Genomic DNA, 57671 nt, shown 5'->3' on the forward strand with positions numbered 1-57671 from the left:
TCGTCAGGCCCGCGGTCGGGACGATGGTGATCTCGCCGGGCTCGTGGGACATCACCGTGTCGATGATCAGGTCCACCGCGTGCCGGCGGTCCAGCTCGATGTCCGGCTCGGGCAGCTCCGGGCCGTCGAGGCCGGTCTCGCCGTGGATGTCCGGCGCCGTCTCGATGGCCCGGACCAGCGGACGCGGGCAGCCGGCGGCGAAGGGCACCCCCGTGATCCCGGCGATCCGTGCCACGGACAGGGCGTTGCGGGTCACCTTCTCCAGCGTCTGGTTCCCGACCACGGTCGTCACCGCGACCAGCTCGACATCGGGATTGCCATGTGCCAGGAGCATGGCGATCGCGTCGTCATGCCCCGGGTCGCAGTCGAGGATGATCTTTCTGGCCAACGGAAGAGCCCCTTTGCTCTGCTGCTCGGAAATGTGGTGCGGAGGTGGTGGTGTGCGGGCCGGTACCAGCTCCGGCGCACAGCGCGCCCGGCGGTCACCCATGGCGAGCCCGGGCGGGATGTCAGCAACGAGCGAGCAGCATGGGAAAACGTTCTCCGGAAACTTGACGCATGGACCTGCCGGTTGTCAACGGTTCAATCTCTGCCCTACCGGGCGCTTTCGGGACGAAGCGAGGCCGTCGTGAGGGGGAGATCCACCTCTCATGGGACAACGTTTGCCGCGCGGGTACGGGGGCGTATGCTCCCTCCGGTTCGGGCGGGCCGAGCGAAGGGAGCCGCGGGACGGTGGCCGAAGTCACGTTGAAGGACGTCGCGCTGGCGTCCGGCTGCTCCATTGCCACGGTCTCCCGCGTGCTGGCCGGCACCCGCCCGGTCGGCGTCGAGACCGCCCGTACCGTACGCGAGGCGGCCGAGCGCCTGGGCTACCGGCCCAACCAGGTGGCCCGCGCCCTGCGCAGCCGCTCCACCGGGACCGTCGGACTGGTCCTCCCGCAGATCACCAACCCGTTCTTCCCCGCCCTCGTCCGGGAGCTGGAGCACGCCCTGCACGCCGAGGGGCGGGCCGTACTGCTCGCCGACTGCGACGACGACCCGGTGACCGAGGCGGCCAGGATCGGCGCGCTGCTCGGGCGGCAGGTCGATGCCCTGCTGCTGATACCCGTCGATGAGCGGCACAGCCGCGAGGCGGTGGCGGGCGCGGCGGCCCGGGTGCCGCTGGTGCTGCTCGACCGCGGCTGCGGCCCCGGCGTCGCCGACTCCGTCGCCGTCGACAACGCGGCGGGTATGGCCCTCGTGCTCGATCATCTGGCCGCCACCGGCCGCCGCCGCCCTTGTTTCGTGGGGGCCGCCGGGACCGCGTCGGCGGCGGTCGAGCGGCGCGCGGCGTACGAGGCGGGAGCCGCGGCGCTGGACCCCACGGCACCGGGGCGCGTCGCGCTCGGCGACTTCTCGGTGGAGTGGGGACGCGCCGCCGTCGACCGTGTCCTGCCGTCCCGGCCGGACGCCCTGATCTGCGCCAACGACCTCATCGCCGCCGGCGCGCTGCAGCGGCTGCGGCAGCTCGGCGCGGACGTGCCGGGCGAGATCGCCGTCACCGGCTTTGACGACATCCCGCTCGCCGGCCTCGCCGACCCGGCGCTGACCACCGTCCGCCAGCCGGTCGCCGAACTGGCCGCCGAGGCCGCCCGCCTGCTGAGCCACCGGCCGTCCACCGGGGCGTCCGGGGCGCGGCGCACGGTCCGGCTCGCACCGCACCTGGTCGTACGGGCCTCCAGCGCGCATCTCTGACGTGGCGTCAATCGTCTTGCAGAAAAGGCGAGTTGGCTGAAGCCGGCCGGTCAGGCGGTGACGCCTGCCGCGAGGGGCCGCGTCTTCCGCTGCGCGCTGCCGGAGCCCTTGACCGTACGCGGTCACGGAGTAAAGTCTAGACCAATTGGTGTACACCTTCGCGTCATCCCCCCTCAACGAGGCCTCCTCCGGGCGGACATGCGGCGCCGCGGCGGGCGTCGGTCCCCTGAACTCGTGCGGCGGCCTCCCTCGCGAAAGGTTCGACATGCACACGAAAAGAAGGCTGGCCCTCGCCATCGGTGCGGGCATCGCCCCGCTGCTCGTCGTCACCCTGCCGGCCAGTCCGGCGAGCGCACACGGCTATGTGTCCTCACCGCCCAGCAGGCAGGCACAGTGCGCCGCGGGCACCGTCGAGTGCGGTGCGATCAAGTGGGAGCCACAGAGCGTCGAGGGCCCCAAGGGCCTGACCAGCTGTAGCGGCGGCAACAGCCAGTTCGCGGAGCTCGACGACGACAGCAAGGGCTGGAAGGCCACCCCGATCGGCAGTTCCCAGACCTTCAACTGGAAGCTGACCGCACGTCATTCGACCAGCACCTGGCAGTACTTCGTGGGCGGAAAGAAGGTCGCCGAGTTCAACGACGGCGGTGCCCGGCCACCGGAGACGGTCTCGCACACCGTCAACTTCGGCGGCCTCACCGGCAAACAGAAGATTCTCGCGGTCTGGAACGTCGCCGACACCGCGAACGCCTTCTACGCCTGCATCGACGTCACCATCGGCGGATAGCCCCTTCGCCGGACTCATCGACACCTCTCGCTCCTCCGGTCCCTCCCGCATCCCTCCCTCACCCCCTCCGTCCCTTCGTCCGGCTCCCGTCCCCGTCGCCTCGTCCCCTGCCGCCGTTCACCTCCGTGAGCGGCGGCACGGACGGCGCCGGGGCGGGCGACGCACCCGTTACGATCGGCCCATTCATGGCCGTCGTTCGTGGCCGCTGCCGGGAGGAAGAGATGGGCCTGTTCCGCCGAGGACCGAAGCGGGATTCGCGCGACCTGGTACGTGACGGGGAGTTCAGCTTCTTCTCCGAGCGTGAGGGCGGTGTCTTCAGATCACAGGTGCGGCAGGCCTTCGCGGAGAAGGGACTCGAAGTCACCGCGTACGCGGGCGTGGTCACCGACTCCGCGGGCCGGCAGTTCGGCCTCGGCAACCTCGCCGCGGTGTGCCACCGGGACCGGCGCGGGGAGCGCAGCTGGCCCGCGCTGATCCGGGATCACGTCGGCAAGGTGCTCCGGACGATGGACGGCCCGCAGCCGCTGGAGACCCTCAGCGCGGACGAGATCCGGGCCTGCCTCTACCCCCGGGTGGTCGCCCAGGAGACGCTGCCCGCCTCGGACTCCTTCCGCTACGGCCGGGCACCGGCGCCGGGACTGCGGGAAGTGCTCGCCCTCGATCTGCCGGAGGCCGTGCAGATGCTCAGCGAGGACTCCCTGACCGATCTCGGTGACGTGGCCGAGCTGCGTATCCGGGCGATGAACAATCTGCGTGCGCTGCCGGTCGAGGGGCACGAGACGGTGCGGCGCGGCGACGGCTCGGCGTTCGAGGTGCTGCTCGGCGACTCGTTCTTCACCGCGAGCCGGGTGCTGGTACTGGACGAGCTGGTGCAGCGGCTCATGGGCACCGGGCTGACACCGGACGGTGCGCTGGTCGCCCTGCCCTTCCGGCACCAGCTGGCGTTCCACCGTATCCACGACGCCCAGGTCATCCCGGCGCTCCAGGCGATGGCGCAGTTCGCGGCGGCCGGTCACGAGGACGCGGCGGGCGCCATCAGCCCCCGGGTGTTCTGGTGGCGCCGGGGCGTGATGACCCCGCTGAGCGAGCGGGACGGCGACGGGTTGCGGGTGGTGGCCGACGCCGACTTCCAGGAGATGCTGGAACGGCTGGTGCAGGGCGAGGCCTGAGGGACGCCGCGGACCGGGCCCCGCCGCGGAGGCCGTACCACGGTCATTTCCCGGCCCGCACAAGATTTTCTCGGAGAATCCCGGCCCGGAGGGAACCCGAACCGCCGTACACCCGTTTCTACAAGTGAGGCCCCACGCTCTCCCCCGTGCGTGGGGCCTCACCTGTGCGCCGTGCCGCCGACCCCGCCGCGCCCCGGCCGCGTCAGCCGTCGAGCGCCGCGCGCTCCTCCTCGGTGAACAGCCGCGAGCGGATCAGGAAGCGCACACCCTCCGGCGCCTCCAGCGAGAACCCGCTGCCCCGCCCCGGTACGACGTCCACCGTCAGATGGGTGTGCCGCCAGCGCGCGAACTGGTCCGCCGACATCCAGAAGTCCACCGACTCCGGCACGCCCTCCACATCCAGCCGGGCCAGCAGCGCATCCGACGATCCCGTACGGAATTCCCCCGCCGGGTAGCACATGGGGGCGCTGCCGTCGCAGCAGCCGCCGGACTGGTGGAACATCAGCGGGCCGTGCTGCTGCCGCAGCAGCCGCAGCAGTTCGGTCGCCGCCGCGGTGAGCGCGATGCGCGCGACGCTCTCCGGGGCCGCGGTGTACGGCGCGGCCGTCTCCCACCCGTCGCCGCCGCCCATCAGCGCCGGCCCGGCTTCCACGCGCGGCGGCCGACCGGCAGGTTCCTGGTCCCCGGTGGGTACATATGTGGCTTCCTCTCCCTCACCATTCCGCCCCTGAACAGCGGAAACGGATGCCGTGTACGTGCGCGGTCCGGTGGGCGGGCCGTCCGGGCCCGGCCCGGAACGCGCCCACCGGGCTGTCGCCACGGCGGCGTTCCAGTGAACCCTCCGCGAGGTTGCGCCATGGTTGCACGCGGCACCCGGGAAGCGGGGGCGAGCGCCGGGCGTACGCCTGTCGCGGGCGGCGGCCGCGCGGGCGCACCGCGGGCGGACATCCGGGCGCCCGCCCAGGCAACCGCGGTGCGCGCCGGAACATCTCGCAAGCCACACGAGAACGACGAGAGTTGAGCAACTGGTGACGTTCGCACATTCCCGGGATGCGTGCGGTGACGACTGGCCCTTGGTGGGGCGCGAACGCGAACTCGCCGCCATGGACGCCGTGGCCGCCGACGTCCTGTCCGGCCGTCCGCACGTCGTCCAGCTCGAAGGGTCCGCCGGCATCGGCAAATCGGCCCTGCTGAACACCTGGTGGGAGCGGAACGGGCAGTTTCGTGTGCTGCGGGCCCGCTGCCACCCCCTGGAGCGCCAGTTCGCCTTCGGCGCCGTGCGGCAGCTGTTCAAGCCGCTGCTGGCGGCCGCCTCCGCAGGCGACCGGGCAGGCCTGCTGGAAGGGATCGCGGCGGTCACGCTGCGGGCCCTGGACGACACCGCCGGCGCCGGTCCGCTGCCGGAGGCCGCCGATGTGACGGCGTCGACGCTGCGCGAGCTGGACGCACTGGTCGCCCGGCTGTCCCGCCGGCAGCCCCTGCTGCTGGCCGTGGACGCCCTGCAGTGGATCGATCAGCCCTCGCTGCGCTGGCTGGTCCACTTCGTCGGACGGGCGGACAGCCACCCCGTGCTGATCGCCGTGACCACCCGCAGCGCCGAGAGCCGACGGCTCGATCCGCTGTTCGCCGAGCTGGTCCGGCCGGCGAACTGCCACACCCTCGTCGTGGAGCCGCTCGGCGTGGCCGACGTGGGACAGCTGGTGCGGACGCTCTGGGGCGCGGACGAGCCCGACGAGGCCTTCTGCGCCGCCTGCCACGCCGCCACCGGCGGGCACCCGCTGTTCGTCCGGGCCCTGCTCCACCAGGCACAGCGCACCGGGGTGAAGCCGACGACGGAGTTCCGGGACCGGATTCCCACGGTCACCCTCTCCACGCTCGGCGGGGAGATCTCGCACCGGCTCTGCCAGGCGTCCGGCGAGGTCGTGGAACTGCGACCGGCTCAACCGCCGGCTGACCCGGCAGGTCTCGGGCCGCGGCATGGAGCTCCTGGTCTCCTCCCTGACGGTCTACCGGGCCGTACTGGCGCTGCGCCGCGGGAACATCGCCGAGGCGCTCGCCGCGGCACAGGACGCGGACGACGCCTCCCCCGCCGGCCGGCCGCCGTACGGCCTGACCGTGGACGCGGTCAGGATCGACGCCCTGCTCGCCCAGGGCCGGGTCGAGGCCGCCGAGCGCATCGCGGCCACCCACGCCCTGGCGGGGCAGACGGACATCGCATGGGAACGGCCCCGGTTCCTCATGAGCCTGGCCGCACTGCGGATCGCCCAGGGCGAGCTGCGGACGGGGCTCTCCCTGCTCCGCGAGTGCGGTCACCACTACGAGGCCCTGGGAACGGTCAGCCCGGCGATGTCCCCGTGGCGCTCGCGCGCGGTCGCCGTCCATCTCGCCCTGGGGGAGGCCGGGCCGGCCCGTGCGCTGGCCGAGCAGGAGCTGGAACTGGCCCGGCGCTGTCAGCTTCCCCGGGCCCTCGGGATGGCGCTGCGGGCGGCGGGGAACACGGCGGACGGCGCCCGCGGGCTCGACCTGCTGGCCGAGGCCGTGACGGTACTCCGGCCCACTCCCGCACGCCTCGAACTCGCCCGCGCCTGCCACGACTTCGGGATCGCGCTGCTGCGCCGGGACGACAGGCGCGGCGCCCGCAGGTCCCTGCGTGAGGGCCTGGACCTCGCCGTCGGCTGCGGCGCCACGGCGTTCGCCACACGGCTGGAGGAGGGGCTGCACCTCGCCGGCGGGCGGGTGGCCAGGACCGGGACCCAGACGCTCCGCGGGCTGACGGCAGGGGAGGAACGCGTCAGCACACTGGCGGCGCAGGGGTACAGCAACAAGCAGATCGCCGAGCTGCTCGTCGTGTCGCTGCGGACCGTGGAAACCCATCTCACCGGCGCCTACCGCAAGTTGGGGATCTCCGGGCGGCCGCACCTGGCGGCCGCGATGGCCGAGGCGGGCGGATTCCGGCGGGGGAGCGACGCGAACGGCTCCTGAGTGCGGCCCGGGGGCCGGTATCGCGGGCCGCCCTCGTTCCCGTGGTGCGCTGGGCGCGGGGACCACGGTTCCTCGTGGTCCGACGCCGTGGTCCGGCAATTCCCCCGGCAGTTCTCGTGGTTACCCCGAGAGGTGCGCTCCGGGTACCGAAGGCTTAGCCGGAATCAATTGATCCGCCAGCTCCCTCATGACTTACTCAGATCTCACAACGCCGCATTCTTCCGGTGCCACCGCACCGTGCAAGAGGGAGCAACAACCGTGAAGGTCGACCATCGGGCGGTATGCGGTCTTCTCGCGGTGGGGGCCGCGTGTTTCTCCACCGTACTCTCCGCACCCGCCGCTAATGCGGCACCCGACAACTACATCCAGATCACTCATCACGCCGGCATTCTCGCCAACACCTGCTACAAGTGGCGAGACGCCGAGGGCAAGAACTACTGCCACAACGTCCGTCCGGTGAACGACACCTGGAAGGCGTATTTCCCCGCGGAAGCGACCGGCGCGAAGATCGACCTCAGCACCAGCATCGTCGATTACGCCACGGTGGACACCGCCGCGGTGACCGACACCGACAGCTCTCGGTGCCGTCACCGTCGCGCTCGCTTCGGTACCCGCGGCATCCGCCGCACAGGGCTCCGCCCTTCCCGACGTCAACGGCCACACCGACAAGTGGGTGGAGGAAGGCAGCCCCTCCGTCACCTACGACAACGGATACCAGGTGAATTCCGCGGCGGAGGTCAAGCGCGCACTGGACCAGTGCATTGAGGGCACGCTGGTGTCCGGAATCCACGTCCTCCGTGTGAACTGCTGATCACGCGCCCCGGGCCCGTCGGTGATATTCCGCCGACGGGCCCCTCCGGTAAGGTCCCCACCATGGTCCAGAGAATCGAACCTGCCGCAGAGCCTCCGGTGACTCTCACCAGCCCTTACGACCTGCTGACCGGCTATCTCGATTTCTACCGGAACGCCGTGCTCCGCAAGTTGGCGGGAATGTCCGACGAGGAGCTGAGGAACAGCCGGCTGCCCAGCGGCTGGTCACCACTCGGACTGCTCAAGCACCTGGCCGGTGTGGAACTGCGGTGGCTGCAATGGGGATTCAACGGGGAGGCCGTCGAAGAACCGTGGGCCGAGTTCACGGCCGGCTCCCGGGTGTGGCATGTCGATCCCGGAGAGTCCTTCGAGGACGTCAAGACGTTCTTCCAGGAGCAGTGCGCACGGTCCCGCGCCATTGTCGCGGCGGCCCCCTTGGAGGACCGGGCGGCCACCCTGGGCGGAAAGGTCCCGGCCGACGAGGACCGTCCCACCCTGATCTGGATTCTCTTCCACCTGCTCCAGGAGTACGCCCGCCACGCGGGCCACCTCGATGTCGCCCGTGAGCTGGCCGACGGGGCAGTGGGGGAGTAGGACCCGGCCCCGCGACGGACCAACACGCCCTGCCCCACCGCGCCCCGCCCGGGTGAGCCGCGTCTCACCCCGCCGGGGCCTCTTGTCTATGCAACAAGTTGCATAGAAGGATCGGGGGCATGGCGCTCGAGCACGCGATCCTTGTCTCCCTGCTGGAGAAGCCGGGCTCCGGCTATGAGCTGGCCCGGCGCTTCGAGCGGTCCATCGGACACTTCTGGACCGCCACCCACCAGCAGATCTACCGCGTCCTCAAGCGCATGGAGAGCGACGGCTGGGTCGATGTCCGCGAGGTGCCGCAGCAGGCCCGGCCGGACAAGAAGGAGTACTCCGTCGCCGCTCTCGGCCGCGCCGCGCTCTCCGCGTGGCTGCACGAGCCGATCGAACCCGAGAGCGTCCGGCACGACCTCGCCGTGAAGATCCGCGGTGCCGCCTTCGACGACCCCGCCGCGCTGATCTGTGAGGTCGAGCGGCACCACCAGATCCACACCGACCGCCTCGCGCACTATCTGGCGGGGGAGCGGCGCGACTTCACCGGCCCCGAGGCCCCCGCGACGCCCGACCCGGGCCGCGAACTCCAGCACGTCGTCCTGCGCGGCGGCATCTCCTTCGAGCGCATGACCCTGGCCTGGCTCGACGACGTCCTCGCCACCCTCCACCGGCTCCGCCCCGAGCACGGAACCGGCGCCGGATGAGCGAAGGCCCCGCCCGGCCCCCGGGCTCTCCCCGCTGCAATCCGTAATCCGCAACCACACCCGCAACCCGAACCGGAAAGGCGACCCTCCATGGCCGACCCGCTGCTGTTCAACCCCCGCACCTACGACCCCGCGCACTTCGACCCCGAGACCCGCCGGCTGCTGCGCGCCACCGTCGACTGGTTCGAGGAGCGCGGCAAGCGCAAGCTGATCGAGGACTACCGCTCCCGCGCCTGGCTGTCGGAGTTCCTGGAGTTCTCCACCAAGGAGGGGCTGTTCGCGACCTTCCTCACCCCGGCCTCCGCCGCCGACGGGAACCAGGACAAGCGCTGGGACACCGCCCGGATCGCGGCCCTCAACGAGATCTTCGGCTTCTACGGGCTCGACTACTGGTACGCCTGGCAGGTCACCATCCTCGGCCTCGGCCCGGTCTGGCAGAGCGACAACGCCACCGTCCGCGACCGCGCCGCCGAACTCCTCTCCCAGGGCGAGGTGTTCGCCTTCGGCCTCTCCGAGAAGGCCCACGGCGCCGACATCTACTCCACCGACATGCTCCTGGAGCCCGACGGTGACGGCGGCTTCCGCGCCACCGGCTCCAAGTACTACATCGGCAACGGCAACGCCGCCGGACTCGTCTCCGTCTTCGGCCGCCGTACCGACGTCGAGGGCCCGGACGGCTATGTCTTCTTCGCCGCCGAGAGCCGCCACCCGGCCTACCACCTGGTGAAGAACGTCGTCGACTCCTCGAAGTACGTCAGCGAGTTCCGCCTCGAGGACTACCCGGTCACCGCCGACGACATCCTGCACACCGGCCGCGCCGCCTTCGACGCCGCCCTCAACACCGTCAACGTCGGCAAGTTCAACCTCTGCACCGGCGCCATCGGCATCTGCGAGCACGCGATGTACGAGGCCGTCACCCATGCGCAGAACCGCATCCTCTACGGCCGTCCGGTCACCGCCTTCCCGCACGTCCGCCGCGAGCTGACCGACGCCTACGTCCGCCTCGTCGGCATGAAGCTGTTCAGCGACCGCGCCGTCGACTACTTCCGCTCCGCCGGTCCCAACGACCGCCGTTACCTGCTCTTCAACCCGATGACGAAGATGAAGGTGACCACCGAGGGCGAGAAGGTCATCGACCTGATGTGGGACGTGATCGCCGCCAAGGGCTTCGAGAAGGACACCTACTTCGCCCAGGCCGCCACCGAGATCCGCGGCCTGCCGAAGCTGGAGGGCACGGTCCACGTCAACCTCGCCCTGATCCTCAAGTTCATGGGTAACCACCTGCTCAACCCGGCCGAGTACGCGCCCGTGCCGACCCGCCTCGACGCGGCCGACGACGCGTTCCTCTTCCGGCAGGGCCCGGCACGCGGTCTGGGCGCCGTACGCTTCCACGACTGGCGGACCGCCTACGACGCCTTCGCCGAGGTGCCGAACGTCGCCCGCCTCCGCGAACAGGCCGACGCCCTCTGCGAGTTCGTCACCACCGCGGCCCCCGACGAGGAGCAGAGCCGGGACCTCGACCTGCTGCTCGCCATCGGCCAGCTGTTCGCGCTGGTCGTCCACGGCCAGCTGATCCTGGAGCAGGCGCAGCTGACCGGCCTCGACGCGGACGTGCTCGACGAGCTGTTCGCCGTCCTGGTCCGGGACTTCTCCGCGCACGCCGTCGAACTGCACGGCAAGGACTCCGCCACCGAGAAGCAGCAGAGCTGGGCGCTGGGCGCGGTCCGCCGCCCGGTCATCGACGACGCCCGCTCGAAGCGCGTCTGGCAGCGGGTGGAGGCCCTGTCCGGGGCGTACGAGATGGCCCCGTAGCCACACCGGCCACGGGCCGCCCGCACCGGGGCGGCAGGCTCAACCACCGGCACACGCCGGCTGAGCCCGCCGCCCCGGCGCCGTTCGCCCTCGCGGCACACCGGTCGGCGCCGCCCCCGGAGTCGAGGTTCGGGAGACCGGCAGGTCCACCGACAACGAGCGGCTACCGGCCGCCTCCAACAGGGCGAACGGTGCCTGGCGCGGCACTAGTATCGGCACTCCTGAGGTTCGCCCAGCGGTTCATGTCCGGGAGAGGGGTAGACGAGGGTGCGGGTCGACATCGTCGTCGACGGGGGTTCCGGCGGGGAGCGGGATGGCCGGTCCTCCGGGGCCTGGTTACGGCGCCCGGCGGACGGAGCCCGCGGGGACCGGACGGAGCAGAGGTCACCGTGACGATCCTCCCCGACCCCGCCGCCTCCCAGGCCGTGCTCATCGGTGTCCATGACTACGAGAACCTGGCCGCACTCCCCGCCGTCGAGCGCAATCTCGCCGGGCTCACCCGGGCGTTCACCGACCCGGACCTGTGGGGACTGCCGCCGACGCACTGTGTCGCACTGTCCCAGCCGCCGAGCGCCCAGGACGTGCTCGACACCCTCAGCGGCGTCGCCCAGCGCGCCACCGACACCCTGGTCGTCTACTACGCCGGGCACGGACTCCTCGACCCGCTCAGCGACGAGCTGTACCTGGCGCTGCCCGGCTCGGACCAGGAACGGCTGTACAGCGCGCTGCCCTTCGAGTGGGTGCGCCGGGCGATCCTGGACCCGCGGATCGGTGCCCGGCACAAGGTGGTGATTCTGGACTGCTGCTACAGCGGGCGGGCCCTGGAGGGCGGCATGAGCGGCAGCACCCAGGTGGCCGACCATGCGCTGATCGACGGCACCTCCCTGATGACGGCCGCCGCGAAGACCCGCAAGGCGCTGTCCCCGCCCGGTGAGGAGTACACCGCGTTCACCGGTGAACTGATCACCGTGCTCACCGAGGGGATCGTCGCCGGCCCGCCCCTGCTGGACATGCAGACCGTGTACCGGCACCTCTACACCGCGCTGGCGGCCCAGGCCAGACCGCTGCCGCAGCAGCGCAACCGCAACACGGGCGGCCTGATCGCCCTGGCCCGCAACCGCGCCCACCCGGCCCACCGCCCACAGCCGCCGTCCGCACCGGCCCCTGGTCCGCCCGCACCCTCCCCGTCCCCTGTTCCGTCCGTTCCCGAGCCGGAATCCGCAGCCGTTCCCGGGCCGGACACGACGCCCGGGACCGAGGCCGTTCCCGATCCCGTTTCCGAACCCGTCTCCCAGCCCGTCCCCGAGCCGCAGCGGCCGAGCGTCGAACCGGCCCCCACCCCCGACCGCACCTCGGCCCCCGCCCCGGAAGCGCGCGGTGAGGAGCTTCAGCGGACCGCTGCCGCACCCCGGCAGCACACGGCGCCGGAGGTTCCCCGCACCGAGGGCAACGGGCAGGGCAGCCGCGGAAACCCGGTCTCCGCCCGGACCAGGACCCTCGCGCTGGTGTCGGCGGCGGTCCTGATCGCGGGAGTCTCCACGACCCTCGCGCTGTGGAACGGTTCCCAGGGAGAGGACGCCCACGGCACCTCCAAGGGGGGCGCCACCACCGAGGCCGCCTACAACGCCGCCGTCGGCCACGTCCTCAGGCCGGGGAAGGGCGAGGGCAACACGCTGAAGTTCATCAGCGCCACCGATGCCGACTCCTGGGACCCGCAGCGCAGCTCCTACCGCCATGTGGCGAACTTCGCCCGCTACTACGCACGTCAACTGGTCACCTACAAGCCCTGGGCGAAGGGCGCCGACCTCACCCCGGACCTGGCCACCGACAGGGCCAAGGTCAGCGGTGACCGCAAGACCTACACCTACACGCTGCGCGAAGGAGCCACCTGGGAGGACGGTTCGCCCGTCACCTCCCAGGACGTCAAGTACGGCATCGAACGGCTCTGGGCACCGGAGGTCCTCTCCAACGGGCCGCCCTACCTCCAGCAGGTGCTCGACCCGGACAAGACCTACCGGGGCCCGTACAAGGACACCTCGGCGACGGGCTCCCCGGCGATCAAGACGCCCAACCCCCGCACCATCGTCTTCAAACTGCCCCGGCCCAACGGCGACTTCGAGCAGATGCTGGCCATGCCGGCCGCCTCACCCGTGAAGAAGAGCCAGGACACCAGGGCCACATACGGCGCCAAGCCGTTCTCCAGCGGCCCGTACCGGTTCCACTCGTACCGGCCGGGCAAGTCACTGGAGCTGGTGCGCAACTCCCACTGGAAGGACGACTCGGACCCGATCCGTACGGCCCTCCCGGACAAGATCACGGTCACCATCAAGGACAATCCGGACACGGTGGACGCCGCCCTCGCCAAGGGCGACTACGACCTGGCGCTGGCTCCCACGAAGCTGGGCCCGCTCTCCCGGGCCGGGCTGCTGTCGGGCAGTGACCGCCGCAAGAACCTGGACTCCGCGCAGTCCGGCTTCGTCCGCTACGCGGGCTTTCCGCGGACCGTCGAACCGATGGACAACGTCGCCTGCCGCAGGGCGGTGGTCTACGCGGCCGACCGCCGCAACCTGCAGACCGCGCTCGGTGGCACCGACGCGGGCGGCGACCTCGCGCCGAGTCTGCTGCCGCCCGCCATCAGGGGCGCCGACCCCGCCTTCGACCCGTACGGAATCGTCAAGAGCGGGGGCGCGCCGGACCTGACCAGGGCCAGGGCGGAGCTGAAGAAGTGCGGGCGGCCGAAGGGCTTCCGGACCACCATCGCGGTGCGCGACGACCGGCCGGCGGACGCCGACACCGCCGAAGCGCTCGGGAGCGCGCTGGCCAGGATCGGGATCAGGGCCGAGGTCGAGCGGTTCGACGCGAAAGAGGCGCACACCATCGTCGGGGCGCCGTCCGAGGTGAAGAAGCAGGGCTACGGCATCGTCCTCGCGAGCTGGGGTGCCGACTTCCCCACCGGGCAGGGCTTCTGGCCACCGCTCGTCGACAGCCGGATGCGCCTGCCGAGCGGCAACTACAACGTCGCGGAGGTCGACTCCCCGGCCCTCGACAAGCTCCTCGACCAGGCCATCGCCGAACGGGACCCCGACAAGGCCGGCGAGGCCTACGCGGAGATCAACCACAAGGTCGCCGAGGGTGCCTACTACCTGCCGTTGGTTTTCGAGAAGTACGTCAGCTGGCGCAGCCCGCGGCTGACCAATGTCCAAGTCGCCCCCGCATACGGTGGCTACGACTTCGCCCGGCTGGGCGTCAACGGCACCTGACACCGCACCCCGCCGAACAGGCAGACCGACGACCGCCGTTCGGTCATTCCAGTCATTCCGGGCACTCGCACTATCAAGGATATATCGCACTGCCCTGCAGGTCGCGCGAGGATTATGATCCGGGCAGGCTCAGTACGCACCACGACTGGACGAGATGTGCTTCTTCTCCGTTGCCTGTATTCGCCGGGGCCGGTACGGATGACGTCGCTCGCGCTCGCGGCGACGGGCGTCATGGCGCTGCTGGGCGGCTGCACCGGGACCGGGGAGCCGCTGAGCGCCGGGCACACCTCCGCAGCCTCCGCCCCGGTGCGCCTGTGGCCGGAACGCAAACCCGCGCCGCAGCCCGAGCCGGGAACGGGCGAGAACCTCCCCGCCGCCGTGCCCGGGGTGCCCCGGGTGCCCTCCGGGGACATCCGCAGGGCGCCGCTGTTCACCGTCGTCAGACAGCAGGTCGCCGCGGGTTCCGCCCTCGGCGGCGGGCCGCAGTTCGACTCGGCCACCACGAGGAGGATCGACGCCTGCACCGGCGAACCGGCGCACTGCCCGGTCCGGAAACCGCAGTACCGGGACCTGACCGGCGACGGGAAGCCCGAACTGATCGTGGGCATCGAGTCCTCGGACGACTCCCTGGCGGTGTGGGTCTTCAGGCTCCGCCACGGGGTGGTGACCCGGATCATGGACGCCGGCGCGACGCCGTTGTCGGTGGAGATCGCGAACGGTGACCTGATCCTGCGGGAGCCCACCGGCACACCCGGCTACGCCACCCGCACCGTCTACGCGTGGGACCCCCGGACGCGGACCATGGCACTGCGGGCCATGGAGTTCGACCAGGCGGACCCCGCCACCCCCGCACCGAAGCGGACGTCATGAGCGCCGGCCGGCCCCGTGCGCGGCTGCGCCTGCCCGCCTGGACGGCGAAGCTCTACTGGAAGTTCGCCGTCTTCGTCATCGTCATGTGCTGCGTCCTCGCCACCGTGGTCGGCGTCCTGGTCCATGTCCTCGTCGGCCGGCAGACCGAGGACGGGGCCCGCAGCGCCGCCCTGGCCGAGCTGGACACCGTCGCGGCGGCGTACGTCGCCGGGGAGCCCCTCGGCCGCAACGCCGCGGTGGACCCCGCCGACCTCCCCACGGCGCTCCGCACCCTCGCCCGGCGGGGCGAGCGCGGCACCCAGCTCGCCGACCACCACGGCCGCCCGGCGATGTGGGCCGTCACCCCCGCCGACGGCAAGGCACTGGCCGTCCACGTCGACTACACCCAGCGGGCCGCCGCGCTCCGTGGCCTGGACCGGTCCATCATCGGCTCCTCGGCCTTCGCGATCGCCCTCACCCTCGTCGCCGGGCTGTTCGCGGTCTCCCGTATCACCCGACGACTGCACCACACCGCCCAGGTGGCCCGCCGGATCAGCACCGGCGATCTCGACGCCCGCGTGGACGACCCCCGGGTCCTGCGCCCCGGCCACGCCCAGGACGAGGCCGCCGCGGTGGCGGCCGCACTCGACGCGATGGCCGCCGCACTCCAGGCCAAACTGCACAGCGAGCAGCGGTTCACCGCCGATGTGGCACATGAGCTGCGCACCCCGCTGACCGGGCTGCGGGTGGCGGCCGACCTGCTGCCGCCCGGCCGTCCGGCTGAGATGGTGCAGGACCGCATCCGGACCATGAGCCGGCTCACCGAGGACCTGCTGGAGATCTCCCGTCTCGACGCGGAGGTCGAGCAGGCCGACATCGACGTCCATCAGCTGGGGCCGCTGGCCGAGCGGGCGGTGCAGGCCACCGGTCTGGCGGCCGAGGTCCGCATCGAGCGGGACGCCCGGGTGGAGACCGACCAGCGCAGGCTCCAGCGCGTGCTGGGCAACCTCGTGTCCAACGCCCACAGGCACGGCCGCACGCCGGTCCTCCTGACCGTCGACGGCCTGACCATCACCGTGCGGGACCACGGCGACGGCTACCCCGACCGACTCCTCGACCACGGCCCCGAGCGCTTCCGCAGCCACTCCACCAGCACCAGGAAAACCGGCCACGGCCTCGGCCTGACCATCGCCCTCGGCCAGGCCCGAGTCCTGGGCGCCACCCTCCACTTCACCAACGCCCCCGACGGCGGCGCCGTAGCCCAACTCGCCCTTCCCTCCTCGACCCCGCAGTGGGAACTCCAGCGGGGGGAAGGGGGCGACGGCGCCTAGGCGGTGTCCGACGGTCGGCGGAGTTGGTGGAACCCGGCGTACTGGTCGTGCATCAGGTCGTAGAAGGAGTCGAAGCGCTCTGGTCCCCTCCCTGACCACGAGGCGAGCCAGTAACCGGCCCACTCACCGCGCTCGTCGACGTCTTCGGGGTCGAGGAGCATGACCGCGGCGTCGCCCTCGAGCGAGAGCCGCAGGGAACGGGCGAGGATCTCGCTCTCGGGCTCCTCGCCCTCGTCGGTGAACTCGGTGTCGCGGTAGGCGTCTATCCAGCTGGAGTCCTCGGTCTCGGCCAGCCAGGCCAGCTCGGAGGCTCCCGCGAGCCGGTAGATGAAGTTGCCCGTGTCCCGCCACCCGTTGGTGGTCAGCAGGAATTCCCGGAGCGAGGGCGGCAGCGTCCGCCCCAGGCGGGCCTCGGCCGCCGCGACCTCGTCCCCGCCCGCCGGGCCGAACCCGAGCCAGCCGTCCCGTACGGTCTCCTCAGCCAAGGCTCCTTCCCGCTCGGGCTCGTGTCCGGCGATCCACTCCTCGCTCCAGCGTTTCAGGAACGGCCGCCACTGTTCACGGTTCATGCACTGCCCTCTCGCGTCGAACGCCGTCACACCTCACGTGCGTCAACGACACCACATGGGTCTGACATCCGGCGCTCTCGCCGGCCGGTGGCCCCTGCACCCGCCGCCCGTTCCACCACGCCAGGCCTCACCACACGAGCGGTACCGTTGCCGCCATGCCGTTATCGCAGCGTTTCGCGCCTCCGGTCGCCCTGTTCGTGCTGGCTCCGTTCGTGGGTGAGTTCCTCCTGGGCAATCTCACTCTCGCGGAACTGCCGCTCGGTGTGCTCCTCGCGCCGCTGTACGGCTGCGGGGCCCTGCTCGTACGGGAGTTGGGGCGGCGCAGCGGCGGCGGCTGGCCGACCATGGTGCTGTTGGCCGCGGCCTACGCGCTGATCGAGGAAGGGCCCGTCGACCAGCTGCTGTGGAACGACTCGTACGCGGGCGCCGACCAGTTGCACGGTGCCTCCTATCTGCCGTCCTTGGGCATGAGCGTCGAGCTGACCCAGTCCGTGCTGGCGCTGCACACGGTGTGGAGCATCTGTGTGCCGATCGCTCTGGTGGAGACGCTGACCCGGTCCCGGCGCAGCGAACCGTGGCTCGGCCGGGTCGGCCTCGGTGTGGTGGCCTGCCTCTACGTGGCGGGTGCGGTCCTGGTCTTCCGGGGCAACTACGCGGCGGAGCACTTTCTCGCCTCGCCGGCCCAGCTGGCCGGCATCACGGTGGTCATCGTCGGGCTGATCGTCGCGGCATTCGGTATCCGCACGGCCCGGCTCCGGCCGCTGCCCGGCCGCGCCCCGGCAGCGTGGCGGGTGGGCCTGGCGGCCCTCGCGGTGACGAGCGCGTACTGGGGTCCGCTCAACCTCCTCTCCGCCGACCGGTACGAGTGGGCCGGAGCCGTGGTGTGGTGCCTGTGCGGGGCCGCGGGGGTGTGGTGGGTCAGCCGCTGGTCCCGTCGGACGGGCTGGGGTGTCCGTCATCGGTTCGCGCCGGCCGCCGGCGCCGTCCTCACCTATGCGTGGGTGGCGTTCCCGGCCCGTCCCGAGTCCGGCGGCTCCCTGCGGGCAGACCTGCTGAGCAATGCGGTGTTCGCCCTGCTCGCCTGTCTGCTGCTGGTGTGGGCGGCCCGGCGTGCCGCGTCCGACGGTGAGGAACGGCGGCCCGCGGAGAGCCCGGCCGGCAGCTGACCGCCGACCGGGCCCCGCCCCCCAACTACCGGGATGCCCAGGTGCCGCCGGTCACCGGCCCCCCTCCGGTGTCGCGCCGGCGGGCGGGGGGCAGTTCTCGGCGATCTTGTACTTGAGGGCCTCGGGATAGTCGTGCCGGTCCAGTTGGACGCGTACGAGGACCGGGCCCTGGTTGATCGCGTCGCTGGGGTCGGCGATGCGCTGCAGCAGGGCGGTGAGGTCCTCGTGCCGGCGGACCGCGAAGCCGTGCATGGGGTGCTTGGCGGAGCCGAAGACGTCCGCGAGCTTCTCGTACCGCCAGGGGTGCAGTTCGTTGTAGAAGTCGGCGCCGTCGGACCGCGGGGTGCCGTCCTGGTAGTAGCAGGGCTGGACGAGCATCTGCTCGATGCCGTAGAACGCCTCGTTGTCCAGGACGAACACCACCGGGCGCAGACCGTGCCGCACATGGGTGGACATCTCCTGGCAGGTCTCCTGGAAGGAGCCGTCGCCGACGAAGACCATCGGGCGCTTGCCCAGGTGGCGCCGGCCGAGCTCCACCCCGGTGGCCGCACCGACCGAGTAGCCGATGGACAGCCAGCTGTTCTGCGCCACGTACGAGGCGCGCTCGGCCATCCGCAGGTTCATCGAGCCGATCAGCGCGAACGCGGCGTCGCACACCACGGTGAACGGGTTCTGTCGCTCGCCCCGCGGCTCGCTGGTCTGCGCTTCGAGGAAGGCGTTGAGGTGCCGGAAGAGGCTGTCGTACGTGAGGTGTTCCGGGTACGGGCCGCCGGTCTGGGAGGCCAGGAAGGCGGCGGTGCTGTCGGGGACCGCGAGACCCGCGTCGTAGGCGCGGGTGAAGTAGTCCGCGGCGAAGGAACCGTTCCCGAACTCGGCCACCAGGCGCTCCCGCAGCGCGGGGAGGAACCGGGAGAGCGGGACATCGGGGAAGTACGAGGCGCCGACCCGTACCCCGTCGTGGGCGGCGACCGCCCAGTCGTCACCGATCGAGCGCTCCCCGCCGAGGTTCTTCGAGGTCGCCCACGAGCCCAGCCCGATACGGCAGCCCGCGTTGTCGAAGACCTCGGCCACGTGCGGATGGCTGGCCTTGCCGTTGTAGACACCGGAGAAGCCCGGGGTGTACTCGGACACCACGGACTTGGCGCCGACCGTGGTGCAGAACGGGATACGGGTCTCCCGCACCAGCTGCTCGAACTCGTCGGACAGCCGGAAGCGGTCGAGCTCCTCGCCGGCCCACAGGATCGGGTTTCCGTGCTGCCGGACCAGCTCCACACACGCCGCGACCGCGCGGTCGAGCAGGAGCTGCTTCTTCGGGGTGAGGGGCCGCTCGCGCCGGGTCAGCCGGCCCTGCGGTGCGGGGCACCGCGCGCCCCACACGTCGTCCATGACCTCCAGATAGACCGGCCGCCGGTGGGAGAGGCACGCGGTGATCGCGCTGTCGATCTGGGTGGGCGCCAGCCCCGGGTTGGAGATCGCCTGGGCATCCACGGTCACCTGGCGGTAGACCTCCAGGTTGCTCTCCGGGCGCTGCGACATGTGCGAGGTGAGCAGGCCGATCGCCTGCTGGTTGAGCCACTGCTCGTAGGACGGCGCGGCGTTGATCGCGATCAGCGGCACATACTCGGCGAAGGCGCCGCCGATCGCGTTGAGCAGGTTGAACGCGCCCACGCTGTAGGTGACGGCGACCGCGCCGACGCCCTGCTCGCCGAGCGCGATGTCCGCGTCGGCGGACTTCACCCGGGCATAGGCGTCCGCGGCCTGCCCCGCGCCGCCCTCGGTGGGGGTGCCCACCCAGCGCACCGAGGTCTTCTCGTGCAGGGTCGACAGAAACGGTCCCAGGTGGTCGCCCGGAACGCCGAACAGATGGGTGATACCGAGCTGTTCCAGCCGCAGGGCCAGGTACTCGGCGACGGTGCAGGTCTGCGATGTGGTCATGAGGTCAGCGCTCCCTCGCGCGGCTGGTCCGACGGTCCGGTGGTGACGGTGCGGCGTTCGCGGGGTGTCGCGGCCCGCCCGCCGGAGGCGCTCTCGTCAGCCGGGGGAGCCTCGTTGACGGCGATGGCGGCGCGTACGGCCGTCTCCACCGCCCCCTCGATCCAGGCGTGCTTGAGCGACACATGCTCACCGGCGAAGTGCACCGGCCCCTCGGGCCGCACCACATCGAGGTGGAAGCTGGTCATCTGGTGCGGGGTGTAGACCGCGGCCTCTCCGCAGGCGTACGGGTCGCGCAGCCAGCTCTGGGTCTGCCCGGCGCCGGTGTAGAAGACCTCGATGCGGCGGCCGTGCACCGACTGCAGGTTGAGCAGCGCGTAGCTGTAGCGCTCGGCGTCCTCGAAGGAGTCCCAGCGCGCGGCGTCGTCCGACCAGGAGTAGCCCGCCAGCACCACGCCGCCCTCACTGCCGGGGACGGGGTGCGAGGGGTAGTACATGAAGCGGTTGGGGTTGTCGGTGGTGGAACCGCCGCCGTAGGCATGGGTGGCCGGCCGGACACCGCCGCGCAGCGGGGAGTTGCGGTAGTACTCCACCTGCTGCGGGCTGATGCGCTTCTCGTCCACGCTCGGATGCGCGCCGAGCAGCCCCGTGGGCAGGTCCCGCAGGCGCTGCGGAACGGCCAGTGCGGCCTCGGCCTCGTCCTCGCCCCGCTCCTGGTAGTACGCGTACAGACCCGGCGCGATGGCGTCGAGCTCCCGCTTCCAGTCCTCCTCGGTGAACTCCCACCAGCGGCGGGAGAACTCCAGCAGCACTTTGGTGGCCTGGTCGTAGTGCGTCTCGATGACGGCCCGGCGCTTCTTGTACGAGAACGCCGGGGTGACGGTGGTGCACCGCAGGCTGGAGAACGGGATGGTGACGATCGCCAGGTCCCCGGTCCAGGTCTCGACCTCCCCGTACGGATCGCCCTCGGGCACGGTCTGGATGGCGACGGCGGGCCCGGCCGGTCCGGCGAGTCCGCCGTGATGGCCGTCGCGGCCCGGGTCGTAGTATTCCAGCCGCACCATCCGCTGGCCCATCACGATCTGGTCCCGCAGATCCTTGGCGAGCGCCTCCGGGAGCTTCCGGCTGCCGCCCTCGATCTCCCAGTAGGTGGCGGTGGGGTCGATGTCGCTGCGGCCCAGGAAGCTGTGGAAGAAGGCGAGGTGCAGCCGCGAGGTCATGTTCTCGATCGTGCCGACCGCCTCGATGGCCTCGTCGCTGAACCCGGCGTACTCGCGCAGGAAGCGGCCCATGGAGAAGCCGTCGAAGTCACGGATGACCCCGGCCCAGCCGTCCAGCCACTCCTTGAAGGGCTTGTTGACGCGCTTCCCGTCGCTCTGCAGCACGGAGTAGTAGTCCCGCACCGGCTCCAGCGCCTGGTTGACCATCTCGGACACGGTCAGCCGCGACTCGCAGCCGGTCAGATGGAAGCCCTCGTTGATCTGTGACGGGTCCTTGGCGTAGTGGGCGCGGCGCACCTGGGCGCGGTTGGTGCGAATCCAGGTGTGGTTGCGCTTGTCCGGCTCCCGGAACTCGGGGCTGGGATCGCCGTACGTCCAGACCTTGCCGTCCTTGAACGACTTGTAGACCACCGGCGGGACCGGGGCGGTCTGGTTGCCGGTCGAGGGGTCGATGTCGACGTTGAAGAACAGCCGCCGCTTCAGGCCGAGTTTGTCGATCAGCGCCAGGGTCAGCGGGTGGAAGCTGGGCAGCCGCATCGCCCCGGCCTCCGCGTACTGGGCGGGGTCGGTGAAGGGCGGCGGCTCGCCCTTCTTGGTGTGGAAGGTCTTGATGCGGCCCCCGACCCGGTTGGCGTTGGCCTCCAGGATCGTCACGTCGTGCCCGGCGCGGGTCAGCAGGTCACCGGCGACCAGGCCGGCGATCCCCGCTCCGACGATCAGGATGCGCTTGGGAGTGGCGGGCCGGTCGAGCCCCTTGTCGATCAGTACGTCGAGGTAGCGCAGCTTGAGGTCCTCGTTGGCCGGCTCGGGGCCGACCAGCAGGAGTTCCCGGGCGAGCTGCTGGTAGGTCTTGGCGTCGGCGCGCTCGGCCCCGGTGTGCTCACCGCGGAGGTCAGGACGGCTGTCGTTCATGGCGGCTCAGCCCTTTCCGTGCAGGGACTCGTTCGCGGCGAGGCGCCGCAGGGTGCTGATGGAGGGGGTGAACGCGTACACCGCACCGGTGGTCCGCACGAACCGGTCCATCGAAACGGTGCCCTCCTCGCCGTCGGCCAGCACGATCCGGGCGTCCGGGCTGCCGGAGCCGCCCTCCCGGATGGTGCCGGTCACCTTGTCGATGCCGTTGGGCGCACCGCTCTCCCCGGGCAGGAAGTTGGGGTTGTTCGACCAGGCCCGCTGGAGGAACTCGAACTGCCGCTCCAGGGAGGTGCCGTAGCACACGAACATCAGGCCGCGGTCGGCGTCCGCGTTGCCGCCCGTGAACGCGGGCCCGTACGGAATGCCGCGGCGCATGACGCGGTGCCGCTGGGTGGGCTCGAAGTGCCGCGGATGCGACCTGCGGATATGCGCGGCGCACGGGGTCTGCTCGCCCTTGCCGTCGTTCGCGTAGGTGAAGTCGTTGCGCTCCGGACCGACCCCGGTCACCGGGTTCTCGCCCTGTGCGAGGGGCGTCCCGTCCTTCTTGCGGCCGACCAGACACGCGCCCAGCAGCTCGGCGGAGATCGGGTGCGGCCGGAAGGTGCCCGCCGCCCGCTCCACGGCCGCGTTCCAGCCGGGCACGTCCTGCGCGAGCCGGCGCACGACCTGGAGGGAACCGTTGTCCAGCCACCGGGGAGCCTCGGGCGGCGCGCCGCTCTCACTCTGGTGCCCGAAGACGAACTCGCCGGGCTCGACCAGGGCGGCCCCCGGGCGGTTGTCCCGGAAACCGGGGTTCTCCCGGTCCTCGCGGTGGAAGTCCTTGACCCCCGGCTGCGAGATGGCGTCCTTGTAGCCGAAGTGCTCATGTCCGCGCAGATCGCCGGTCAGGGTGCGGCCGTCGTCCTGGTGGACCAGGGTCACCCCGTGCGCCGAATCCGCGGCGGCGATGTTCCGCAGCTTCTCGTTCAGTGCCTCCTCGGTGTCCGCGGCGACGGTCAGTACGGCATGCACATCGGTCCGGTCCGAGCCGAAGAGCCAGTGCTCGGGCGCGCTCGTTCCGTCGTCGCCGAGGTCCGCCGCCCGTCCGGCCGCGCCCTTCACGAACGACTCGAAGGGGGCCAGGTCCTGCTTCACCTTGTCGGGTTCCCGGGCGACCTGGAGCAGGCCCGGGAACGTCAGGGACACCCCGACCCAGGTCACGGTGAGGGAGGGGTCCTGTCCGTAGGCCCGGCGGGACAGGGAGAACTCCTCATTGAAGTCCTCGACCGTGGCGGTCACCGCGACGGTGTTCAGCATGACGGACAGCCAGCCACGGCCGCTCGCGCCGTCGGGGAAGCGTACGTAGCGGAAGGCCGTATAGTCCTTGTTGAAACCGGAAAGAATGTTTCCCTGGATTTCCATGGACCGGCGCAGTGGCGGTTCCGGAAGCTGCTCGATTTCCGGAGCGCCGGTCGGGCGCAACGAGGTAGTGGTCACGTCTCTCCTTCAGAGGAGCTGCGCTGTCGCAGGGGCACCGGCACCTTCGCGCGCAGGCGAAACCGGCTCCCGGCACGCAGCGGGGGAGGTCGATATGGAAGAAGTGCAAGGGCACACCAAAACCAGGCCGGTGTACGGCTTGTGCCGCCAGCCCAGCACCGAACCTGCCACCCCGCAGAAGCGCCGACGCCAAACGGAGCACAGGCTCACCCGAACCGGTGAGCCCAGCCTCTTATCCGGTGGGGAGGGAATTTCCCGCCCTGCCGTGCTCCCGGGCCGCGCGTGAAATCCGAGTACCTACCCGTTGGAACGGCGCCCTGCACACCCACGGCGGGTACATACGGAAGCGCCCGCCCGCGGAGGCAGTCGAAGGGCGCCGTACGTGCCCGGGGCGCGGGATACCGAAAGGCCCGGGAGACCGTGAATGCGCCCCTTGTGCGCCCCCGAATTCACAACATTTGCGCGGTTCGCGACCCGTGCAGCGAGGCAGTGCAGCCATGGGTTCGGGCGCGGGTACGGGCCTTCACACCTTCTGTTGAAGGCCGTTGTGCGCGGCGCGGAAAGACGGAATTCGGCAGATCCTTCTTCGTGGTCGGGCGCGCTGCGCGCCCACAACGGAAGGACATGGCTATGCGACGCACCCTCGTCGGCCTCTGCGCCGCTCTCGCGGCACTGGGCATCGGACTGGCCGGCCCGGCGACCGCCGCACCGGTTCCGGTGACGGCGCTCAACTGCGATGGCGACACCCATCAGTGCACGGCCAACCTCCGCTTCGGTGACGACAACTGGAAGGCCAGCTGGGGCGCGAACATCTTCCACCAGGGACCTCGGTCCGCCTCTCGCGCGCCGGTACCGGTGACCGCCCTCAACTGCGACGGCGACACCGGAAAGTGTGTCGCCAACCTGCACTTCGGTGACGGCTACTGGCGGGCGAGCTGGTCCGCCACCATCTTCCACCAGGCATTCCGGTCCGCCGACAACGCACGGCTGGCGGCTCCCGTCCCGGCGCACAGCCTGAACTGTGACGGCAACATCGGCCGGTGTTCCGTCAACCTCCAATTCGGTGACGGAAACTGGAAGGCCAACTGGGCGGCCACCATCTACCACCTGTAACCGGCTCTCCCCTCAGCCAGGGGAACGAGAAGCGCAATGGGCCCGGGGGCGAGGGATATTCGCCCCCGGGCCCACATACGTCGGCCCTTCGTGCGCGGCGACAGCGGCGCCACCTTTTCCCCGCACGCCCGGAGTCCACTCCCACGGCGCGGAAATCGGGGCGGTGGAATAACGGCGCACGCGGGTCCATGACGCGGGGGTAACGCTCATCTACGTATTGTCATTTTGAGGGCCGAACGCACCATTGCTGTCACGTACACGCCTTCTTCCGACCGGCCGGGAACCATACCGTCGCAGGCACCCAACATTCGACGCGGCAACCTCCGTGCCACGAGGGCCCGTTCACGAATGGACTCGTGAACGGGCGGTGGAGCGGTGGCTGCCCAGGGAGAAGTCATGTCCGACGTCATACAGCAGCACGTAAGTCCGCAGGCCCCGGGCGACTGGCCGGGCGGGGACGGGGGCGGTGGAGGCTGGCCCAGATATCCGAGAATCTACGACGCCATTCCGGCCTCGGGCCCGACCACCGGAGGAAACACGGTCCTGCTCACCGGATCGGGACTGCTGGGCACGAACCAGGTCACCTTCGGCGGCATCCCCGCGACCATCGTCAGCCAGGACCCCTCCGGCAACTCGGTCACCGTCCTCGCACCGCCGCACGCCGCGGGCACCGTCCAGGTCATCGCCACCACACCGCGGGGCAACAGCAACGCGGTGAGCTACACGTACACCGTGACGACACCGACCGGTCCGACGGTCACCACGCTCGTCCCCAGCAGCGGGCCCACCACCGGCGGCACCGCCTTCGCCCTCGTCGGCACCAACCTCACCGGCGGCACGGTCACCTTCAACGGCGCCCCGGCCCTCGGGGTGTCCATCAACCCCTCGGGCACGGTGCTCACCGGCACCACGCCGCCCGGCCCCGCCGGCAACGTCCCGGTCGTGGTCACCACGCCGGCCGGCAGCACCACCGTCGCCGGCGGCTTCACCTACACGGCGCCGCCGCCCGTGGTCCTCTCGCTGGTGCCGTCGTCGGGCAGCGCCACGGGGGGTACGGCGTTCGTGCTCACGGGCAGCAGCCTGACCGGGGCGTCGGTGACGTTCAACGGGGTTGCGGCGACGGGTGTTTCGGTCAATGCGTCGGGTACGGCGCTGGTCGGCTTCACCCCGGCCGGCCCGGTCGGCACCGTCCCGGTCGTGGTCACCACGCCGACGGGCACCGCCAACGTCGCCGGCGGGTTCACCTACACGGCGCCGCCGCTGCCGGTGGTGGCCTCGCTGGTGCCGTCGTCGGGCGGCACCGCGGGGGGTACGGCGTTCGTGCTCACGGGCAGCAATCTGAGTGGGGCGTCGGTGACGTTCAACGGGGTTGCGGCGACGGGTGTTTCGGTCAACGCGTCGGGTACGGCGCTGATCGGCTTCACCCCGGCCGGCCCGCTGGGCAACGTCCCCGTCGTCGTCACCACCCTGGCCGGCAGCGTCACTGTCGCCGGCGGATACACCTACGTGTGAGCGGCCGCTCCGCCGCCGGCGCCCATGGCGCGGCGGCGGCCCGGGGGAGTCCGCTTCCGCGGTGACCCGGCGTGCAGTGTCACCGCGCCGTGCCTCGGCAGGGACCGCCCCCTTCCGGTCCCGGCGAACACGGCCCGGGCGTGTCGTTCCGGATGTGGGTGACGGGTGACACGCCCCGTGGCACTCCGACGAGGTGAGGGCCTTCCGGCCCGGTGGGGATGGTGACATCCGTGCCGGCGCCGGGAGGCCCTTGCGCTTGTTGACGCCATGTCAGGCCGTCGAGGTCCGGCACGTGGCCACTTTCGCTCGTACAGCAGTGTGATCCGCGCCACTCTCCCCTCGCTCCACTCCTCAACGTCGCAGGTCAGAAGCTCAACGTGAGCACGCGACTGCGGATCGTCATTTTTGGCCCAGGAATCCGATTAACAATCGCGGCCTCCCGAGCGGTCTACGGGCAAGAGAGCGGTCTTCTCCGGCGTCATCCGGACGCTGGGCAGTTCACCGCGGACATCGAAAGGAGAGGCAGTGGATCACCAGTGGCCCTGGGGCACGCCAGCCATGGGCGGCGCGGCCAGGACGACCCCGGCTGTGCACCGCGCCCGTGCGCGTGAGTGCACCCACACCGCCTCGCGGACCTGCGGCCCGTCGGCCCGCAGCACTGTGCACGACCCGGACCGTGGAAAGGGGTGCGGTGCCGGACGGGCGCGTGCTCCGCGGGTCCACCCCGGCGCCGTCCGCCCGCCGGTGGCGGGCCGAGGGACGGCCGCCCGGTGAGCGACTACGGAGACGGACAGCAGTTGCGCCCCGACCCGATGGACGGCCTGCGCGGCGACTTCACCCCCTTCTTCAAGGAGGTGCAGTACGGCTACATCGGCTATGCGATGCAGCTGCTGCGCAATCGTCAGGACGCCGAGGACGCGGTCCAGATAGCCGGGATGAAGATCCATGCGAAGTGGGACGAGTTCCAGTCGCACCCCAACCTCCGGGCCCTGTGCCTGCGCGTGCTGCGTGACGCCATCACGGACTACATCCGCTCGCGCAGCCGGGTGACCCGCCACGAACGGCCCGCGGCCACCGAAGCCGGGCTCCACCAGTCCTGCGTCGACCAGATCGCGCACCTGGGCACCTTCGACGCCCTGGACCGCGCCATGGACGAACTGGCCCGCCGGGAGCCGGTACAGGCGGACTGCGTCCGGCTCCGCGTCGCGCAGCTGAGCTACGAGGAGATCGCCGAGACCCTCGGCATCACCCCGGGCACGGCACGCACCTACTACTCCCGCGGCCGCAAGCTCGCCAAGGAACTCGCGGCCTTCTACCTCCGGAACGATCAGGAAGGAGAACCGTCGTGACCATCGAGGACATTCTGCAGGCCGAAGCCGACGAGGTGGGTGGCGTACTGGCCGACCACGATCCCGAAGCCTTCACCCGCCGGCTGGCGGAGCGGATCGCCGAGGCCGAGCGCGGCGCCGAGGCGGAGCGACAGGCCCCCGCGGCGCGGCCGGCGCCCGACGGCCGGCACGACCGCGGCCCGTCCCCGGCACGCCCCGGACGCGCCCGGCCGTTGCCCAGACGCCCACGGCCCCGGCGCGTTCCCAGCGCCACGGCGAGCCCGGAGGAACTGCGCCGCCACCTGCACACCCTGTGCGAGTCGGTGCTGCGCGGGGGGCACCGGGGGCGGCTGGAGAAGTTCGCCCGGGACTACGACGCGGCCGGGGCCCGCACGTTCGCGTGCCTGCTCTACTCCATCGACCGGCCCGAGGCGGCGGTCTTCTGGTGGCGGTTCGCGGCCGGCGCCGAGGACCAGCTCTCCGCCCACTGCCTGGCCATCCACCACGCGGCCGCCGACAACCTCATCGACGCCCGGCTGTGGCGCACCGTCGCCGCCGCCCTGGGCTACTCACCACGCCGGCATCTGCCCAACCCGGCCCCCGGGGCCCCGCTCCCGGACCCCGGGTGGCTGCTGGAGCGTTCCGGGCCCGAGCTGCAGCAGTTCGCCGAACGGCAGGCCCCCCTGCCCGTGGGGTGCGCGGGGCGCTGACGCGGCGGGCCCGCACGAACCACCCACCACCGATCGAGGAGACGCCCCCATGAAGGACTCCGCGGAGGGCCGGCAGCCCCCGCCGCGTGTTCCCGGCACGCCACGGCGCCCGTGGCTCAGGACGTACGCCCGCTTCACCGCCGCCCATGTCATCGAGGGGGTGGCCGGGGCCGCCATCTCCGGTCTGCTGCTGTACCTGACCCAGCGGTAGCCGGGCCCGGCCCGGAAGCCGTGCGCTGCCGTCGGCCCGAGCGGGCCGACGGCAGCGTCCGTTCCACACGGCCCGGCCGTATCACCGGACATCCCCAACACGCTTGCCCCATAAGCCATTTCGGCACAGGCGGCGGTTAGCGGACCCGCAGCCGGGGAGGGTTCCCCCGTACCAGTCGTCCCGGGCAACGTCGCGACGCACAGGAGGCCGGATGACCACGGAACCGGTGGGGACAGTCGATCTGGCGGCATGGGGGGAGGACTTCGTCCGCGATCCCTACGCGGGCTACGCGCGGCTGCGCGAGCGCGGCCCGGTGCACCGGGTACGCCTCCCCGAGGGCACCGTCGTCTGGCTGGTCGTCGGCTACGAAGAGGTACGCGCGACGCTCAGCGACTCCCGGCTGTCGAAGGAGTGGCGGCACGCCTCCTCCGCACAGCCGATGCAGCCGGTGTCCAGCGGCGTGTCGATGCTCCGCGCCAACGCGCCGCAGCACACCCGGCTGCGCGGCCTGGTGGCCCGCGCCTTCACCGCGCGCCGGGTGGCGTCCCTCGCGCCGCGCGTCCAGGAGCTGACCGAGGGGCTGCTGGACACGATGCTCGCCGCCCCCGACGGCCGCGCGGATCTCGTCGACGCGCTGGCCTTCCCGCTCCCCATCACCGTCATCTGCGAGCTGCTGGGCGTGCCCTTCCTGGAGCGGGACACCTTCCGCACCTGGACCGACATCCTGATGGTGGGCGCCCCCACCCCACGGACGAGAGAAGCCCTGACGGCCATGACCGGCTATCTCGACGGACTGGTGGAGACCAAACGCGCCCGCCCCGGCGACGACCTGCTGAGCGATCTGATCGCGGTGAGCGACGAGGGCGGCGACCGGCTCAGCCACGAGGAACTCCTGGGCATGGCCCAGCTGTTGCTGATCGCCGGCTACGAGACCACCGGCAACCTCATCGCCAACGGCGTCCTGGCGCTGCTCACCCACCCGGACCAGCTCGCCGCACTGCGCGCCGACCTGTCGCTCATCGACGGCGCGGTCGAGGAGATGCTGCGCTACGACGGGCCGCTGGAGACCTCCACCTTCCGCTTCACCCGCGAGCCGACCGACATCGCGGGCACGGTGATCCCCGGCGGCGGCGAGGTCGTGCTCCCCGTGATCGCCGACTCGGGACGCGACCCGCTCCGCTTCGCCGATCCCGACCGCTTCGACATCACCCGTGACGCCCGCGGCCACGTGGCCTTCGGGCACGGCATCCACTTCTGCCTCGGTGCCCCGCTCGCCCGCCTGGAGGCCCGGATCGCGATCCGCGCCCTCCTGGAGCGCTGCCCGAAGCTGGAGCTGGACGCCCACCCGGCCGACCTGCGCTGGCGGCTGGGCGCCCTGCTCCGCGGACCGCGGCACCTCCCGGTCCGCTGGTCGTGACCGGCCGGGCCTGCCGGTCGGTGGTGCCGCGCGCCGCACAGCCCCCTTCAGTCGCCGTCCGTGCGGCACCCGCGCGAGTGCCGCCGAGGCGTCCTCCGGCCCCGTCACCCTCCGGGGCGAGCCTGATCGGCGCCGTACCGGGGGAAACGCACTAGGTGATCGCGGAGAAACCGGTACCGCGCGCTGCCCGCCGCCATCCGAGGTTTTCTCCCCGTTCCGTATCACTGACCCGCGTGCGAGGGAGAAACGTATGACCAAGGCTCAGCCCGCAAGGGACGGGGCGAATCCGGCCGGGCCGGCCGGTGGCCCGGAACAGCTGCGTGCATTTCGTCCCGGAGCGACGGCGGACCTTCGGCGTACGGGCATCAACCCGAATTTCTGGTATCCGGTCGCGGTCTCCACAAGCGTGCCGAAGAGCAAGACCTTCGCAGCCGTGTTCGCGGGGGAGCGGATCGCCCTCTACCGCGGCGCGAGCGGCACGGTCTTCGCGCTGGAGGACCGGTGCGCCCACCGCCAGGTGCCGCTGAGCATGGGGGTCGTGGAGGGCGAGACGCTGCGCTGCTGCTACCACGCCTGGGCCTACCGCGGGAACGGCCGGATCTCGCAGATCCCGTATCTGCCCAAGGGCACCGACCGGCCGCCGCGCGGGGTGCGCTGCTATCCGGTCCGGGAAAGGTACGGCCTGGTGTTCGTCTTTCCGGGTGATCCGGCGAAGGCGGAGACGACTCCGCTGCCCGAGCTGCCGGAATTCTCCTCGGGCAAGCACAAGGCCATGATGTTCTCGCGCACGGTGCGCTGCCACTACTCGTTCATGCACGAAAACCTGCTGGACATGAACCACCAGTTCCTGCACCGCGGCGTTCTCGGCAAGATCCACCCCAAGCTGCTCGGATACGAATCCGGCCCGGAATTCGTGGAGGCCCGCTATCTCTTCGTTTCCGGCGGGGGAAAGCGGGACCGCGGCGCCGGTCTGCTGTCCGGTGACGGCTTCGGCGGAGGGGACGCACCCGACGTCATCACGGTCCGCACGGAGTACCCCTACCAGACCCTCCAGGCGGTCCCCGAGAACTCCGAACTCCCGTCCTTCTCCCTCTGGGCGGCGTACGTGCCGGAGGACGCGGAGCAGCGCGTCAACCACGCCTACGGCCTGCTCATGATCGCGAAGCCGCCGGTCCCCGGGGCGCTCCATCTCGCCTGGCCGTTCATCCGCCGCTTCACCGAGCGGGTGTTCGCCGAGGACCGGATGGCGGTCGAGGCCGAGCAGCGCGCCTGGGACGAGCAGGGCGAGGACTGGAACCAGGAGGTGTTCCCACTGATCCTCGACGTCCGTGACGTGCTGCGCACCAACGGCGTCCCGGTCCGCCCGGAGTCCGCCCTGTGCGGTGCCGCCGCGCTCTGCGACGGCACACCACGGACCGGCGCGACGGCGGACACCATCGCCTCGAACCGGCCGGTCTGATCCGGCCGGCTCCCGCACCCGCCGGCTCCCGCCGAAAGGCGCCCGATCTGACATCACCCCAGGTCAGGCGCCTTCCGGGCGTGACTGCACGGCCACGGCTGAACGGGCGGGGCCGGACGTGGCAGCCATGCGACAGCCATGAGGAGCCCGTGCCCCGGTGACCTGTAGTGGAGGCGCGGGTGCAGCCGGTGGCGGGCCGACGGTGGGCGGGGGATCGTGGCAAGGTGGTGAGTGAGGTTTGCCTCCCTCGCTCACCCCCGATCCCGATGTGGAGGCTCGCATGGACGACAAGGAGTTCTTCCAGGCGGTGGCGGTTCGCGCGGGGCTCTCACGGCAGGAAGCGGCCGATCTCACCCGCGCCACCCTGGAGACGCTCGCACACCGTCTGAGCGACGGCGAAGCCCGCGATCTGGCCCTCGAACTTCCCGAGCCGCTGCGTGTCTCGCTCCAGCGGGGGCGGGGCGAGATGGAGGTCTTCGGATCGGCGGAGTCGGTCCGCAGGGTGCGTCGGCGCACCGGCCTGTCCGGGCCGGAGGCCGACCGCGGTGTCCGGGCGGTCCTCGGCACGCTGCAAGAGGCCATCTCCCGTAAGGAGTTCGGGCACGCCATGTCGCAGCTGGGCAAGGAGTACGCGCAGCTGGTGGGGACCCGTCCCTGAGACGACCGCCCGCGCCCCGGTGCTGCCGGGGTGCCGAGGGTTCCTCCGCCGGTGTGCCGACGGAGGGAACTACCTCTCCTGATGGGGCGTCAACAAGTCTGCGTATCCGGCCAATCGGACTCCGAGTCGGCGGACGGGCGACCCCGGACCGGAGCCTGCGCCGGATCAATGACGCCGCCACAGCGACCGCCTCTGTCGGTCGCCGCGATGAGCTGAGGGCGCCGGGGTGCTGGTCGACGGGGTGCCGGTCCGTCCGGCCGCGCCGCTCGAAGGTCTTCGGCGCACACACCTTGTGGCCCACGTCACTGTCTGGCTAAGCTCCGGCACGATTCGGGCACATTTCCTCCGCAAGTTGACCTATTGGTGCGGTTGATCTTCACGATCTGCCCACATACGTGAGGTGGCTTCGCATGGAACGGTCAGCGGCATCCCCGGCAGGCGGCGCACCCCACGACTTACCGGGGGGCTCCTCGCGAGCCACGGCGGCGGAACTCCCTCTGCGTGGCGGTACGTACGGCAGCGCCGCCGGCCGCGCGGACCGCCGGATACGGGCAGCGCATGACAGGGCCCGCCGCGGCACCGCGAGACCCGCCCCGGGCCGTCCCTGATGACCGCGTCCGTCCCGGCGGTGGCACCGGCCGCTCCGCTGCCGCAGGCCCGCCGCGACCTCCGGCTGTTCTGGTGGGCGGGCACCTGCGACGCCCTCGGCAGCCAGACGTCCGGGCTGGTCCTGCCGTTGCTGCTGCTGACCCTCGGCCGGTCGCCCGCCGAGGTCGGGGCCCTCGCCGGGCTCTCCGCGGCCGCGACGCTGCTGCTCGGCCCGTTCGCCGCCGTCCCCGCCGACCGCGGCGCGCGCAAGCGGCTGATGGTGGCCTCCGCGCTGGTGTCCGCCGCTGCCATGGGCGGTGTCACCGTCGCCGTCGCGGCGGGCCCGGTCCCGTTGGCCGCGCTCATCGCCGCCGTGCTCGTCGAACGGTGTGCGACCTCCTGCTACGAGGCGGCGGCGCTGGGCACCGTCGCGCTGGTGTGCCCGCCCGCCGAGCACCGGCGGGTGCTGTCCCGATTACAGGCGGGGGAGCGGGCCGCCCTCGTGGTCGGGCCCGCGCTGGGCGGGCTGCTCTTCCAGGCCGAACGCTGGCTGCCGTTCCTGGCGGACGCCCTCTCGTACGCCGTCGCGGCGGGATGTATCTGCGCGCTGCGTTCCCCGCTCGCCCCGCGCCGTGAGCAGCGTCCGCCTGCCGTCCGCGAGCGCCGAGGGTGGCGGGGGCGGGTGGCCGAAGCCGGGGCCGGACTGGCGCTGATCCGCCGGGTGCCCTTCCTGCGGCTGGCGCTGCTGTGGATCTCGGGCGTCAACGCCCTGCTCGTCGCGCTGTATTACACAACGGTCTTCGCCCTCCAGGACCACGGCCGGGGCGCGGCACCGCTGGGCCTGGTCCTCGCACTCGCCGGGGCGGCCGGGCTGGCCGGAGCGCTCGCCGCACCCCGGATCGCCGGCCGCCGCTCCGCGGGCCGGCTGCTGGTGACGGTGTCCTGGCTGATGGTGCCGCCCGCCGCGGCCCTGGCGACGGCCCGGGAGGCCTGGCACTTCGGGCTGCTCTTCGGGCTGCTGTGCCTGCTGACGCCGGTGGCCACCGTGGCGCTGCAGGCCCGGATCATCCAGGTCGTCCCGCTCGGACTCCAGGCCCGCACCGGCACCGTACTGGCCACCGTGTCGGGCGCGGCCGCGGCCGTGGCGCCCGCCCTCGCCGGGCTGTCGGCCGACCGGGCCGGGGCCGCCGCCACCCTCCTGGGCTGCGCCGTCCTGCTGGCCGGGCTCGCGCTCCACACCACCTGTGTGGCACCGTCCCGCACCCGCCGCACCGGTCCGGAGCCGGTATGAACACGACCGCGGCGCACCCCGCCGCCCCGCCGCCCTCCGGCACCGGCTTCCGCGTCTACCAGCCGGCGCTCCCCGAGGTCTGCCCGCGCGACCCGGCACGGATGGCGCTGGCCGCGGACGCCGACGGCCGCTGCGAGATCTTCACCTGGAACGCCGCCACCGGCACCGCACGGCAGGTCACCGACAGCCCGCACGGCACCCTGCACTGCGCCCTCGATGCCGACGCCCGGGTGTGGTGGTTCGCGGAGGACCGCGGCGGCCGCGGGCGCTGGTACTTCCAGGACTTCGAGGGCGGCGCACGGCGGCCCGGCCTGACCGGACTGCCGCCGGGGCTTCCGCACGGCCTCGCCGTCAGCGACGCCGGGACCGTGGCCCTCGGCCTCGGGGACGGCCGCGGGACGACCGTGCACGCCGGGAGACCCGGGGGACCGGCCCGGCAGGTGAGCACGGTCGAAGGGCAGGCGCAGCTGGTGGGCATGTCGCCCTCGGGCGGGCTGCTGGCGCTGTCGGGGGCGGCCGGCTCCGACCGGGCGGTCACGCTGCTGACCTGCTCCGGGGCGGTGCTCGACCGGCTCTCCGGACAGCACGGCCGGCTCTGGGCACTCGGCTTCGCCCCGTCCCCGGCAGGCACCGAACTGCTGCTGGTCCAGGAGCACCACGACCGCTACCGGCTCGCGACATGGCGGCCCGGCAGCGGGCTGCTGCCCCAGGACTGGTGCCGCTTCGACACCGAGATCACCGCGCACTGGTACCCCGACGGGCGCCGTGTCCTCATCCGCCAGGACCGCCACGGCCGTTCCACCCTCACCACGGCCGACCTCGACCGGCGCACCCTGACCCCGGTGCCTACCCCGCCCGGCACCCTGCTCGACGCCGTCCCGCACCCGGGCGACGACGTGCACTACCTCTGGACCGACACCGCCACCCCGCCCCGGATGGGCTCCACCGCCGGCACCCGGCTCCCGGAACTCGCCACCCTGCCCGCCCCCGCGCCCGGCCGGCACCGCGAACTGTGGACCCCCGGCCCGGACGGGCCCGTGCACACCCTGCTCAGCGAACCGGAGCTGGTCACCGGGCGGCGGCCGCCACTGGTGTTCCTGGTGCACGGCGGCCCCGCCGACCACGACCGGGACGCCTACGACCCGGAGGTGCACTCCCTGGTCGCCTCCGGGTTCGCGGTCGCCCGGGTCAACTACCGCGGCTCCACCGGATACGGCCCCCGCTGGCGCGCCGCCTACGGCGCGGGCGTCGGGCTCACCCAGGTCGCCGACCTCGTCGCGGTCCGCACCGACCTGCTCCGCCGCGGCCTGGCCCGCCCGGACGCGACCGGCCTGTGGGGCACCTCCTGGGGCGGCTATCTGACGCTGCTGGCGCTCGGCACCCGGCCGGACCTCTGGCGGGCGGGCGTCGCCGTCAAACCGGTCGCCGACTGCGCGGCCGCCCACCGCACCGGCACCCCCGCCCTGCGGGCCCTGGACGAGCGGCTGTTCGGCGGCACACCCGACACCGTGCCCGAGCGCTACACCCGCAGCTCACCCCTCCACTACGCCGCCGACGTCCGGGCCCCGCTGCTGGTGATCGCCGCCACCCTCGACGCCAAGTGCCCGCCCGGCCAGGTACGGAGCTACCTCGGCGCGCTGCGGCGGGCCGGCGCGGCACATGAGTCGATGTGGCTGGAGACCGGCCACGACGGCTACACCGGCGCCCACCACGTGGCCGTACTGCACCGCGCCATGGGCTTTCTGGGCCAGCATCTGCGCCGCACCCCCGCGGCCCACCGAACCCCCCGTCCCCCGGTGGACGGGGTCACCGGAGGCACCGGCCCGTCCGGCGCCCCCGGATCGTGAGAACCGTTCGCAACCGCCAGAAGAGGAGCACCAGCCATGCAGAAGGACATCATCCACAACGACCCGCTCGCGGGTGACGAGGAGAACCGCAGACCGGGCATCGGCATCACGGTGACCGTCCCGTTCCGTAACGCCGAGGACACCGAGGAGGACTGACCCTCCCCGGCCGGCCCGGAGCACTCCCGGGCCGGCCGGACCCGTGTACGTCACCGGCCGGCCGCCGGCCGCCTCCCACCCACCGCCGCACGAGGAGCCGCCATGCGCGTCCTGCTGGTCAACATGCCCTGGTCCCCGATCGACCTGCCGTCCCTCGCACTCGGCATCCTGCGACGGAGCGTCGACGAGCGCACCTCCGGCCGGGCCGACGTCCTGCACGCGAACCTGGAGTTCACCGACTGGATCACCCGGCGGACCGGGTTCACCGCGGACGACTACCAGTTCTACGCGCTCTCCTCGTACTTCATGGGCTGTGGCGACTGGGTGTTCTCCTCCGCCCTGTACGACGACCCCGAGTGGCGCGTGAAGGAGTTCAGCGTCTCGATGCGCGGCAAGCTGCGCGAGGAGCGGCTGCAGATGTCCAAGGAACTGCACCGCGTGGTACCGGAGTTCGTGCAGGAGATCGCCGAACGGATCGTCGCGGCCGGCCCCGACGTCGTCGGCTTCACCTCCACCTTCCAGCAGAACACCGCCGCGCTCGCCGCCGTCAAACACGTCAAGCGCCTCGCCCCGCACATCAGGACCGTCATGGGCGGCGCCAACTGCGACGCCGAGCAGGGCCACGCCACCCACCGCAACTTCCCGTTCCTGGACTTCGTGGTCCGCGGTGAGGGCGAGGCCGCGTTCCCCCAGCTGCTCACCGCCCTCGACGAGGGCAGCGACCTGTCCGCCGTCCCCGGGCTGTGCCACCGTGACGCCTCCGGTGCCGCGATCGCGAACCCGATGAGCACCCGGCCGCTGCCGCCCGCGACCATCCTGCCGCCCGACTACGGCGGGTACTTCGAGCGCCTGGCGTCCTCCGTCGCCCGCAACTGGGTGGAGCCCAAGCTCGTCGTCGAGGGGGCCCGCGGCTGCTGGTGGGGGGAGAAGCACCACTGCACCTTCTGCGGACTCAACGGCTCCTTCATGCAGTTCCGCAGCAAGAGCCCCGACACCTTCTACGACGAGATCACGGAACTGGCCCGCCGGCACCGGGTCCTGGACATGTACCTCGTCGACAACATCCTCGACATGGGCTACCTGACCACCGTGCTGCCCCGCATCATCGACAGCGGCCACGACCTGCGGATGCACATCGAGATCAAGGCCAACATGCGCCGCCCCCAGCTGCGGCTGCTCGCCGAGGCCGGAATGATCTACGTCCAGCCGGGCATCGAGAGCCTCAACAGCCGGGTGCTCGACCTGATGGACAAGGGCGTGAGCGGCTGCCAGAACGTCCGGATGCTCCGCGACGGTGCCGAGACCGGCCTCTCCGTCTCCTGGAACTACCTGCACGGCTTCCCCGGCGAGACCGCAGCGGACTACGAACCCGTCATCGCCCAGATACCGGCCCTGGAACACCTCGACCCGCCCGTCGACCTGTCCGCCCGTATCGCCATCGAACGCTTCAGCCCGTACTTCAACCGCCCCGAACTCGGCTTCACCGGGCTGCGCCCCGAGGAGCACTACCGCTTCACCTACGACCTGCCCGAGTCCGAACTCCTCGACATGGCGTACGTCTTCGAGGCACCCGAACGCGGCATCACCGAGCCCACCGTCACCGCGCTCAACGACGCCCTCGGCGCCTGGAAGAAGCACCACACGGACAGCAGGCTCACCCATGCGGACCTCGGCGACCGCATCGTGCTCGTCAGCCGCCGGCACGCCTTCGACTGGGGCGCCATGGAACTCACCGACCCCACCGAGATCGCTGCCTTCCGGCTCCTCGACCAGCCGCACGCCCCCGCGGCACTGACCCGCAAGCTCGCCGCCCGCCTGCCCGAGCACACCGTCGACGCGGCCGCCGTCCACGCCCTGCTCCAGCACTGGGTGACGCTCGGGCTGGTCTTCACCGACGGCGGCCAGTACGTCCACCTGGCACCGGCCGCCGTCAACGAGGACCTGCTGCGGCTCGACTTCATGCGCCACACCCACGCCGCGAAGGCCCCGCAGGGCCACCCGGACGACGACCCCCGGTCCCTCGTCGCCCACGTCTGACCCCCGACCGGCCCGCCGCAGCACCTCCACGCGCCGCAGGAGAACGCCATGACCAGCACCGCCACCCCCGCCCCCCGAGCACTGACCCTCCGCGCCTGGCGGGACTACGACGAGGACGCCTGCGCCCTCCCCGGCATGAGCCTGGGCGCCGTCGACCTCACCGGCCCGCCGGACGAACAGGCCACCCTGCTGTGGGAACTCGGGGCCCGCCGGGTGGAGTTCACCGGCACCGTCGACCTGACCGCGGTCGACGACCCGGCCGACGCCGCGCACGCCGTCCGGCGACTCTGCCTGATCCGCGATCTCACGGCCCGCGCCATCCTGGTGCAGTGGCAGCTGCGGCTCCCCCCGGAACCCGACGACGGCTGGCGCGACCTCAGCCACCTCCAGCCGCCCCGCACCCTCACCGGCCCCGCCGACGCCGTGGCCGCGCTCGCCCAGTGGCGCGACGGGCACTACCTCTGCAAGTGCCTCTGGCGCCAGGGCCCCGGCTTCGTCCAGATCCGCGACCGCCGCTGGGGCGAACTCCGCCGCTTCACCGCCGAGGAACCCGAGTACCAGGAAGCGATCACCCAGCTCTCCTACGGTGCACCCCTCCGGACCGTGCCGAAGGCCATCGCCACCGACTTCCTGACGGAGCGCCTGGTCGGTCGCACCGGGCCCCTGCTGTGGTGGCTGCCGTACCGGGTGAACCGCTGGATTCAGGAGGCGATGGCCGTCTGACGTCCGGAGGGGAGGAAAGCGACAGGACTCAGGTCCGGGCGTCACCGGCGGACACCTCGGGCCGTGCCTCCGCCCCGCTCCCGGACCCACCCGCCGGAGCCTGGGCCCGTGCCGTCCCCCGCATCCGCGACACCGCCACCCCGGACAGGCACAGCAGGCCCCCCAGGAGCGTCAGCCAGCCGGGCACCTCGCCCAGGAACAGCCATGACATGACGACCACGAGCACCGGTACCGCGTAGGTCGTGGTGCCCATCTTCCCGACGGTCGTACGGGACACCGCATAGGCCCAGGTGGTGAACGCCAGGGCCGTCGGGAAGACCCCCAGGTACACCATCTGCAGCGTCGCCGGCAGCGGCGCCCGGCTCACCTGCGACACCAGCTGACCGGCGAACGGCAGGCAGGCGACGGCTCCGGCCAGCGCGCCGAACGTCGTCACCTGCATCGGCGTGGCGTGCTTCAGCGTCGGCTTCTGCAGCACCACACCCACCGCGTACGCCAGCGCCGCGAACAGACACAGCACCACGCCGAGCAGCGACGAGTCCCCGCCGCCGGACATGGACAGCCCGACGACCACGGCGCCAGCGAACGACACCGTCATGCCCGCCATCAGCCGCGGCGGGAACCCCTCCTTCAGCAGCCATCCGCCGAGCAGCGCCATCAGGATCGGCCCGACGTTGACGACCAGGGAGGCCGTTCCGGCATCGACATGCTGCTCACCCCAGTTCAACGCGACCATGTACGCGCCGAACCACAGGACCCCCGAGGCGATGATGCCTGGCCAGGCCTCCCGGGGCGGAAAGCCACCGCGCCGCACCAGCAGGACGGCGCCCAGTACGACGGACGCCACCACCAGGCGGCCCAGGGCGAGGGCACCCGGCCCGAAGTGCGCGGCGGAGCTGCGGATCGCGATGAACGACGAGGCCCACAGCACCACGGTGACGGACGCCGCGGCGAGCGCGCGGCCGTCCGGTGTGCTCGCGGCCCCGGTGTCACCCTCTGCTGCTGTTCCCACCCGCCGGCTCACTCCGCGTCCCTCCCGGTGCTCTTCGCGCACGTCCGTGCGCACCTGAGCCGCCAGCTTGTGGGAGCCGGCGCTCCGGTGACAAACGAATTGCACGGCCGGTCAGGTGGGGGGGCGGGCCGGAACGGCCGGGCGGGCGGAAGGTCAGCCGCGCGCCCGCCCGGCCGCGACGGGTCAGGAGCCGGACAGCTCCGCGCGGACGGTGCGGGCGGCAGTGACCAGATTCACCAGCGAGGCGCGGGTCTCGGGCCAGCCGCGGGTCTTGAGACCGCAGTCCGGATTGACCCAGAGACGCTCGGCGGGAAGGGCCGCGAGTCCCTTGCGCAGCAGGGCCGCCGCCTCCTCGGCGTCCGGGACACGAGGGGAGTGGATGTCGTAGACACCGGGCCCGGCCTCGCGCGGATAGCCGTGCTCGGCCAGCTCCCCGGCGACCTGCATGTGGGAGCGGGCGGCCTCCAGGCTGATGACGTCCGCGTCCAGGTCATCGATGGCCTGCACGATGTCGCCGAACTCCGCGTAGCACATGTGCGTGTGGATCTGGGTGCGGTCCCGCACCCCGCCGGTGGAGAGGCGGAACGCCTCGGTGGCCCAGGCCAGGTACGCGGCGTGGTCGGTGGCCCGCAGCGGCAGCGTCTCGCGCAGCGCGGGCTCGTCGACCTGGATGACCGAAGTGCCCGCCGCCTCCAGGTCGTTCACCTCGTCGCGCAGGGCGAGCGCCACCTGGCGGGCGGTGTCCCCGAGCGGCTGGTCGTCGCGGACGAACGACCAGGCGAGCATGGTGACCGGCCCGGTGAGCATGCCCTTGACGGGACGCCCGGTCTGCGACTGGGCGAAGGAGGTCCAGCGCACCGTCATCGGCTCGGGCCGGGAGCTGTCTCCCGCCAGGACCGGCGGGCGGACATAGCGGGTGCCGTAGGACTGCACCCAGCCGTGCCGGGTGGCGAGGTAGCCGGTGAGCTGCTCGGCGAAGTACTGGACCATGTCGTTGCGCTCGGGCTCGCCGTGCACCAGGACATCCAGACCGGCCTCCTCCTGGAAGGCGAGGACCTCGCGGATCTCGGTCCTGATGCGCTCCTCGTAGCCCGCGGTGTCCAGGCGTCCGGCCCGCAGGTCGGCGCGGGCGGCCCGCAGTTCGGCGGTCTGCGGGAAGGAGCCGATGGTGGTGGTCGGCAGCAGCGGCAGGCCGAGGTGCGCACGCTGGGCCGTGGCGCGCTCGGCGTACGGCTGCGCACGGCGGCCGTCGGCGTCGGTGACGGCGGCGGCCCGCGCCCGGACGGCCGGGTCGTGGGTGAGGGCGGAGTTGGCCCGGGAGGCCAGGTCGGCGCGGTTCGCGGCGAGTTCGGCGGCGATGGTGTCGGTGCCCCGCGTCAGACCCCGGGCCAGGGTCACCAGCTCCGCGGTCTTCTGCTTGGCGAAGGCCAGCCAGCGCACGATCTGCGGGTCGATGTCGCGCTCGACGGCGGCGTCCAGCGGCACGTGCAGCAGTGAGCAGGACGCGGCCACGTCGACCCGTTCGGCCAGGCCGAGCAGGGTGCCGAGGGTGGCCAGCGACTTCTCCAGGTCGTTGATCCAGATATTGCGGCCGTTGACCACGCCCGCCACCAGGCGCTTGCCGGGCAGCCCGCCGACCGCCGCCAGCGCGTCGAGGTTGGCCGCGGCCGCGTCGGTGAAGTCGAGCGCCAGACCCTCCACCGGGGCCTTGGCCAGGACGGGCAGTGCGTCGCCGAGCCGGTCGAAGTACGAGGCGACCAGGAGCTGCGGCCGGTCGGTGAGGCCGCCCAGCTCGCGGTAGGCGCGCGCGGCGGCGTTGAGTTCGGCCGGGGTGCGGTCCTGGACGAGGGCGGGCTCGTCGAGCTGCACCCACTCGGCTCCGGCGGCGCGCAGGTCGGCGAGGACCTCCGCGTAGACCGGCAGCAGCCGGTCCAGGAGCGTCAGCGGCTCGAAGTCGGCGGCCACGCCGGGGGCGGGCTTCGACAACAGGAGGTAGGTGACCGGCCCGACGAGCACCGGCCGGGCGGCGAGACCGAGGGTGAGGGCCTCCCTGAGCTCGGCGACCTGCTTGCCGGAGTCGGCGGTGAAGACGGTGTCCGGCCCCAGCTCGGGCACCAGGTAGTGGTAGTTGGTGTCGAACCACTTGGTCATCTCCAGCGGCGCCACGTCCTGCGTGCCGCGCGCCATCGCGAAGTAGCCGTCGAGGGCGTCGGCCGCGACGGCGGCGCGGTGGCGGTCCGGGACGGCACCGACCATGACGCTGGTGTCCAGCACATGGTCGTAGTACGAGAAGTCACCGGTGGGCACTTCGTGGAGGCCGGCGCCGGCCAGCTGCTGCCAGTGGGAACGACGGAGGGTGCGGGCGGTCTCCCGGAGGGCGTCGGCGCCGACCGTGCCCTTCCAGTAGCCCTCGATGGCCTTCTTCAGTTCGCGGTGCTGTCCCTGGCGGGGGTAGCCGTACACGGTGGCCCGTGCTGCCGCGGCTGCGGGCTTCGCTGTCACGGAATTCTCCTTCGCGAATACGTGTCATGGTCCCGGGGACGGAACGAGGTACGCGAAGGGGTGACGGACACCCAGCGGAAGCACGGTGCGTCTGGCACGCACGGGACCGCCTGGTATGACGCCGACCCGCCCTCGAGGTCACCGGGATGTCCGTGCACGCGGGGGCGCACACGGGCAACGGGCAGGTCTTCGGACTCGCGGGCGCGCCTGCCGGAGACCTCCGGCGGGCACCTACTGGCCGTCGCTTCCCGGACGCGTGATCCAGTGCGTATGACGGCGTTCGTTCCCACTCACCGCTGCGGGGCAGTCCCGGATTCCCACCGGGTTCCCTCTTACGACGCGGCCCGTCTGGCGGACGGGGCGAACCTGTTGCCCGGCCAGCGTAGAACGCGGCCCCCGTATCGGACACCTCTGCCCACATACCGGAATGTGACATGAGACACCGGAGAGTGAGGGGCGGCACGGACGTGGCAGGGCGCGGAACGGCCTCGCTCTCCGTTCCGCGCCCGTACCCCGCAACCGCCGGGCCCCTCAGCCCGGCGGCGACCCAGGGCCCCTCAGCCCTGGTCGTAGGGGTGGCACCCGCGCCCGGCCGTACGGCCCGCGCTCATGCCGTGACCTCCGCGCGGCGCACCAGGTGCCGGGCGTAGGCCTCCGGGGTGAAGGAGGCCGGCAACTCCCTGGCCAGGGCGACCCGTTCGAACAGCGCACGGACCTCGTCGAGCCGCGCCCACGGGTACGCGGCGCCCAGCGCGGCGAGTTCGTCGTCCAGGAACCCGAGCACCGTGTCCCGGTCGACCGCGCCGTGCCGCAGCCACTGCCAGATCTGCGCCCGCGCGATCTCGGCGGCCGCCGCGTCCTCCTGCAGCCCCTCCAGCACCACCTCGCCCGCATCGGCATCGCCATCCGCTGGTTGGGCGGGAGGTCTGAGGGTGCGTTGGGGAACTTGGATGGACGGGGACGCTCGACGGCCTGCGCTGGTACCCACAGGACGCCATGGAGTGAGTTCTGCCGGGCCCGTGAGAAGCTCCCCCTCGTGCGCAGCCCCTCCGAGACCCCGGAACTCCGTTCATTCCTCGCATCGTTGCGGTACGGCGAGGTCCTCTCCGGCACCGTCGCCGCGATCGAGCGGTTCGGCGTCTTCGTGGCGCTCGACGACGGGCCCGCCCATCCGGTCTTCCCCGGCGTCGGGTTCATCACGGTGCCCGAACTGTCGTGGCGGCGCCTCAGCGCGGCGTCGGAGGCCGTTCGCGTCGGGCAGCGCGTCTCCTGTCAGTTCCTGCAGTTCGACGACTGGAACATGGAGGCCCGGCTGTCCTTGCGGGCGACGCAGCCGGACCCCTTCCAGGCGTTCGCCGACCGCACCGTCGTGGGGCAGCAACTGCGCGGGCAGGTCAGCACGGTGGTCCCGTTCGGGGTCTTTGTACGCGTCGACCAGGGGATCGAGGGGCTGGTCCACCGCCGTCACCTCACGCCGGCGCCCGTGGAGGAGCCGTCGGAGGATGTCCGGGTCGGTGACGACATGGACGTCGTCGTCACCGGGATCGACCGGGAGCTACGGAGACTTACCCTCTCCCGGCGATCAGATCCGGCCGGACGGCAGTAGACACCTCGGCGGCCGCACCTGGCGCCGCCGGTTCAGCTGCGCCGCGGCGCCACCGTGTTCTCGTCCGGTTCCCATGCGTCGTCGAGGAGTCGGCTGCCGTGGGAGCAGCGTCGGGCGGTGGTGAGCAGCGCCTGCAGCTGGACGCCGAACTGGTCGGGGTCATTGAGCGTTTTGTGGAAGGGCAGCCGTACGTCGTGGTGGCCGAACGGGTACTCCAGGCGGAGGTCGATTCCGTAGCGGTCGATGGCCAGCGGCACCACACGTTCCATGAGTTGGAGGTACCGGGGCTCCACCAGGCGCAGCAGGAGGGGGACGCAGTGACTGTGCTCCTCGACCAGGTGGGTGAGGATGTCGGCTTCGTAGCCGGCCACGGGATCGGCGGGAGCGGCCATCAGGTCGTCAAGACCGACGCTGACCTCGGACGTGCCCCTTTCCAGCACCGCCGTGGCGAACTCCATGCAGTCGCCGGCGGGCGAGGCCCCCTTGTCCCGTGAGGTCAGCCACCCCATGACGGTGACGCGTGAGCGGACCCGGTCGCGCACGGGGAGCGGCGAGACATCCGTGAATTCCAGTGTGGCGGGCACCCGCTCACCCGCCCTTGCCGCGCCGGTGAGGCCGGCGTCCATCGGGGACGGGTGGAGGTGGATGTGCTGCGTCGCTCCTGGCCCGTTTCCGCGCGACACCTCGGTGCTGTGGCCGTCGGCCACCATGGTCATCGAGTGTGCCGTGGCCAGGATCGTCCGGACTCGTTCGGCGCTGGTCGGCTGCTGGTCCGCACCACCGAGGATACGCATACAGTCTCCTGAAAGTTAGGTAAGGCTTACCTTATCATGGTTGGGTTGTCTCGCCATGGGGGACGGTCGACGATTGCGATTCGGGCCGGCGGGCAGGTGGGATCGTGGTCGGCGCGCCTCTCCGGGTGGCGTCAATCGCGTGGGACGGTGACGTGCGGCCGGCGGGTCCGGCGGCACCGGCCGCACCGGCCGCACCTTCGAACCGGCCCTGGCGGGCCTCCTGATGCGGGCCCGCCGCAGGCTGAAGGCTCCTGCCGGGGTGTCGGCCGGAGGGGCAGACTGCCCGTATGACGCCCTTAGCGCAGCGGGCCCTCCGCGCCCTCGACCGGTTCAACGCGGCCCATCCCTGGGACCACAACGCCCACTACCACCGCTGGCTCCTGCGGCAGCTTCCCCAGCGTCTCGGCAGTGCCCTGGACATCGGCTGTGGCAGCGGCGATCTGGCCCGCCTTCTGGCCACCCGTGCCGACGAGGTCCAGGGAGTCGACGCCGACCCGGTGATCATCCGCCGGGCGCAGCAGTTGACCCCTCCGGCGGCCCCGGTGACCTTCACGGCCGCCGACGCGCTGACCGGCCTCCCCGGCGACTCCTACGACGTCATCACCTGCGTCGCCACCCTCCACCATCTGCCCTTCACCGAAGCGCTCAGCGTCTTCCGCCGGCACCTGGCCCCTGGAGGAACGCTGGTGGTCGTCGGCCTCTTCAGGGCGCAGGCCCCCGCCGACTACCTGCTCGGCGCCGTCGCCAGCCCGCTGAACACCGCCACGGGCTGGCTCAGGAACAAGGGCCGCCGGGCGCCCCGCCCCGCTTCGATGACCGCCCGGACCCGGCCGGCGGAGATGCCCTTCGCCGACATCGTCGACGGCGCCCGTGACATCCTGCCGGGCGCACGGCTCCGCCGTCGGCTCTTCTGGCGCTACACGCTCGTGTGGCGTCGCCCTTTCGTGTCCTGAGCCTGAGGGGCCCCGGCTCCGCATCCCGGCCGTGGGATCAGGTGTGGAGGCTGACCCTGGTTTCGACCAGTCGCGGTGCGCGGTCCTGTGCGACGGCACTCCAGGGCTTCTCGGACCGCCAGGGCCCCGAGGCGTACGAAGGTCATCTCGCAGCTGTCGACCCAGTGCCATGACAGGGCACGCACGGTGACCCGGGCATGGACCGGACGACCCGGACGACCCGGACGACCTGGATGACCTGGGCGACCCGGACGGGTGTCGGGGTCCTCGGGGTCCGCGGCGGCCAGTGCGCGCAACACGCCCCGGGCGAGGGACTCTTCGTACTCCGGCGACGGTTCGGGCCGGGCGGTACAGGCGAACTCGATGGACGAGGCGACCCCCGTCGGCACCGGCTCGAAGTCCAGCTCCACTCGTCCGTAGGTCGGCGCGCACGCCCCGACCGTCTGCCGCGAGTGCACCCTGACTCCGCGTACGGGGCGGGGGAGGGGCGCGGTCGGGGTGGTGGTCATGGCGGGTACGGTACGGGCGCCGGGCGCGTCGCGCGAGTGCTCAACTCCGGTGCGTCCGCGCCCCGGAGGAGTGTGATCCCTTCCCCTCGTGCCAGGCGATCACCGCGTCGACGAAGGCGAGGAGCCGTTCGCCGATGTGGTCCACGCTGCCGTTCTGCGCGCTCACCTGGGCTCCTTCCAGGGCGAAGGTGAGCTCTGCCGCGGCCCCCTCGGGATCGGTGAGACCGGCCGCGGCGCACATGGCGGTGAGGCGGCGGAGTTGCTGCGCCTTGTGTGCTTCGATCACCTGGCGCGCCGGATGGGAGCGATCGGGCAGCTCGGCAAGGGTGTTGACGAAGGGGCAGCCGCGGTGCGAGAGCGTCGACAGGGTGTCGGCGACGAACGCGGCCACGCCCCTGATCTGGGCCCGGGGGTCGTCCGGCCACCGTTCCTCGACCTTGTCGAACGCGGAGACGTAGTCGGCCGCGACGATCAGCAGCCACTGCGCCACCAGGGCGTCCTTGGTGCCGAAGTGGCGATAGAGCGCGGCCTTGGTGGTCCCGGCCTTCTCCGCGATGGCCTGGACGCCGACACCCCTGATCCCCTCGGAGTGGAACAACTCCTCGGCCGCGTCGAGAAGGCGCTCGCGGGGCGGCAGCTTGGCCACCCGTTCCGCCCGCCCCGGCCGCACCGTCTCCGCCATGTCCGATCCTCCCGTGCCACTCCGCCCTTCCGGCCGCACTCCGCTCACGCTACGGTACCGGACAGTCCCGCACGATACCGATCGGTATCGCATGGGGCTGATCGGTATCGCATGCCAGAGGAGTTCTCGTGAAGCTGTCGGAGTACGTGTCCTATGACGCCGTCGGGCTGGCCGGACTGGTCGCTCGTGGTGAGGTGACCGGTGCCGAGCTGGAGGCGGCCGCGCTGGAGGCGGTCGCCGCCGTCAACCCGCTGATCAACGCGGTGGTGGAGACCTGGCCCGCCGAGGGCGGGGAGAGGGCCGGTCAGGCGTCCGCCGAGGGGGCGCCGTTGGCGGGGGTGCCCTTCCTGCTCAAGGACCTGGGTGTGTCCATGGCCGGCAAGCGGATGGAGCTGGGCAGCCGGCTGACCGAAGGCCATGTCGCGCCGGCGGACTCGTACCTGATGCGGCGCTTCCGGCAGAGCGGGCTGGCTACCGTCGGCCGCACCGCGACCCCGGAGTTCGCCTACAGCATCACCACCGAGGCGGTCCTGTACGGGCCGACCCGCAACCCCTGGGACCTCGACCGCACGGCGGGCGGCTCCAGCGGTGGTTCGGCGGCCGCGGTCGCCGCCGGCATCGTCCCGCTCGCGCACGCCACGGACGCGGCCGGCTCGATCCGCATACCGGCCGCCAGTACCGGCCTGTTCGGGCTGAAGCCCACCCGCGGCCGGGTGTCCATGGGCCCCGACAGCGACGAGATCTTCAGCGGGCTGGCCGTTCAGGGCGGCGTGAGCCGCACGGTGCGTGACAGCGCGGCGCTGCTCGACCACATCCAGGGCCCGGAGAGCGGTGACCCGTACTTCGCCGCACCACCGCACCGCCCCTACAGCGAGGAGATCGCCCGCGACCCGGGCCGCCTTCGGATCGGCGTCATCGCCGAGGGTGGTGGCCGGCGCCGCACCGAGGGGGCGGTGGGCGACGCCGTGTCCCGCACCGCGGAACTCCTCGCCTCGCTGGGGCACCAGGTGGCCGAGGCCACGCTCGACCTCGGGCTGAGCTGGGAGCGGTTCGTCCTGGCCAACGCGCGGCTCTGGACGGCCAACCTGGTCCCCTGGCTCGACGCCCTGGCCGCCGCCACCGGCCGTCCCATCGACCTGTCCACCGTCCAGCACGAGACGCTCGCCGGCTACGCCTGGGGCCGGCAGGTCACCGGCGCCGACTTCGTCAGCGCTCTCGGCGTACGCAACACCGTCGCCCGCAGCATCGGCCGCCACTTCGACCGCTACGACGTGCTGCTCACCCCCACCCTTCCCGAACTGCCGCCGCGGCTGGGCATCTACGCCGAAGGCGTCGAGGACCTCGACGGTCTCGGCTGGCTCGACCACATCCTCGACCGTTCGCCCTTCACCGCCGGCTTCAACCTCGCCGGAACCCCCGCCATGTCCGTACCGCTGGCGACCGACCCCGCCACCGGACTGCCCATCGGCCTCCAGTTCGCCGCCGCCTACGGCCGCGAGGACACCCTCCTCCGCCTCGCCGCCCAACTCGAACAGGCCGCGCCCTGGTCCCACCGCACCCCTGCTGTGTGGGCCGGCTCCGAATGACGGGCGCCTGGCCGTCGGGCGCCTGATGGGCCATCAGCCCGCCCGCTTCACGCTTTCCCCTTCGTGGCTGTTTCCGGGCCGGAGCCTCAGCTGTTGCCCAGGGTGCGGTCGAGGAGGGGGAGCAGGCGGTCCCAATGGCGCTGCAGCGCGGAGGGGCTGAAGGCGTCGGTGTCGGCCATGGTGAAGCCGTGGACGGTGCCGGGGTAGATCTCGGAGGTGTAGTCGACACCTGCGGCATCCAGTGTCTGGTTGAGCTCGCCGAGGGTCTCGGGCGTCATGTCGGTCTCGGCGTGCCCGAAGTGGGCCTGGGCGGTGAGACGGTGCAGGCTCTCGGGCCCGTCGGCGCCCACGGGGCCGTGGAATCCGGCGACGGCGGCCACCTGGCCCGGGTGGGCCACGGCGGTGCGCATCGCCAGGAGGCCGCCGATGCAGTAGCCGGTCACCGCGACCGGTCCGGCGGCGACCTCGGGCCGGCTGGTGAGAAACCTGAGGTAGGCGTCGGCGTCGCTCAGGACACGGTCGGCGGTGTGCGCCTCGATCAGGGGCATCAGCTGGGCGATGACCGCCGGCCGGACGTCCTCTCCGATGTGCTCGGGAAGTTCGGTCACCGGCGCCGGGCCGTGCCGGTAGAAGAAGTTGGGGACGAGTACGTAGAACCCGTGCCCGGCCAGTTCGCGGGCCAGCTCGCGCAGCACGGGCCGGATACCGAAGGCGTCCCCGTACATCAGCACCCCCGGGTGCCGGTCGCCGTGGTCGGGGAAGGCGGCGAAGGCATCGGCCTTGCCGTCCGTGGTGGGAATCAGCAGGTTCTGGGTGGGCACGTTCGTCCTTCCTTGAAGTTCACTCCGTAAACGTTCGCCCGGTAGACGTTTATGTCGCTAACGTTTACTGCACTAACGTTTTCGGCGCGAGTGAAGAACGTACATCGTTAGTCGGACTAACGCAATGAGTAGGATGGGCGCCATGACCAGAGCCGAAGCCGCGGACCTGCCCGACGACGGCGGGCTCAGGACGCCCGACAGGCTGCGCCGACGGGCGAGCCGACTGTTGTCGCAGCTGACCGCGCGATCGGACCGGCTGATCAACGAGGGGCTGGCCGAGGTCGACGCCCGCAAGTGGCACTACGCCGTGCTCGCCTCGCTGGAGGACTACGGGCCGGGCAGCCAGGCGGAGTTGAGCGGGCGCACCGGCATCTACCGCAGCGACATGGTCGGTGTGCTCAACGAACTGGGCGAACGCGACCTCCTCGAGCGGGCGCCGGACCCCGACGACCGGCGCCGTAACATCATCACCATCTCCCCCCGGGGCCGCCGTCAGCTGCGCCGCCTCGACAGGGTGCTGGACACCCTCCATGACGACCTGCTCGCACCGCTGAGCCCGGCCGAACGCGACCAGCTCGTACAGCTGCTCACCCGCCTGCTGGACCACCACACCCGGACTTCCTGACCTGGACTTCCGGACCTGGACTTCCTGGCCCGGGCAGCGGCGTCATCCGGCTCGGATGCTGTCCGGGTCCAGTTCCTGGAGGTCATGTTCTCCGGGGTGTCAGCCGCGCCCGCCGAACTGCCAGTTGTGCACCTCGATCTCGGCGTACCGGTCCGGGGTCAGGACGGCGCGCGCCGTGTCCGGGTCCGGCGCCCGGACCAACGCCGCCGTGCCCAGCCAGAGCGCACCGTCGTCCGACAGCAGCGGCCCATAGGCGATCAACTCGTCCCTGTCCGTCGGCAACGTGAGATCGGCGGCCTGCCCTTCCCCGAGGCCCAGCACCAGGTGGCGGTTGCCGCCCTCCTCACCGCCGGGGAAGTCCCACATCGTGCGTCCCAGCAGGTTGCGCCACCGGCGCAGCAGCACGTCCCGGTACACGCCGGCCTGGTAGTTCGGCTCGTCGAAGGCGAAAGCGCGGGCGGCGGCCGGATCGGGCAGGCCGACGATGTGCACGCTGCCGGTGGGGGTGTCGCCGGCCATGGTCGGGCCCCGGGCGATCAACTCATCGGAGTACCGGTCCATATAGGACCAGTGCTTCTCCAGCAGCTCCTCGCGCAGCGCTGCGGAGCCGGACCGGTCGCGGTGATAACAGAAGAACTCCATGCCGACAGGATTTCTTGAGGGGGCAACCAGGTCGAGCGGGTTTCCCCGCGAAGCCGGGTCGTACGCGCAGTCGCAGTCGCAGTCGCAGTGGCTCAGGGGGCGGGGCGCGCTCGGGGTGAATCGGCGGGGCCGGGTGCCCTCTTCCCGGCGGAGCGAGGTGACCTTTTCATCGTCATCGCGTGCTGTCCCGAACGACTGGCCGCCGCCGTCCCCTCCCGCCCCGGCGAGCCGCTCACCTGCGGAATTCGGCCAGGAGATCGCATTATTGCCAAGCCCCGGCAACTCGCCACAGCGGCCTCCTGGCTCGCGCTATACAAGAGGGCCGGGGGAGGCCGGACGACGGCTGCCCTCGGTGCGTGGACGGTCGTGGTCGGGCAGGGGGCTGGCTTAATTGCTGACGATCAATGTTGCGGTACTGCTCGCTGTCATCGTCGTCCTGCGGCTGCGCCGCCGTACGCAGGCCAGAAGCCGGTTCGACGAGAAGCTGACCGTCGTCATCGTGCTGGCGCTCGGGGTGCTGATCGCCCCGACAGCGGTGGGGCACGGCATCCTCGACTTCCTGACCCAACTCGTGAACGGCTTCTCACGAGCCGGCCAGTGAGCACCACCACGGGGTCTCGGCCCCTGCCCGCCCTTCTCGCCCTTCCCGGCGAACGCGCCGTGGAGGCAAGGGCCCTGTGGCGAAGAGGCGACGGGGTCGCCTCCGCCGAGCGGCCACCGGACACGACCCGGCGCCGCGGCATGGCACGACAGCCCACGCCACATCACCGCACCACACCGCACCCGCCCATACCATCACCGCACCCGGGGGACGCATGGCCGCACCAGCACGACGACGCCGCACCACCCGCCCGCGCCCGCGCCCCCGTCGCCCCGCGACGAAGCCTCGACGCCGCACCGCCCGACGCCGTACACACCAGGACGCCACCAGCCGCCTCATCGCCCTCGCCCTCGTCCTGGCGGCCGTCGTCGCCGCGATCCGCACCTACCCGGTCACCACCGGCGTGCTGGCCGCCCTCGCCTTGACCGCGACCGTTCTTCTCTTCCTCCTCCGCACCGGTCGCCTCCACCTTCCCGCGCTACGCACCGCGGCTCGGACGGACTTCACGCACAGCATCGCCGCCTACCAGCACATGACCGGCACACAGTTCGAGCACGCCATCGCCGACCTCGCCCGCCGCGATCCCTCGGTCCGCACCGCCACCGTCACCGGCGGTGCCAATGACCGCGCCCTCGACGTCCTCCTCCAACTCACCGACGGCCGCCGCATCGCCGTCCAGTGCAAGCGCCACGCGCCGACGAACCGCGTCGGAGCACCTGTCATCTACGCCGTCAACGGCACCTACCGCGCCTACCACCGCTGCGACCAGGCCCTCATCGTCACCACCAGCGCCTTCACCCCCAACGCGGAACGGGCCAACGCCGAACTCGACCGCCCCCTCAGCCTCGTTGACGGCCGCGCCCTCGCCCGCTGGGTCTCCGGTGGCCGCCCGCCGTGGGGTGTCTGACCCCTGTGTCCCGTGCTCAGTCCGCTGTCGGGGCGAGCGCCCGGCCGAGGTGGATGATCAATGGGATCACTCACTGGTGGTCGCCGGTCCGCCGCCCCCTCGGAGTCATCTCAAGGCCGGGTCGGCCCCACCCCTGTCCTGGAGCGGGCGACCGCCGAGGCCTGCGCACACTCCCGGATATTGGGGGAAAATCCCCCTTGTTCCGAATTGGGGGGTTGCGTGTATCGTCCTCAGAGGCAGTTCCCGCACGCGATGGGACGAGGAAGACATGATGAAGAAGATCATCGCGATAGCGTTCGTTACCGCGCTGTTCAGCGCCGGAGGCGCCGGCATCGCCTCCGCGGCGGTCGCGCCGCCCGCGGCCGCGCCGGACCGTGACGTCGTCACCACGACGTTCCACTGTCCCGCCCCGCGCGGCACCTTCGCGATCACGGCGGACCCGTGGGTGACGGGCCAGTACGAGTGGTACTACGGCAAGCAAGGCTGCACGTACAGCTCGTAATCGCCAGGCTCTACGGCTATGTCCCTTTCCTCGACTTTCTCGGTGCGGGCACTTGTCGGCCGCCGCACGGGTCGCCGGCGCCACGGGCCCCGCGACCGTCTGGCACGGATTTAGTCGAGTTTCACCCCAAGCGCCAACGAATTCCTTCGCCCCCTATTCGCCTCACGACGGAATCTGTACTCTGGGTGGCGGGTGAATCAACGGCGCCTGCCTCGTTGATCACCTTCGCGGGGTGAGGGGGAGGGGTCCGTGCTCCTGCCCAGGCCGGACGTATCCCGTGCCGCCGTCGGGCCGGGGCGATTCACCAGGCAGGGACGAAAGTGCTTGCTGGGCAGGGACTTTCGTCGTCGATGCATGTTCCGGTCCGAGGCGCTTTCCGGTCGCCGCGCAGAACGTCACCATCGAGCCCGACGTGAGGCCCCGACATGAGCCACCCCGCGCCCGGTCTGCCCCTGTCGCAGACGGACCGTACGCGCCACCGCCGACTGCGAGAGCAGGGCAGCCCCGACCGGAACGACCTCGACGCCATCCTGGCGGCCGGCTTCGTCTGCCACCTCGGGGTGACCGTCGACGGCAACGCGCTGGTCATACCCACCGTCTACGGCGCCGACGGCACCACGCTGTACTTCCACGGCTCGGTGGCCAGCCGCAGCCTGGTCGCCTCACCCGACGTGGAGGTGTGTGTCACCGTGACGCACATCGACGGCCTGGTCCTGGCCCGGTCCGTCTTCGAGCACGGCGTGAACTACCGCAGCGCCATGATCTTCGGCGTGCCGCGACTGGTCACGGACCCCGAGGAGAAGTGGGCGGGCCTTCGCTGTCTCACTGAACAGGCGACCCCCGGCCAGTGGGACTACGCGCGGCAGCCCAGCCGCAAGGAACTCGCCGCCACCTCACTGCTGGCCCTCTCCCTCGACGAGGCCTCGGTGAAGATCCGCACCGGCGCCCCGGACGACGCCGACTCCCCGGACGCCGAACGCGGACTCTGGGCCGGCGTCCTCCCCCTCCACACCCGCTGGGGCGACCTGCAGCCCGACCCCGCCCTCCCCGCTCACCTCCCGGCACCACCCCACCTCTCGAACCGGCAGGGCGCTTCCGCGTTTCAGTAACTGGCGCTCAGGGGGCTGTTCTTGGGGTCTTGCGTGTTCTGTTGAGCCGGCGAGCTGGGGGCGTCGAATGCGGGCGGCGACTCCGAGGTCCGGTCCTGAGGGTTTGCTCCTGTACGGGCCACTGAAGGCGGCAGAAAGGCCCTCGTGCGTGGTGCGGTTTCCCGGGACCTGCCAGGCGGGCGTACGGGGCAGCGCCTGGGCAATAAGGCCTCACCGTCCCAAGCCCGCAGCCTTGGCCGCGCGCCGTGCGAAGACGGCTTCTCGGCGGTCTTCCATCTGCCGCAGGGCGTCCTTGCGGTCCCGCTTGGAGAGCCGGTCGAGGTAGGTATGGCCGATGAGGTGATCGGTCTCGTGCTGCAGGCACCGGGCGAAGTATCCCGTCCCCTCGATGGTGAGAGGGTTGCCGCCCTTGTCGAAGCCGCGGACGACGGCGCGATCGGTGCGAGAGACCGTCATGGTGGCTCCGGGGACCGACAGGCAGCCCTCGAATTCGTCAACGAGCTGGCGGCTGCCGGGAGATGGCAGCTCCAGGACGGGGTTGATGAGGTGGCCGACATGCCGGATTCCGTGGTCGTCCGGGCAGTCGTACACGAACAACCGGAGGTCGACCCCTACCTGGTTGGCGGCCAGGCCGGCGCCGTCGGCCACGTGCATCGTCAGGAACATATCGTCGATTAGCGCCGACAGCTCCGGAGTTCCGAACTCGGTCACCTCCCGGCACGGTCGGCTCAGGACTTCCTCACCCACCACGGTGACCCGGCGCACCGAGCCCCGCTCCGCCTCCGGTGACGGGGCGGGATACGTGTCGACGGGTCGGCCCTGCACGCGCACTCGCCAGTCGACGCGTCCGGAATGGTCGTGATGAACGGCCATGGATGTCTCCCCTTCTGCGCACACCACGTACGCCCATGTATGCGGCAGGCGTTCCGCGGCCTGATGCCGGCGAACAGATGAGTCGCTTGCCAAGAGCTTTGCAAAGTAGCAGACTTTGCAAAGTGACTGAAGATGACCTCAACTCCCGGCCCGGCCAGGCGCGTGACACCGGCGACGAACTGCGTGAGCACGAGGTCCGTACGGCCCTGCTGGACCTGCTGGGCGAAGTCGGAACCGTCACGGCGACCGAAGCAGCCGCCAAACTGGGCTACAGCTCCGGACTTTGCTCCTTTCACCTTCGGCAGCTCGCACGCCACGGACGCATCGAAGAAGCCCCGCACCACGGCGGTCGCGCACGCCCCTGGCGCCTGAGGCAGCCCACCCCCACTGCCGACGCGCCTGCGGAGGGGCAGTTCGGCGACCTGGCCCGCGGGCTCGAGGACGAGAGTTGGCAGCGATGGCTCGCCCGGCGCGACCAGGCGCCGACCGAATGGCGCCACGACGAGGCCTTCAGCGCCGTCGCCTACTTGACGCCCGAAGAGATGGGCCGGGTCGCGGACACCATCCGCAGGGCGCTCGCCCCCTACCAGGACCGCGAACAGCGTCCCCTCGCCCGTCCCGACGGAGCCCAACCGGTGGCCCTCATCACCCGGCTGTTCCCGCTGCTTCCCCACCCGGCAGACGAGGCAGAGTAGTCCTTCTCCAACCTGCGTTGTCTCTGCAATGACCAGGTGAAGGACATCGATGCGATCGCGGCGTTGCAAGATCCGGTGCGGCGCTGCATTTACGAGTACGTGGTGGCGCAGGGCTGGGAGGTCGGGCGCAACGAGGCCGGTGAGGCGGCCGGGGTGGGGCGGGCGCTCGCTGCCCGTCATCTGGACAGAGTGGTCGTGGCCGGGTTGCTGGCGAGTGGGACCTGTCGCCTGAGGGGCCGCTCGGGGCCGGGGCGGGTCGTCCCGCCAAGGCGTGCACGCGGTGCCGTCACGTCCCGGCCGCCAGTCACCCCCTGGTCGAGAAATGCGCACCCATGGTTGCGCAACCATGGGTGCGCATCTATGTTGTCACCCATGGTTGCGCATTTTTCTGAGGGAAGTGGGGCGCCGGCGCTCGGGCCGCAGCTGCTGCGGTCGTGGATCGGTTATCGGCGGCGGGTCGAGGCGAAGCTGGCTTCGGTGGGTTTCAGTGACCGGCGGCTGCCTGACGGGATGGTCCTGCGGCTGTGTGTGGCGCACGAGGAGCTGACGGTCTCCCGGATCGGCCGGGAGATGCAGATCAGCCGGCAGGGGGCGAGCAAGGTCGTGGCTGATCTGTGCGAGCGCGGCTTTCTGTCGATGGAGAAGTCGTCCGGGGACGGCCGGGAGAAGATCGTGCGTCCCACGGCGGAGGCGATCGCGTTCCTCCGGGCGTTCCGCGAGGCCCGTCGCGAGGTGGACGAGGAGATCCGTGAGCACCTCGGCGACGAGGCGGTGCGGGCGCTGGCGGCCCTGACCGAGTTGCTCGCCGAGCCGTCGGGGGAGTGGCGCACGGGGGACATCTGGCGCGAGGTCCGGGCCCGGTCCTCCCTCCTGGATCTCGGTGATCTGTGAGGGACGGGGACCCGGCCCATCGCGGCTCCCCCTCATTGCGGCGCTCTCCATCCCGTTGTGGCCCCCGCCGTTGCGGTTCCCGCCTCTCGGGCGCAACTCCCGCCTGACGGGGCGGGATCGAGCCGACCAAGCCAAGGAAAGGTGACTCAGTGCAAGAAACGCTCCAGCTGGGCCTGTACGCGATACCCGCGTTCCTGCTGCTGATGGCTGTCGAGTTCATCGGCTATCACCGGGAGAAGGAACCGAAGGCCGACCGGCCCGGGGTCTCCGCCCGCGACACCGCCACCAGCCTGTCCATCTACGCGATCGGTCAACTCGCCAAGCCGCTCAACCACTTCATCCAGCTTCCGGTCGTGGTCGTCGCGGCGGCGCTGGCGCCGCACACGCTCTCTTCCTCGGACTGGCGGGTGTGGGTGGCGGCAATCGTGCTCGCCGACCTCGCCTACTACGCCCAGCACCGGATGGGCCACCGCATCCGTCTGCTGTGGGCGGCCCACAGCGTCCACCACTCCAGCCGGCACTTCAATCTGTCCACGGCGGTGCGTCTGCCCTGGCTGATCCCGGGGTCGTTCCTCACCGCGGTCGCGGACATCCCGCTGGCACTGATCGGCATCCCCGCCTGGATGATCTTCCTGGCGCACTCCATCGTGCTGCTGTTCCAGTACCCGATCCACACCGAGCGCATCGGCCGCCTTCCCCGGCCCGTCGAGTTCGTGTTCAACACCCCGTCGCACCACCGTGTCCACCACGGCGTCAACAACCCGTACCTGGACAAGAACTACGGCGGCATCCTCATCGTGTGGGACCGGCTGTTCGGCAGCTATGCGGAGGAGACCGAACGCGTCAGGTACGGGCTGACGACGAACATCGGCACCCATAACCCGGTCAAGGCCAACTACCACGAGTTCGCCGGGATGGTCCGCGACATCCGCCGGGCCCGTACCTGGCGCGGCCGGGCCGGTTACCTCTTCGGCCCGCCGGGATGGCGGGAGGCGGCGGGCGGAGCCGGGACCGGTCCTACGGCTGAGCCGGCGTCCGCAGCAGCTGTCAACGGCCTTCGGAGCGGGGAAACCGTGCCGGCCGGACAGGAGAACAAGGAAGCGGTGCCCGTCTGACGGACGGCCGCTCCCTCCACCCGGACCCGCAGTACCGCAGTAGGGGTCCGGGTGGACTCGTTGGCTGCCACACCCTCAGGTCGGGACGACCACCGCTATTCAGAGGGGGAAGCAGCCCCCTGCGCAGAGGGGGATTCGGGTTCGCTCACCGTCTGCTCTCCCGTGCCGAAACCGCGGAGGCGAGGGACCGGGGAGAGCAGGATCGGTAGTGATGCGGAGAGGAAGACCAGGCCGGCCACCCAGAGGATCGCGCGGGGGCCGGCGAAGGCGCCGAGCCACGCGGTGACCAGGCCTCCGAGGGAAATCCCGCCGAACACCAGGGCCCGGTAGCCGGCCACGACCCGGCCCATGAGCCGGTCGGGGGTGACGGTCTGCCGCAGCGTCGCGGTGAGGACGCTGAAGATGGCGAGGCCGCCGTTCATGACCACCAGGAGAGCGGTGTCGACGAGGGCGAGGAAGGTCTGTTGTCCCGAGACGGCGGGGATGAGCAGGGCGGGAACGGCGGTGGCGGCACCGGCCGCGAGGTAGGTGACGCCGACAGGGAGGCGCCGGGAGAGCCAGGGGGCGCAGGCCGCTCCGGCCAGGCCACCGGCCGCGCCCGCCGCGAGGACGACACCGACGTTGAACCCGAGAATGCGGTTCATGTACACGAGGAACGCGGTCTGGAAGATGGCCCAGGCCAGGTTGTGGAGGCTCCCGGCGAGCGTCACCGCCCGCAGCAGGGGCGCACGGACGAGGAAGCGCAGACCGTCGTAGAAGTCCTGCCAGGGGGTACCGGCGACGCGGGCCGGGGCGGGCTCGGGTCGCTTGACGAGCAGGAGGGAGACGACCGAGACGAGGTAGGAACCGGCGTTGAGTGCCAGGCAGAGCGGTGCGGAGAGCCAATGGACGAGCAGCCCGA

50 protein-coding genes, 1 pseudogene and 1 riboswitch (2 of these 52 running past the window's edge) are annotated in these 57671 nt (G+C 71.6%); of the genes and pseudogenes, 36 read left to right on the forward strand and 15 right to left on the reverse strand.

What is annotated here, in order from left to right:
- Positions 1-388: the 5' portion of a uridine-preferring nucleoside hydrolase UriH gene (gene uriH / locus ACWC9R_RS05520; RefSeq protein WP_450729083.1), read on the reverse strand. The gene continues 560 nt to the left of window position 1, outside the view; the window shows 388 of its 948 coding nt (coding positions 1-388); the start codon lies at positions 386-388; the stop codon falls past the left edge of the window.
- A gap of 344 nt (positions 389-732) precedes the next feature.
- On the opposite strand from uriH, the gene ACWC9R_RS05525 reads away from it, so the two are divergent.
- The 3 genes from ACWC9R_RS05525 to ACWC9R_RS05535 all read left to right on the forward strand — a co-directional run bounded on the left by ACWC9R_RS05525 (position 733) and on the right by ACWC9R_RS05535 (position 3687).
- On the forward strand, positions 733-1734 hold the full coding sequence (locus ACWC9R_RS05525) for a LacI family DNA-binding transcriptional regulator (RefSeq protein WP_450729084.1): 1002 nt from the start codon (positions 733-735) through the stop codon (positions 1732-1734).
- A gap of 265 nt (positions 1735-1999) precedes the next feature.
- Positions 2000-2518, forward strand: a complete 519-nt coding sequence (locus ACWC9R_RS05530) for a lytic polysaccharide monooxygenase auxiliary activity family 9 protein (protein ID WP_450729085.1) — start codon at positions 2000-2002, stop codon at positions 2516-2518.
- Between the two features lie 221 nt (positions 2519-2739).
- The gene (locus ACWC9R_RS05535) at positions 2740-3687 is read left to right on the forward strand and encodes a hypothetical protein (RefSeq protein ID WP_362602085.1); all 948 of its coding nucleotides are present in this window, start codon (positions 2740-2742) and stop codon (positions 3685-3687) included.
- Positions 3688-3889: 202 nt separating this feature from the next.
- Here ACWC9R_RS05535 and ACWC9R_RS05540 read toward each other — a convergent pair whose 3' ends face one another.
- The gene (locus tag ACWC9R_RS05540; RefSeq protein WP_450729187.1) at positions 3890-4318 is read right to left on the reverse strand and encodes a DUF779 domain-containing protein; all 429 of its coding nucleotides are present in this window, start codon (positions 4316-4318) and stop codon (positions 3890-3892) included.
- Between the two features lie 472 nt (positions 4319-4790).
- Between ACWC9R_RS05540 and ACWC9R_RS05545 the strand changes: the two genes are divergently transcribed.
- The 9 genes from ACWC9R_RS05545 (at position 4791) to ACWC9R_RS05585 (ending at position 16017) form a co-directional block, all read left to right on the forward strand.
- A complete protein-coding gene (locus ACWC9R_RS05545; RefSeq protein WP_450729188.1) occupies positions 4791-6341 on the forward strand; it encodes an AAA family ATPase in 1551 nt (516 codons plus the stop codon).
- 82 nt (positions 6342-6423) lie between these two features.
- Entirely contained in the window at positions 6424-6669 is a 246-nt protein-coding gene (locus ACWC9R_RS05550) for a response regulator transcription factor (protein ID WP_450729189.1), read from the forward strand.
- 673 nt (positions 6670-7342) lie between these two features.
- Complete coding sequence (locus ACWC9R_RS05555; RefSeq protein ID WP_450729086.1) at positions 7343-7480, forward strand: hypothetical protein; 138 nt, start codon at positions 7343-7345, stop codon at positions 7478-7480.
- 62 nt (positions 7481-7542) lie between these two features.
- Positions 7543-8073: a DinB family protein gene (locus tag ACWC9R_RS05560; protein ID WP_450729087.1), complete on the forward strand. Its 531-nt coding sequence runs from the start codon at positions 7543-7545 to the stop codon at positions 8071-8073.
- Between the two features lie 119 nt (positions 8074-8192).
- Complete coding sequence (locus tag ACWC9R_RS05565) at positions 8193-8765, forward strand: PadR family transcriptional regulator (protein ID WP_450729088.1); 573 nt, start codon at positions 8193-8195, stop codon at positions 8763-8765.
- Positions 8766-8855: 90 nt separating this feature from the next.
- The gene (locus tag ACWC9R_RS05570) at positions 8856-10577 is read left to right on the forward strand and encodes an acyl-CoA dehydrogenase family protein (protein WP_450729089.1); all 1722 of its coding nucleotides are present in this window, start codon (positions 8856-8858) and stop codon (positions 10575-10577) included.
- Positions 10578-10966: 389 nt separating this feature from the next.
- Entirely contained in the window at positions 10967-13837 is a 2871-nt protein-coding gene (locus ACWC9R_RS05575) for a caspase, EACC1-associated type (protein WP_450729090.1), read from the forward strand.
- A gap of 198 nt (positions 13838-14035) precedes the next feature.
- A complete protein-coding gene (locus tag ACWC9R_RS05580) occupies positions 14036-14707 on the forward strand; it encodes a hypothetical protein (RefSeq protein WP_450729091.1) in 672 nt (223 codons plus the stop codon).
- On the forward strand, positions 14704-16017 hold the full coding sequence (locus ACWC9R_RS05585) for an ATP-binding protein (RefSeq protein ID WP_450729092.1): 1314 nt from the start codon (positions 14704-14706) through the stop codon (positions 16015-16017). The genes ACWC9R_RS05580 and ACWC9R_RS05585 overlap by 4 nt, the downstream gene beginning before the upstream one ends.
- On the opposite strand, the gene ACWC9R_RS05590 is transcribed toward ACWC9R_RS05585, so the two are convergent.
- Complete coding sequence (locus ACWC9R_RS05590) at positions 16014-16586, reverse strand: SMI1/KNR4 family protein (RefSeq protein WP_450729093.1); 573 nt, start codon at positions 16584-16586, stop codon at positions 16014-16016. The genes ACWC9R_RS05585 and ACWC9R_RS05590 overlap by 4 nt on opposite strands.
- 155 nt (positions 16587-16741) lie before the next feature.
- Between ACWC9R_RS05590 and ACWC9R_RS05595 the strand changes: the two genes are divergently transcribed.
- On the forward strand, positions 16742-17752 hold the full coding sequence (locus ACWC9R_RS05595) for a DUF998 domain-containing protein (protein ID WP_450729094.1): 1011 nt from the start codon (positions 16742-16744) through the stop codon (positions 17750-17752).
- Positions 17753-17803: 51 nt separating this feature from the next.
- Here the strand turns inward: ACWC9R_RS05595 and ACWC9R_RS05600 are convergent, their stop codons facing one another.
- The 3 genes from ACWC9R_RS05600 to ACWC9R_RS05610 are packed head-to-tail and all read right to left on the reverse strand — an operon-like array spanning position 17804 to position 23295.
- The gene (locus ACWC9R_RS05600; protein ID WP_450729095.1) at positions 17804-19687 is read right to left on the reverse strand and encodes an alpha-keto acid decarboxylase family protein; all 1884 of its coding nucleotides are present in this window, start codon (positions 19685-19687) and stop codon (positions 17804-17806) included.
- Positions 19684-21816, reverse strand: coding sequence for a flavin monoamine oxidase family protein (locus ACWC9R_RS05605; RefSeq protein ID WP_450729096.1), 2133 nt, complete (start codon positions 21814-21816; stop codon positions 19684-19686). The genes ACWC9R_RS05600 and ACWC9R_RS05605 overlap by 4 nt, the downstream gene beginning before the upstream one ends.
- Positions 21817-21822: 6 nt before the next feature.
- Entirely contained in the window at positions 21823-23295 is a 1473-nt protein-coding gene (locus ACWC9R_RS05610) for a Dyp-type peroxidase (RefSeq protein WP_450729097.1), read from the reverse strand.
- Positions 23296-23925: 630 nt separating this feature from the next.
- Here ACWC9R_RS05610 and ACWC9R_RS05615 point away from each other — a divergent pair.
- The 12 genes from ACWC9R_RS05615 to ACWC9R_RS05670 all read left to right on the forward strand — a co-directional run bounded on the left by ACWC9R_RS05615 (position 23926) and on the right by ACWC9R_RS05670 (position 38345).
- Complete coding sequence (locus ACWC9R_RS05615) at positions 23926-24408, forward strand: hypothetical protein (protein WP_450729098.1); 483 nt, start codon at positions 23926-23928, stop codon at positions 24406-24408.
- Between the two features lie 396 nt (positions 24409-24804).
- Complete coding sequence (locus ACWC9R_RS05620) at positions 24805-25920, forward strand: IPT/TIG domain-containing protein (RefSeq protein WP_450729099.1); 1116 nt, start codon at positions 24805-24807, stop codon at positions 25918-25920.
- A gap of 770 nt (positions 25921-26690) precedes the next feature.
- The gene (locus ACWC9R_RS05625; RefSeq protein ID WP_362601923.1) at positions 26691-27269 is read left to right on the forward strand and encodes an RNA polymerase sigma factor; all 579 of its coding nucleotides are present in this window, start codon (positions 26691-26693) and stop codon (positions 27267-27269) included.
- Entirely contained in the window at positions 27266-27958 is a 693-nt protein-coding gene (locus ACWC9R_RS05630; protein ID WP_450729100.1) for a hypothetical protein, read from the forward strand. The genes ACWC9R_RS05625 and ACWC9R_RS05630 overlap by 4 nt, the downstream gene beginning before the upstream one ends.
- A 49-nt stretch (positions 27959-28007) precedes the next feature.
- Positions 28008-28169 (forward strand): hypothetical protein, encoded by a 162-nt coding sequence (locus ACWC9R_RS05635; RefSeq protein WP_450729101.1) that lies wholly within the window; start codon positions 28008-28010, stop codon positions 28167-28169.
- A gap of 211 nt (positions 28170-28380) precedes the next feature.
- Positions 28381-29586 (forward strand): cytochrome P450 family protein, encoded by a 1206-nt coding sequence (locus tag ACWC9R_RS05640; protein ID WP_450729102.1) that lies wholly within the window; start codon positions 28381-28383, stop codon positions 29584-29586.
- Positions 29587-29836: 250 nt separating this feature from the next.
- Positions 29837-31045 (forward strand): Rieske 2Fe-2S domain-containing protein, encoded by a 1209-nt coding sequence (locus tag ACWC9R_RS05645; RefSeq protein ID WP_450729103.1) that lies wholly within the window; start codon positions 29837-29839, stop codon positions 31043-31045.
- A gap of 280 nt (positions 31046-31325) precedes the next feature.
- Positions 31326-31703: a DUF2267 domain-containing protein gene (locus tag ACWC9R_RS05650; protein ID WP_450729104.1), complete on the forward strand. Its 378-nt coding sequence runs from the start codon at positions 31326-31328 to the stop codon at positions 31701-31703.
- Between the two features lie 607 nt (positions 31704-32310).
- Positions 32311-33582 (forward strand): MFS transporter, encoded by a 1272-nt coding sequence (locus ACWC9R_RS05655; protein ID WP_450729105.1) that lies wholly within the window; start codon positions 32311-32313, stop codon positions 33580-33582.
- Positions 33579-35429 carry a S9 family peptidase gene (locus ACWC9R_RS05660; RefSeq protein ID WP_450729106.1) on the forward strand — a complete coding sequence of 617 codons (1851 nt, stop codon included), beginning with the start codon at positions 33579-33581 and terminating at the stop codon, positions 35427-35429. Before ACWC9R_RS05655 ends, ACWC9R_RS05660 begins: the two co-directional genes overlap by 4 nt.
- Before the next feature lie 258 nt (positions 35430-35687).
- Positions 35688-37622, forward strand: a complete 1935-nt coding sequence (locus tag ACWC9R_RS05665; RefSeq protein WP_450729107.1) for a RiPP maturation radical SAM C-methyltransferase — start codon at positions 35688-35690, stop codon at positions 37620-37622.
- A gap of 48 nt (positions 37623-37670) precedes the next feature.
- Positions 37671-38345, forward strand: coding sequence for a DUF5825 family protein (locus ACWC9R_RS05670; protein ID WP_450729108.1), 675 nt, complete (start codon positions 37671-37673; stop codon positions 38343-38345).
- A gap of 28 nt (positions 38346-38373) precedes the next feature.
- Here ACWC9R_RS05670 and ACWC9R_RS05675 read toward each other — a convergent pair whose 3' ends face one another.
- The 3 genes and pseudogenes from ACWC9R_RS05675 to ACWC9R_RS05685 all read right to left on the reverse strand — a co-directional run.
- Positions 38374-39357: a DMT family transporter gene (locus ACWC9R_RS05675; RefSeq protein WP_450729109.1), complete on the reverse strand. Its 984-nt coding sequence runs from the start codon at positions 39355-39357 to the stop codon at positions 38374-38376.
- Between the two features lie 183 nt (positions 39358-39540).
- Entirely contained in the window at positions 39541-41859 is a 2319-nt protein-coding gene (metE, locus tag ACWC9R_RS05680) for a 5-methyltetrahydropteroyltriglutamate--homocysteine S-methyltransferase (RefSeq protein ID WP_450729110.1), read from the reverse strand.
- Positions 41860-42022: 163 nt separating this feature from the next.
- Positions 42023-42244: riboswitch (cobalamin riboswitch) on the reverse strand.
- 222 nt (positions 42245-42466) lie between these two features.
- Positions 42467-42748: pseudogene (locus ACWC9R_RS05685) on the reverse strand (malate synthase A); the annotation flags it as partial.
- Positions 42749-42895: 147 nt separating this feature from the next.
- Between ACWC9R_RS05685 and ACWC9R_RS05690 the strand changes: the two are divergent.
- A complete protein-coding gene (locus ACWC9R_RS05690; protein ID WP_450729111.1) occupies positions 42896-43465 on the forward strand; it encodes a S1 RNA-binding domain-containing protein in 570 nt (189 codons plus the stop codon).
- A gap of 32 nt (positions 43466-43497) precedes the next feature.
- Here ACWC9R_RS05690 and ACWC9R_RS05695 read toward each other — a convergent pair whose 3' ends face one another.
- The gene (locus ACWC9R_RS05695; protein ID WP_450729112.1) at positions 43498-44259 is read right to left on the reverse strand and encodes a DUF2470 domain-containing protein; all 762 of its coding nucleotides are present in this window, start codon (positions 44257-44259) and stop codon (positions 43498-43500) included.
- A 287-nt stretch (positions 44260-44546) separates the two neighbouring features.
- Here ACWC9R_RS05695 and ACWC9R_RS05700 point away from each other — a divergent pair, with 287 nt between their 5' ends.
- A complete protein-coding gene (locus ACWC9R_RS05700; RefSeq protein ID WP_450729113.1) occupies positions 44547-45212 on the forward strand; it encodes a class I SAM-dependent methyltransferase in 666 nt (221 codons plus the stop codon).
- Between the two features lie 549 nt (positions 45213-45761).
- Here the strand turns inward: ACWC9R_RS05700 and ACWC9R_RS05705 are convergent.
- Positions 45762-46403 carry a TetR/AcrR family transcriptional regulator gene (locus tag ACWC9R_RS05705; RefSeq protein WP_450729114.1) on the reverse strand — a complete coding sequence of 214 codons (642 nt, stop codon included), beginning with the start codon at positions 46401-46403 and terminating at the stop codon, positions 45762-45764.
- 128 nt (positions 46404-46531) lie between these two features.
- Between ACWC9R_RS05705 and ACWC9R_RS05710 the strand changes: the two genes are divergently transcribed.
- Positions 46532-47989, forward strand: coding sequence for an amidase (locus tag ACWC9R_RS05710; RefSeq protein ID WP_450729115.1), 1458 nt, complete (start codon positions 46532-46534; stop codon positions 47987-47989).
- 86 nt (positions 47990-48075) lie between these two features.
- Here the strand turns inward: ACWC9R_RS05710 and ACWC9R_RS05715 are convergent, their stop codons facing one another.
- Complete coding sequence (locus ACWC9R_RS05715) at positions 48076-48810, reverse strand: dienelactone hydrolase family protein (protein ID WP_450729116.1); 735 nt, start codon at positions 48808-48810, stop codon at positions 48076-48078.
- Between the two features lie 142 nt (positions 48811-48952).
- Between ACWC9R_RS05715 and ACWC9R_RS05720 the strand changes: the two genes are divergently transcribed.
- Complete coding sequence (locus ACWC9R_RS05720; RefSeq protein WP_450729117.1) at positions 48953-49435, forward strand: MarR family winged helix-turn-helix transcriptional regulator; 483 nt, start codon at positions 48953-48955, stop codon at positions 49433-49435.
- 99 nt (positions 49436-49534) lie between these two features.
- Here the strand turns inward: ACWC9R_RS05720 and ACWC9R_RS05725 are convergent, their stop codons facing one another.
- A complete protein-coding gene (locus ACWC9R_RS05725; RefSeq protein ID WP_450729118.1) occupies positions 49535-50077 on the reverse strand; it encodes a YciI family protein in 543 nt (180 codons plus the stop codon).
- Between the two features lie 391 nt (positions 50078-50468).
- Between ACWC9R_RS05725 and ACWC9R_RS05730 the strand changes: the two genes are divergently transcribed.
- The 4 genes from ACWC9R_RS05730 to ACWC9R_RS05745 all read left to right on the forward strand — a co-directional run bounded on the left by ACWC9R_RS05730 (position 50469) and on the right by ACWC9R_RS05745 (position 53196).
- Positions 50469-50678 carry a hypothetical protein gene (locus ACWC9R_RS05730; protein WP_362601992.1) on the forward strand — a complete coding sequence of 70 codons (210 nt, stop codon included), beginning with the start codon at positions 50469-50471 and terminating at the stop codon, positions 50676-50678.
- A 214-nt stretch (positions 50679-50892) separates the two neighbouring features.
- The gene (locus ACWC9R_RS05735) at positions 50893-51585 is read left to right on the forward strand and encodes a restriction endonuclease (protein ID WP_450729119.1); all 693 of its coding nucleotides are present in this window, start codon (positions 50893-50895) and stop codon (positions 51583-51585) included.
- A gap of 271 nt (positions 51586-51856) precedes the next feature.
- Positions 51857-52087 (forward strand): hypothetical protein, encoded by a 231-nt coding sequence (locus tag ACWC9R_RS05740; protein WP_450729120.1) that lies wholly within the window; start codon positions 51857-51859, stop codon positions 52085-52087.
- 425 nt (positions 52088-52512) lie between these two features.
- Positions 52513-53196 (forward strand): pyridoxamine 5'-phosphate oxidase family protein, encoded by a 684-nt coding sequence (locus ACWC9R_RS05745; protein ID WP_450729121.1) that lies wholly within the window; start codon positions 52513-52515, stop codon positions 53194-53196.
- A gap of 210 nt (positions 53197-53406) precedes the next feature.
- Here the strand turns inward: ACWC9R_RS05745 and def are convergent, their stop codons facing one another.
- Positions 53407-54069 (reverse strand): peptide deformylase, encoded by a 663-nt coding sequence (gene def / locus ACWC9R_RS05750; protein WP_450729122.1) that lies wholly within the window; start codon positions 54067-54069, stop codon positions 53407-53409.
- A gap of 122 nt (positions 54070-54191) precedes the next feature.
- Between def and ACWC9R_RS05755 the strand changes: the two genes are divergently transcribed.
- The 3 genes from ACWC9R_RS05755 (at position 54192) to ACWC9R_RS05765 (ending at position 56770) form a co-directional block, all read left to right on the forward strand.
- Complete coding sequence (locus ACWC9R_RS05755) at positions 54192-54764, forward strand: ArsR family transcriptional regulator (protein ID WP_450729123.1); 573 nt, start codon at positions 54192-54194, stop codon at positions 54762-54764.
- Positions 54765-55136: 372 nt separating this feature from the next.
- A complete protein-coding gene (locus tag ACWC9R_RS05760; protein WP_450729124.1) occupies positions 55137-55655 on the forward strand; it encodes a MarR family winged helix-turn-helix transcriptional regulator in 519 nt (172 codons plus the stop codon).
- Between the two features lie 149 nt (positions 55656-55804).
- A complete protein-coding gene (locus tag ACWC9R_RS05765) occupies positions 55805-56770 on the forward strand; it encodes a sterol desaturase family protein (protein WP_450729125.1) in 966 nt (321 codons plus the stop codon).
- Between the two features lie 95 nt (positions 56771-56865).
- Here the strand turns inward: ACWC9R_RS05765 and ACWC9R_RS05770 are convergent, their stop codons facing one another.
- A protein-coding gene (locus ACWC9R_RS05770; RefSeq protein ID WP_450729126.1) for an MFS transporter crosses the window boundary here: on the reverse strand, positions 56866-57671 show its 3' portion. It continues 496 nt past the right edge of the window; the window shows 806 of its 1302 coding nt (coding positions 497-1302); the start codon falls outside the window, past its right edge — the gene reads right to left on this strand; it ends in the stop codon at positions 56866-56868.

This window comes from Streptomyces sp. NPDC001219 (genome assembly GCF_053597915.1).

Coding starts and splice junctions, on each gene's coding strand:
- ACWC9R_RS05530 (WP_450729085.1), top strand. CDS start 2,000: ATGCACACGAAAAGAAGGCTGGCCCTCGCCATCGGTGCGGGCATCGCC.
- ACWC9R_RS05535 (WP_362602085.1), top strand. CDS start 2,740: ATGGGCCTGTTCCGCCGAGGACCGAAGCGGGATTCGCGCGACCTGGTA.
- ACWC9R_RS05540 (WP_450729187.1), bottom strand. CDS start 4,318: ATGGGCGGCGGCGACGGGTGGGAGACGGCCGCGCCGTACACCGCGGCC.
- ACWC9R_RS05545 (WP_450729188.1), top strand. CDS start 4,791: ATGGACGCCGTGGCCGCCGACGTCCTGTCCGGCCGTCCGCACGTCGTC.
- ACWC9R_RS05560 (WP_450729087.1), top strand. CDS start 7,543: ATGGTCCAGAGAATCGAACCTGCCGCAGAGCCTCCGGTGACTCTCACC.
- ACWC9R_RS05565 (WP_450729088.1), top strand. CDS start 8,193: ATGGCGCTCGAGCACGCGATCCTTGTCTCCCTGCTGGAGAAGCCGGGC.
- ACWC9R_RS05570 (WP_450729089.1), top strand. CDS start 8,856: ATGGCCGACCCGCTGCTGTTCAACCCCCGCACCTACGACCCCGCGCAC.
- ACWC9R_RS05580 (WP_450729091.1), top strand. CDS start 14,036: ATGACGTCGCTCGCGCTCGCGGCGACGGGCGTCATGGCGCTGCTGGGC.
- ACWC9R_RS05585 (WP_450729092.1), top strand. CDS start 14,704: ATGAGCGCCGGCCGGCCCCGTGCGCGGCTGCGCCTGCCCGCCTGGACG.
- ACWC9R_RS05590 (WP_450729093.1), bottom strand. CDS start 16,586: ATGAACCGTGAACAGTGGCGGCCGTTCCTGAAACGCTGGAGCGAGGAG.
- ACWC9R_RS05595 (WP_450729094.1), top strand. CDS start 16,742: ATGCCGTTATCGCAGCGTTTCGCGCCTCCGGTCGCCCTGTTCGTGCTG.
- ACWC9R_RS05600 (WP_450729095.1), bottom strand. CDS start 19,687: ATGACCACATCGCAGACCTGCACCGTCGCCGAGTACCTGGCCCTGCGG.
- ACWC9R_RS05605 (WP_450729096.1), bottom strand. CDS start 21,816: ATGAACGACAGCCGTCCTGACCTCCGCGGTGAGCACACCGGGGCCGAG.
- ACWC9R_RS05615 (WP_450729098.1), top strand. CDS start 23,926: ATGCGACGCACCCTCGTCGGCCTCTGCGCCGCTCTCGCGGCACTGGGC.
- ACWC9R_RS05620 (WP_450729099.1), top strand. CDS start 24,805: ATGTCCGACGTCATACAGCAGCACGTAAGTCCGCAGGCCCCGGGCGAC.
- ACWC9R_RS05635 (WP_450729101.1), top strand. CDS start 28,008: ATGAAGGACTCCGCGGAGGGCCGGCAGCCCCCGCCGCGTGTTCCCGGC.
- ACWC9R_RS05640 (WP_450729102.1), top strand. CDS start 28,381: ATGACCACGGAACCGGTGGGGACAGTCGATCTGGCGGCATGGGGGGAG.
- ACWC9R_RS05645 (WP_450729103.1), top strand. CDS start 29,837: ATGACCAAGGCTCAGCCCGCAAGGGACGGGGCGAATCCGGCCGGGCCG.
- ACWC9R_RS05650 (WP_450729104.1), top strand. CDS start 31,326: ATGGACGACAAGGAGTTCTTCCAGGCGGTGGCGGTTCGCGCGGGGCTC.
- ACWC9R_RS05655 (WP_450729105.1), top strand. CDS start 32,311: ATGACCGCGTCCGTCCCGGCGGTGGCACCGGCCGCTCCGCTGCCGCAG.
- ACWC9R_RS05660 (WP_450729106.1), top strand. CDS start 33,579: ATGAACACGACCGCGGCGCACCCCGCCGCCCCGCCGCCCTCCGGCACC.
- ACWC9R_RS05665 (WP_450729107.1), top strand. CDS start 35,688: ATGCGCGTCCTGCTGGTCAACATGCCCTGGTCCCCGATCGACCTGCCG.
- ACWC9R_RS05670 (WP_450729108.1), top strand. CDS start 37,671: ATGACCAGCACCGCCACCCCCGCCCCCCGAGCACTGACCCTCCGCGCC.
- ACWC9R_RS05695 (WP_450729112.1), bottom strand. CDS start 44,259: ATGCGTATCCTCGGTGGTGCGGACCAGCAGCCGACCAGCGCCGAACGA.
- ACWC9R_RS05700 (WP_450729113.1), top strand. CDS start 44,547: ATGACGCCCTTAGCGCAGCGGGCCCTCCGCGCCCTCGACCGGTTCAAC.
- ACWC9R_RS05705 (WP_450729114.1), bottom strand. CDS start 46,403: ATGGCGGAGACGGTGCGGCCGGGGCGGGCGGAACGGGTGGCCAAGCTG.
- ACWC9R_RS05720 (WP_450729117.1), top strand. CDS start 48,953: ATGACCAGAGCCGAAGCCGCGGACCTGCCCGACGACGGCGGGCTCAGG.
- ACWC9R_RS05725 (WP_450729118.1), bottom strand. CDS start 50,077: ATGGAGTTCTTCTGTTATCACCGCGACCGGTCCGGCTCCGCAGCGCTG.
- ACWC9R_RS05735 (WP_450729119.1), top strand. CDS start 50,893: ATGGCCGCACCAGCACGACGACGCCGCACCACCCGCCCGCGCCCGCGC.
- ACWC9R_RS05740 (WP_450729120.1), top strand. CDS start 51,857: ATGAAGAAGATCATCGCGATAGCGTTCGTTACCGCGCTGTTCAGCGCC.
- ACWC9R_RS05745 (WP_450729121.1), top strand. CDS start 52,513: ATGAGCCACCCCGCGCCCGGTCTGCCCCTGTCGCAGACGGACCGTACG.
- def (WP_450729122.1), bottom strand. CDS start 54,069: ATGGCCGTTCATCACGACCATTCCGGACGCGTCGACTGGCGAGTGCGC.
- ACWC9R_RS05760 (WP_450729124.1), top strand. CDS start 55,137: ATGGTTGCGCATTTTTCTGAGGGAAGTGGGGCGCCGGCGCTCGGGCCG.